Origin of the sequence: Pseudomonas poae, from assembly GCF_001439785.1 — a bacterium.
GTDB lineage: Bacteria > Pseudomonadota > Gammaproteobacteria > Pseudomonadales > Pseudomonadaceae > Aquipseudomonas > Aquipseudomonas poae.
Genome location: NZ_JYLI01000003.1, coordinates 1 through 57,671, shown reverse-complemented (window position 1 = coordinate 57,671; position 57,671 = coordinate 1). Strand labels below are relative to the sequence as shown.

Annotated in this window: 46 protein-coding genes, 1 tRNA gene, 1 rRNA gene and 2 pseudogenes (1 of these 50 running past the window's edge); 29 read left to right on the top strand and 21 right to left on the bottom strand. The window is 59.4% G+C overall.

All coding sequences use genetic code 11. The annotated features are described in order from the left end of the window. The 3 genes in view from TU75_RS03915 to TU75_RS03905 are tightly spaced (at most 36 nt apart) and all read right to left on the bottom strand, a layout consistent with a single transcriptional unit that may run on beyond the window. Window positions 1-765, bottom strand: the 5' portion of a protein-coding gene (locus TU75_RS03915; protein WP_060548391.1) for an FHA domain-containing protein. The gene continues 141 nt to the left of window position 1, outside the view; 765 of the gene's 906 nt are visible here — the first part of the coding sequence; the start codon lies at window positions 763-765; its stop codon lies beyond the left edge, outside the window. Between the two features lie 36 nt (window positions 766-801). Beyond that, window positions 802-2,895 carry a type III secretion system export apparatus subunit SctV gene (sctV, locus tag TU75_RS03910; RefSeq protein WP_060548265.1) on the bottom strand — a complete coding sequence of 698 codons (2,094 nt, stop codon included), beginning with the start codon at window positions 2,893-2,895 and terminating at the stop codon, window positions 802-804. Continuing rightward, window positions 2,892-3,947 (bottom strand): TyeA family type III secretion system gatekeeper subunit, encoded by a 1,056-nt coding sequence (locus TU75_RS03905; RefSeq protein WP_060548264.1) that lies wholly within the window; start codon window positions 3,945-3,947, stop codon window positions 2,892-2,894. Before TU75_RS03905 ends, sctV begins: the two co-directional genes overlap by 4 nt. A 263-nt stretch (window positions 3,948-4,210) precedes the next feature. Between TU75_RS03905 and TU75_RS03900 the strand changes: the two genes are divergently transcribed. From TU75_RS03900 to TU75_RS03850, 11 genes are all read left to right on the top strand, one after another. Continuing rightward, window positions 4,211-4,762: an RNA polymerase sigma factor gene (locus tag TU75_RS03900; RefSeq protein ID WP_015371067.1), complete on the top strand. Its 552-nt coding sequence runs from the start codon at window positions 4,211-4,213 to the stop codon at window positions 4,760-4,762. Between the two features lie 299 nt (window positions 4,763-5,061). Further along, a tRNA-Met gene (locus TU75_RS03895) sits at window positions 5,062-5,138 on the top strand. 166 nt (window positions 5,139-5,304) lie between these two features. After that, the gene (locus TU75_RS03890) at window positions 5,305-6,546 is read left to right on the top strand and encodes a tyrosine-type recombinase/integrase (RefSeq protein ID WP_060548263.1); all 1,242 of its coding nucleotides are present in this window, start codon (window positions 5,305-5,307) and stop codon (window positions 6,544-6,546) included. Window positions 6,547-6,792: 246 nt separating this feature from the next. Then, window positions 6,793-7,704, top strand: a complete 912-nt coding sequence (locus tag TU75_RS03885) for a hypothetical protein (RefSeq protein WP_060548262.1) — start codon at window positions 6,793-6,795, stop codon at window positions 7,702-7,704. Window positions 7,705-7,791: 87 nt separating this feature from the next. After that, window positions 7,792-8,058, top strand: a complete 267-nt coding sequence (locus tag TU75_RS03880; RefSeq protein WP_060548261.1) for a helix-turn-helix transcriptional regulator — start codon at window positions 7,792-7,794, stop codon at window positions 8,056-8,058. Continuing rightward, a complete protein-coding gene (locus TU75_RS03875; RefSeq protein ID WP_060548260.1) occupies window positions 8,055-8,393 on the top strand; it encodes a hypothetical protein in 339 nt (112 codons plus the stop codon). Before TU75_RS03880 ends, TU75_RS03875 begins: the two co-directional genes overlap by 4 nt. A 528-nt stretch (window positions 8,394-8,921) precedes the next feature. Further along, complete coding sequence (locus TU75_RS03870) at window positions 8,922-9,206, top strand: hypothetical protein (RefSeq protein ID WP_060548259.1); 285 nt, start codon at window positions 8,922-8,924, stop codon at window positions 9,204-9,206. Continuing rightward, a complete protein-coding gene (locus TU75_RS03865) occupies window positions 9,203-9,475 on the top strand; it encodes a DUF3077 domain-containing protein (RefSeq protein WP_060548258.1) in 273 nt (90 codons plus the stop codon). The genes TU75_RS03870 and TU75_RS03865 overlap by 4 nt, the downstream gene beginning before the upstream one ends. Then, window positions 9,472-12,360, top strand: coding sequence for a DUF927 domain-containing protein (locus TU75_RS03860; RefSeq protein ID WP_060548257.1), 2,889 nt, complete (start codon window positions 9,472-9,474; stop codon window positions 12,358-12,360). The genes TU75_RS03865 and TU75_RS03860 overlap by 4 nt, the downstream gene beginning before the upstream one ends. 98 nt (window positions 12,361-12,458) lie before the next feature. Next, window positions 12,459-13,301 (top strand): coiled-coil domain-containing protein, encoded by an 843-nt coding sequence (locus tag TU75_RS03855; protein WP_060548256.1) that lies wholly within the window; start codon window positions 12,459-12,461, stop codon window positions 13,299-13,301. Between the two features lie 63 nt (window positions 13,302-13,364). After that, a complete protein-coding gene (locus tag TU75_RS03850; RefSeq protein ID WP_231982029.1) occupies window positions 13,365-13,574 on the top strand; it encodes a hypothetical protein in 210 nt (69 codons plus the stop codon). Between the two features lie 308 nt (window positions 13,575-13,882). Here the strand turns inward: TU75_RS03850 and TU75_RS28460 are convergent. From TU75_RS28460 to TU75_RS03840, 3 genes and pseudogenes are all read right to left on the bottom strand, one after another. After that, window positions 13,883-14,110, bottom strand: a pseudogene (locus TU75_RS28460) (methyl-accepting chemotaxis protein); the annotation flags it as partial. A 45-nt stretch (window positions 14,111-14,155) separates the two neighbouring features. Beyond that, window positions 14,156-14,887, bottom strand: a pseudogene (locus tag TU75_RS28455) (PAS domain-containing protein); the annotation flags it as partial. An 819-nt stretch (window positions 14,888-15,706) separates the two neighbouring features. Then, window positions 15,707-17,536: an ATP-binding protein gene (locus TU75_RS03840; protein ID WP_141719177.1), complete on the bottom strand. Its 1,830-nt coding sequence runs from the start codon at window positions 17,534-17,536 to the stop codon at window positions 15,707-15,709. A 351-nt stretch (window positions 17,537-17,887) separates the two neighbouring features. Between TU75_RS03840 and TU75_RS03835 the strand changes: the two genes are divergently transcribed. The 5 genes from TU75_RS03835 to ggt all read left to right on the top strand — a co-directional run bounded on the left by TU75_RS03835 (window position 17,888) and on the right by ggt (window position 24,297). Continuing rightward, complete coding sequence (locus TU75_RS03835) at window positions 17,888-19,678, top strand: sensor domain-containing phosphodiesterase (protein WP_060548252.1); 1,791 nt, start codon at window positions 17,888-17,890, stop codon at window positions 19,676-19,678. 1,145 nt (window positions 19,679-20,823) lie between these two features. Then, the gene (locus tag TU75_RS03830) at window positions 20,824-21,090 is read left to right on the top strand and encodes a hypothetical protein (RefSeq protein ID WP_060548251.1); all 267 of its coding nucleotides are present in this window, start codon (window positions 20,824-20,826) and stop codon (window positions 21,088-21,090) included. A gap of 87 nt (window positions 21,091-21,177) precedes the next feature. Then, a complete protein-coding gene (locus tag TU75_RS03825; protein WP_060548250.1) occupies window positions 21,178-21,378 on the top strand; it encodes a KTSC domain-containing protein in 201 nt (66 codons plus the stop codon). 273 nt (window positions 21,379-21,651) lie between these two features. Then, window positions 21,652-22,431: a PhzF family phenazine biosynthesis protein gene (locus tag TU75_RS03820; RefSeq protein ID WP_060548249.1), complete on the top strand. Its 780-nt coding sequence runs from the start codon at window positions 21,652-21,654 to the stop codon at window positions 22,429-22,431. A 36-nt stretch (window positions 22,432-22,467) separates the two neighbouring features. Beyond that, window positions 22,468-24,297 (top strand): gamma-glutamyltransferase, encoded by a 1,830-nt coding sequence (gene ggt / locus TU75_RS03815; RefSeq protein ID WP_060548248.1) that lies wholly within the window; start codon window positions 22,468-22,470, stop codon window positions 24,295-24,297. Between the two features lie 178 nt (window positions 24,298-24,475). On the opposite strand, the gene ddlA is transcribed toward ggt, so the two are convergent. Both ddlA and TU75_RS03805 read right to left on the bottom strand, forming a co-directional pair. Further along, window positions 24,476-25,570 (bottom strand): D-alanine--D-alanine ligase, encoded by a 1,095-nt coding sequence (gene ddlA, locus TU75_RS03810; RefSeq protein ID WP_060548247.1) that lies wholly within the window; start codon window positions 25,568-25,570, stop codon window positions 24,476-24,478. Window positions 25,571-25,615: 45 nt separating this feature from the next. Next, window positions 25,616-26,254, bottom strand: a complete 639-nt coding sequence (locus tag TU75_RS03805; RefSeq protein ID WP_003232897.1) for a LysE family translocator — start codon at window positions 26,252-26,254, stop codon at window positions 25,616-25,618. A gap of 134 nt (window positions 26,255-26,388) precedes the next feature. Between TU75_RS03805 and TU75_RS03800 the strand changes: the two genes are divergently transcribed. Beyond that, on the top strand, window positions 26,389-27,198 hold the full coding sequence (locus TU75_RS03800) for an AraC family transcriptional regulator (protein ID WP_015371064.1): 810 nt from the start codon (window positions 26,389-26,391) through the stop codon (window positions 27,196-27,198). 12 nt (window positions 27,199-27,210) lie between these two features. Here TU75_RS03800 and TU75_RS03795 read toward each other — a convergent pair whose 3' ends face one another. Continuing rightward, entirely contained in the window at window positions 27,211-27,531 is a 321-nt protein-coding gene (locus TU75_RS03795; RefSeq protein ID WP_003232893.1) for a DUF2790 domain-containing protein, read from the bottom strand. Between the two features lie 221 nt (window positions 27,532-27,752). Between TU75_RS03795 and TU75_RS03790 the strand changes: the two genes are divergently transcribed. The 3 genes from TU75_RS03790 (at window position 27,753) to TU75_RS03780 (ending at window position 31,533) form a co-directional block, all read left to right on the top strand. Next, window positions 27,753-29,072, top strand: a complete 1,320-nt coding sequence (locus TU75_RS03790) for an OprD family porin (protein ID WP_015371063.1) — start codon at window positions 27,753-27,755, stop codon at window positions 29,070-29,072. A gap of 344 nt (window positions 29,073-29,416) precedes the next feature. Beyond that, the gene (locus TU75_RS03785) at window positions 29,417-30,091 is read left to right on the top strand and encodes a heavy metal response regulator transcription factor (RefSeq protein WP_003232889.1); all 675 of its coding nucleotides are present in this window, start codon (window positions 29,417-29,419) and stop codon (window positions 30,089-30,091) included. Then, window positions 30,088-31,533, top strand: coding sequence for a heavy metal sensor histidine kinase (locus TU75_RS03780; protein WP_003232887.1), 1,446 nt, complete (start codon window positions 30,088-30,090; stop codon window positions 31,531-31,533). Before TU75_RS03785 ends, TU75_RS03780 begins: the two co-directional genes overlap by 4 nt. On the opposite strand, the gene TU75_RS03775 is transcribed toward TU75_RS03780, so the two are convergent. The 4 genes from TU75_RS03775 to TU75_RS03760 all read right to left on the bottom strand — a co-directional run bounded on the left by TU75_RS03775 (window position 31,439) and on the right by TU75_RS03760 (window position 37,980). Beyond that, on the bottom strand, window positions 31,439-34,594 hold the full coding sequence (locus TU75_RS03775; RefSeq protein ID WP_060548246.1) for a CusA/CzcA family heavy metal efflux RND transporter: 3,156 nt from the start codon (window positions 34,592-34,594) through the stop codon (window positions 31,439-31,441). The genes TU75_RS03780 and TU75_RS03775 overlap by 95 nt on opposite strands. Before the next feature lie 18 nt (window positions 34,595-34,612). Beyond that, entirely contained in the window at window positions 34,613-35,725 is a 1,113-nt protein-coding gene (locus TU75_RS03770) for an efflux RND transporter periplasmic adaptor subunit (protein WP_003232883.1), read from the bottom strand. Between the two features lie 17 nt (window positions 35,726-35,742). Next, window positions 35,743-36,963, bottom strand: a complete 1,221-nt coding sequence (locus TU75_RS03765; RefSeq protein WP_060548245.1) for a TolC family protein — start codon at window positions 36,961-36,963, stop codon at window positions 35,743-35,745. 111 nt (window positions 36,964-37,074) lie between these two features. After that, window positions 37,075-37,980 (bottom strand): cation diffusion facilitator family transporter, encoded by a 906-nt coding sequence (locus TU75_RS03760; protein ID WP_060548244.1) that lies wholly within the window; start codon window positions 37,978-37,980, stop codon window positions 37,075-37,077. A gap of 213 nt (window positions 37,981-38,193) precedes the next feature. Between TU75_RS03760 and TU75_RS03755 the strand changes: the two genes are divergently transcribed. Next, window positions 38,194-39,564, top strand: coding sequence for a GntT/GntP/DsdX family permease (locus tag TU75_RS03755; RefSeq protein ID WP_060548243.1), 1,371 nt, complete (start codon window positions 38,194-38,196; stop codon window positions 39,562-39,564). A 3-nt stretch (window positions 39,565-39,567) separates the two neighbouring features. Here the strand turns inward: TU75_RS03755 and TU75_RS03750 are convergent, their stop codons facing one another. Further along, the gene (locus TU75_RS03750; protein ID WP_003232876.1) at window positions 39,568-40,857 is read right to left on the bottom strand and encodes an MFS transporter; all 1,290 of its coding nucleotides are present in this window, start codon (window positions 40,855-40,857) and stop codon (window positions 39,568-39,570) included. Between the two features lie 184 nt (window positions 40,858-41,041). Between TU75_RS03750 and TU75_RS03745 the strand changes: the two genes are divergently transcribed. The 4 genes from TU75_RS03745 (at window position 41,042) to TU75_RS03730 (ending at window position 46,261) form a co-directional block, all read left to right on the top strand. Further along, on the top strand, window positions 41,042-42,460 hold the full coding sequence (locus tag TU75_RS03745) for a short-chain fatty acid transporter (RefSeq protein ID WP_060548242.1): 1,419 nt from the start codon (window positions 41,042-41,044) through the stop codon (window positions 42,458-42,460). Between the two features lie 137 nt (window positions 42,461-42,597). Beyond that, the gene (locus TU75_RS03740) at window positions 42,598-44,298 is read left to right on the top strand and encodes an acid phosphatase (protein ID WP_060548241.1); all 1,701 of its coding nucleotides are present in this window, start codon (window positions 42,598-42,600) and stop codon (window positions 44,296-44,298) included. Between the two features lie 121 nt (window positions 44,299-44,419). Then, window positions 44,420-45,589: a P-loop NTPase family protein gene (locus TU75_RS03735; RefSeq protein WP_060548240.1), complete on the top strand. Its 1,170-nt coding sequence runs from the start codon at window positions 44,420-44,422 to the stop codon at window positions 45,587-45,589. Window positions 45,590-45,736: 147 nt separating this feature from the next. Then, a complete protein-coding gene (locus TU75_RS03730; RefSeq protein ID WP_060548239.1) occupies window positions 45,737-46,261 on the top strand; it encodes an SET domain-containing protein in 525 nt (174 codons plus the stop codon). A 2-nt stretch (window positions 46,262-46,263) separates the two neighbouring features. On the opposite strand, the gene can is transcribed toward TU75_RS03730, so the two are convergent. After that, window positions 46,264-46,908, bottom strand: coding sequence for a carbonate dehydratase (gene can, locus TU75_RS03725; protein WP_003232867.1), 645 nt, complete (start codon window positions 46,906-46,908; stop codon window positions 46,264-46,266). A 139-nt stretch (window positions 46,909-47,047) separates the two neighbouring features. Here can and TU75_RS03720 point away from each other — a divergent pair, with 139 nt between their 5' ends. After that, window positions 47,048-47,452, top strand: a complete 405-nt coding sequence (locus TU75_RS03720) for a hypothetical protein (protein WP_003232865.1) — start codon at window positions 47,048-47,050, stop codon at window positions 47,450-47,452. 59 nt (window positions 47,453-47,511) lie between these two features. On the opposite strand, the gene rimI is transcribed toward TU75_RS03720, so the two are convergent. Together rimI and TU75_RS03710 are read right to left on the bottom strand one after the other, a co-directional pair. After that, on the bottom strand, window positions 47,512-47,964 hold the full coding sequence (gene rimI, locus TU75_RS03715) for a ribosomal protein S18-alanine N-acetyltransferase (protein ID WP_003188286.1): 453 nt from the start codon (window positions 47,962-47,964) through the stop codon (window positions 47,512-47,514). After that, window positions 47,957-48,700: a hypothetical protein gene (locus TU75_RS03710; protein WP_060548238.1), complete on the bottom strand. Its 744-nt coding sequence runs from the start codon at window positions 48,698-48,700 to the stop codon at window positions 47,957-47,959. Before TU75_RS03710 ends, rimI begins: the two co-directional genes overlap by 8 nt. A gap of 187 nt (window positions 48,701-48,887) precedes the next feature. Between TU75_RS03710 and mksB the strand changes: the two genes are divergently transcribed. The 3 genes from mksB to mksF are packed head-to-tail and all read left to right on the top strand — an operon-like array spanning window position 48,888 to window position 53,690. After that, a complete protein-coding gene (gene mksB, locus TU75_RS03705) occupies window positions 48,888-50,165 on the top strand; it encodes an Mks condensin complex protein MksB (protein ID WP_015371055.1) in 1,278 nt (425 codons plus the stop codon). Then, window positions 50,155-50,862 (top strand): Mks condensin complex protein MksE, encoded by a 708-nt coding sequence (mksE, locus tag TU75_RS03700; protein WP_060548237.1) that lies wholly within the window; start codon window positions 50,155-50,157, stop codon window positions 50,860-50,862. Before mksB ends, mksE begins: the two co-directional genes overlap by 11 nt. After that, window positions 50,859-53,690: an Mks condensin complex protein MksF gene (gene mksF, locus TU75_RS03695; protein ID WP_060548236.1), complete on the top strand. Its 2,832-nt coding sequence runs from the start codon at window positions 50,859-50,861 to the stop codon at window positions 53,688-53,690. Before mksE ends, mksF begins: the two co-directional genes overlap by 4 nt. A gap of 156 nt (window positions 53,691-53,846) precedes the next feature. Here the strand turns inward: mksF and TU75_RS03690 are convergent, their stop codons facing one another. The 4 genes from TU75_RS03690 to rrf all read right to left on the bottom strand — a co-directional run. Beyond that, complete coding sequence (locus TU75_RS03690) at window positions 53,847-56,150, bottom strand: PqiB family protein (protein ID WP_003232855.1); 2,304 nt, start codon at window positions 56,148-56,150, stop codon at window positions 53,847-53,849. Continuing rightward, the gene (locus tag TU75_RS03685; protein WP_060548235.1) at window positions 56,143-56,766 is read right to left on the bottom strand and encodes a paraquat-inducible protein A; all 624 of its coding nucleotides are present in this window, start codon (window positions 56,764-56,766) and stop codon (window positions 56,143-56,145) included. Before TU75_RS03685 ends, TU75_RS03690 begins: the two co-directional genes overlap by 8 nt. Beyond that, window positions 56,753-57,412, bottom strand: a complete 660-nt coding sequence (locus TU75_RS03680; protein ID WP_060548234.1) for a paraquat-inducible protein A — start codon at window positions 57,410-57,412, stop codon at window positions 56,753-56,755. Before TU75_RS03680 ends, TU75_RS03685 begins: the two co-directional genes overlap by 14 nt. Window positions 57,413-57,563: 151 nt before the next feature. Beyond that, window positions 57,564-57,671, bottom strand: a 5S ribosomal RNA gene (rrf, locus tag TU75_RS03675); the annotation flags it as partial.

Genomic DNA, 57,671 nt, shown 5'->3' with positions numbered 1-57,671 from the left:
GACGATCTGCACGATCTTGAACGGCAGCGCTCCATCGCGCGCGCGCACACGGCTGATCACCGGTACCGCACTGTCGAACAGCTCGCCAAAGCGGCTGAGCATGCGCGCTACCAGCGCCATATCGTCCGGGGACACGGCGCCATTAAGCGCGATCTGGCCATTGATCACCTCCAGGCTGACCCTTTGGCTCAACTCGCGCTCGCTGAGCATTTTCAACAGTTGCTGACGGACTTCAAACGGCGAGGCCAGTTGTTGTTTAACCGCCACGGGAGGCATCAAGGAAGCCTGGGCATCACGTTCTCCCGAGGACACCATGCTCACCACCACGGCGATAACCGCCACCAACAACACTGCGCTGATGAGGCGTTTTTGCTGCTTGTTGGAGATGGACGATAACTGCAGACCCGGCGATGGCTCGTTCGCTTGCGGCGCGGGCGCGGGAGCAGGTGACGGGCCGGGCACCTCAGGCCAGGGTTGATCGGCCAGGCACACATAGAGTCGAATGGCCCCTAGCGAAAACGGTATGTTCAACGCCAGGCTCGCAATCTGTGCCAGCACCTGTCCCTGATCATCATGCAGCAGCCCGGCTTCAGCCTGCACCGACCATTGCGAGTCAGCCAACCGCAGCCGCGCATGCTGCTCGGCAATACCGGGGTCGTTAAGCATCAGGTCGGCGTCAGGGTGAGCACCGATGCTCCACTGCTCGCCAAATAGCGGTAACGCAGCGCCCTGGCGCTGGCCATTAAGCACTCGCAGCTCAAACATCATCGAGCGCTCCCATGCGTTGAACCCGGTGAAAAATCATGCCGCCGCACCGCGCATCAATTCGTCTTGCCCCAGATCAAAACGCCCCAGGACTTTTACCTTGGACGTGCTTGCCAACTCGGCAAAAGACAGCACGGGCACATGGTTGAATTCTTCCAGCAACAAAGCGCGTAAGGGGCTGCGCAGGTCCTGTGCCACCAACATCACGCTCTTGCTCCTGGCGCGTAAGGTAAATGCCTGGTTGAGGAGGTTGACCAACGCGGCGCTGCTTTCGTTATCAAGGGCAAAGAACACCCCGGTCTGGGTCTGGCGCAACGCCTCGCGCAGGATGTTTTCGGTATGGGGAGACAACAACCACGCATGCAGGCCATCGTCCTCGCTGTACTGCTGGAAGATCTGCGCCTTGAGGGCAATGCGTGCATAGTCGGCGAGTGCATCGGGTTCGCGCTCATGCTGACCGTGTTCGATCAGCGACTCGACAATCAGCCGCACCGCACGCAGCGGTACACCTTCGCTGGCCAGGCGCTGCAGAACCGCTGAAAACCGCGACAGCGGCATGATGCGTTGCAGCTCCTGCACCAGCTCCGACTGGTTGTGCTCGAGCCAGCTGAGGATTGCCTTGCTCTCCTGAATACCCAGGAACTGCGGCCCGCTGAGCATCATTGCCTGCCTCATGCGCTCGATGATCAGGCTGGTCGCGGTAAAGCGCTCAAGTGCGGGGTCGGCGAGCAGCGGATCATCAGGTGGCAGCCAGAGCCAATCCTGTTCATCACGCTCGGCCAGTCCCGGCACTGCATGCTCCGGTCCAACCGCCAGCGCCTTACGGTCAACAGCGACAAGCGTGACCACCGACGCCTTGACCATCGGCACCTCATGCACACAGAAGCGCATTTCATCAGCGGCCAGCGCGTCGTCGAGTTCGACTTCGAACGGCGGCAATGTCAGGCCGATATTGGCGACCAGCGAATTTCGTGCCTGACGAATACCGTGAATAAGGTCCGTAACCTCAGGCGTCCCCCGTAAGGAAGGAGGAAACTGCAACAGATAAGGCCGCGATGGATCGAACCCACGCAAGTCTTCATTACCGTTCTCTTCAGGGCGCACCACATTGGCAGCTTCCTCCTTGGGCTTCTCCTCGCGTTGACGCTGACGCATCAAGTAATAACCGAGGAAGCCGGTTGCCGCCGAGATCAGGATAAACACCAGGGTAGGCATGCCGGGCACCACTGCAAACGCGAGCATGCCCACCGATGCAATCATCCAGCTCTTGGGTTCACTGGTCATTTGCCGCGCAATTTCGGCGCCCATGTTGCTCACCCCCTTGCGACCGTCCGGCGCCACACGGGTGATGATCATGCCGGCCGTCAGGGAGATCAGCAGGGCTGGAATCTGCGCAATCAGACCGTCGCCGATGGTCAGTACCGAATACAGCTGTATCGATTCGGCCGCACTCAAGCCGTGTTGAAACATACCCGTGGTGAAGCCGCCCAGCAGGTTGACCACAACGATAATCAAACCGGCGATGGCATCACCCTTGACGAACTTCATGGCTCCGTCCATGGCACCGAACAACTGGCTCTCGCGGGACAACTGCTCGCGTTTTTCCCGCGCCTGCAGGCCGTCGATAAGTCCGGCACGCAGGTCGCTGTCGATGGACATCTGCTTACCCGGCATCGCATCCAGGCTGAACCGCGCGGCGACCTCGGCAACCCGTTCCGAGCCCTTGGTGATCACCAGAAAGTTGACCAGGGTGAGGATCAGAAAGATCACCATGCCGACGGCCAGATTCCCCCCGACCACGAAGTTACCGAACGCCTCGACGATATCGCCGGCGTCCTGCTCCAGTAAAATCAGACGTGTCGTGGCGATCGACAGCGCCAGGCGAAACATGGTGGTCAGCAGCAGAATCGAAGGAAACGAGGAGAACGCCAAAGGCCCTGGCAAATACAGCGCCAGCACGATCAACAGGCACGATATGCAGATGTTGATTGCAATCAGGATGTCTACCAGCCAGGTGGGCAGCGGCACGATAAAAATGAATACGATGCCCAGGACCACCACGGCGCCCAGCACTTCGGCACGCTGCGCCACTTTAAGCAGCGCCAGGTTGATGGTAGACAGTAGCGTCACGCCAGCGCCCCCAAATCACCGGCAAAACGTGAGGGTTTGCGCTCACTGCGCTCCAGCTCGCCCATCACTGCGATAAAGCAGTCCAGGGCGTTCTGCCGCACTCGACTGTCCGGCCACAGCGCCAAGGGCAAATCGCGCATCAGCGGATACAGTGCATTGAGAAGCACCACCTGCCGCAGGCTCGGGTTATGGCCAAGATCATGCCCAAGCCGCAGGATTTCACCCGCATCGATACCGCTGCCGGCGTATCCCAGCAGACGCTGCAGAAGGCTTACGGCGTCGTGATCGATGCCCAGTCGCTCGATCAACGCATGGCAACTGGCTAATACCGTGCCCAGCTGCCCACAACTTTGCAGGGCCAGCAACAAGGTGCGCAGCCGTGGTGTGGTCATTGATGAAACCAGGGCCGCGATGTCGTCAGCCAGGGCTTTGCGCATATTGCCGAGCCGGGCGGAAAACGTATCGCCACCGTATGCCCCCAGCAGGGCCTGCATGATCGTGGCCAGCGATTGGCGTGTGGCGATGCTGGCATAGTAGAGCGCGCGCAGGGCCTGGCGCTCTTGTGGATCACCCCCTGACTCCAGCAGCGTACCGGCGAATGCAAGGCCCGCCTGGATTTCCCCTTTGAAACCGACCGACAGCAGCGCAATGGCATCGCGCGCCTTGGCGGCTTCGGAAGGACGCGCCTCACTGTCCAACTGGACTTCCAAGTGCTTGAGCACCACGAACGCACGGGCGGGGTCTCCTTCGGCAAGCTCCACCCACTTGTCGACACTGACGTTGTGCTGCAACTGGTGCCTGAACCGCCGCGAAATGGCCGCCAACGACTCCTGGGCCGGATAACCCAACTGATCGTAAAGCTGCGTCAGCTGTTCGGAGGGAGGAATGCGTATCGCCGTCGCCCGCATGGCGCCGTTGCCAGCGAGCACTTCCCGGTCAAAGATTTGAGCAAGCTCATCGACCTTGGCCGGTGCGGGCGCAGAAACCGCCGCAGTGGCGGATGGATCAAGATGCCGGGCGGAGGACACATCTTTGGGAAATTCGACTTTCATGGGCATGCCAATACAGGAAGAGTGTGCCCCCTGTGTGGCGACGCTCGCCCATGCGGTTCCATCAAAATGTGTACATCGACACCTTTGACAATACCGGCACAAACCATCGGCGCGTTTTGCAAATTACTGCGCAAAATCGCCGCATTTCAATATATTTATCTATATAAATCATAAGGTTGAGGATTTTTTTCGCTTGGCACAGCCAGTGCTAAAGGGGTTTCCGTCGAAATTTTTTCGATAGCGTCTACCCTGAGGAAAAAATCGTGAATATCCCTATTGAAGCTTTAGCGCAGCTCGTTGGCAACTCGCCTCAATTCATGCTCCAACTGACGGACGACCAGCAGAAAAAACTCCGACGTTTTATCCACAAACGCGTACTCAACCCCGAAGATGCCGACGATATCCTGCAACTCACCTATCTTGAGGCCTGGCGCAACAGGGAACGCTTCAGTGGCCAGGCGAGCCTCAGCACCTGGATGTGCGGGATTGCACAGAACCTTGTCCGCAACCACTTCCGACGCCTCTATGCCAAACCGGTGCATTGCGAATTCGATGAATCGCTGTGGCATGGACAGGAGGAAAACAAGAACCTGGATTGGGAGTTCGAGATCAACCGCAGACTGGAGAAAACCCTGAGCGCCATCGACCACCTGCCTGCAGAAATGCGCAAGACGTTATACGCCTCACTGGAGACCGACGGCAGCTATCAGGACACTGCCAACGTGTTGGACATCCCTATCGGCACCGTTCGTTCACGCCTGTCGCGCGCGCGCGAACAGCTTAAGCGCGTCACGCATAACCCGCTTCAACCGTAAGCGCCTGGGAGCAAGCGTTGGGCGGCAGGGATATCTGCCCAACCGAATGTTTAGAGCACAGGACAGACTTCTTTCAGAACGCCCCTCCAATTCTCCCCGCCCTCGCCTCGTCTTCGAAGACGCCTGACTAGTAACGCCTGGACGGTTACCGCGCGTCAGCCACCCTGCTTGATCATCGCGCCCCCCCGATCGCCCGTCTTCAACAACGGCAGCTCCGGTTAAACAATTGAAAGCGTAGAAAAAATCTCAACAAAAGTGCTTGACGCATTCTCGTTCTGCGCGAATAATGCGCGCCACTTGGCTACGTAGCTCAGTTGGTTAGAGCATAGCATTCATAATGCTGGGGTCCGGGGTTCAAGTCCCTGCGTAGCCACCAAGTACCGATCCATAGACGTCTACAGGAGTCTATGAATCACCTCAAGAAGCCCGCCTAGTGCGGGCTTTCTTGTTTCTGGCTGTCCACCTCTATCTCCCCCTATCCTTCCCCACCGTGTATGCCCACGTGTATGCTTCATAAATAATTGAACTGAAGGCATACAAGGATGAAACGCACAGATATCAAGCGGCGCCCTCTCGCTGACACTACACTTTCCAGCCTGGAGCCTGAGGCCGGGGCATACCGCGAACTAGACAGCCCAGGGCTCTATTTCAGGGTCAAGCCAAACGGCCAAAAGTCTTGGGAGTTACGCTACAAGAAGCCAGACGGCAAATGGTCATGGCTTGGTCTTGGTGGCTACCCGGAAGTGGGCGGCGCTTTCGCTAGGCAGAAAGCATCTGATCTACGCGCTGACGCATCGGAAGGTAAGAACCCAATCACCTCCAAGAAAGCTCGCCAAGCCGCCGAGATCAATGCGGCCAACGACACCTTTGAAGCACTAGCAAGGGAGTGGCACACGTCTCGCCTAAGCGGGTGGGATGCTGGTACGGCCAAAAGAATACTTGGCGCACTTGAACGCCATGTATTCCCCTCGCTCGGTAAACGCCCCTACACCTCTATCATGTCGATTGAGTGGATGGAGCTATTGAGAGGGCTTGAACGTCAGGGGATTCTGGAACAGATGAGCCGTGTGAGGGCTTATTGCAAAGATATCTATGACCTGGCTCGCGTGACAGGCCGAGCCGTCAACAACCCATTGGAAGGCGTACATAAATTTCTGTCCTCGGGAAAGGCAGAGAATTACGCCCACGTCTCCCCCGATGAACTTCCGGGGTTACTTCGAGCGATACGCTCCTACCCACATGCCAAAGATGTTCAGCTCGGCCTAAGACTACTGACCCTGATGGCTGTACGCCCCAGCGAACTGCGAGAGGCACATTGGGTAGAGTTCGATTTCGACAAGAAGCTGTGGACCGTTCCAGTCGAGCGCAAGGGCCGTAAGAAAGGTCGTGAGCACCTGGTACCATTATGCACTCAAGCAGTCGAAGCACTATTGGAGCTTCGGCAACTCACCGGCGCTTACCAACTCCTGTTTCCAGGTAGAAGCGACCGCACTAAACCCCGCAGCGATACCGTGTTCCTAATGGCACTCAGACGCCTTGGCTACGAAGGGCGCCAGACCGGTCATGGCTTCCGCCACATCGCCAGCACGATCCTCAACGAGCACGGATATCCTGCTGACCATATCGAGTCCCAACTCAGCCACAAGGCACAAGGTGTCCGCGGGATTTACAACAAGGCTCAATACCTTGAGCAACGCTCGCAGATGATGCAGTGGTACGCCGATCATCTTGATTCCCTAGAGGCCGGAAATGTGGTGCAGGGTCAATTTGGGAAGGCCGTGTGAAGCCGTTAACCCTAAGCCCCTTCAAAAATGGTGTTACAGGTGTTACGCGCGTTACGAAAACCTATAAATCATTGTTTTTATTAAATATATTCACCGTTACACGCACTGAAAAACTTCTGAGCACCACGTGTTACATAGAAGAGTCGTGTTACAGAACGGCCACTCCCGCAAACCTGAAGGCATCGCAGTTTCCATCCGAAAATCGCCGTAACAGCCTACTGGTTTCGGGGCGTCGGGGAGACCTAAATGGACATTGAGCCAGGTGTGGAACTAGAAATCGCCGGTGTGGATGTCGACTGTCTACTTTGGGATCTCGACGATGTTGAAATCGCTGTTCGCACGTTGTCGTTGTATCACCAATTCTCCGAACGCTTTAGCGATGCGTTTCACTGCATCGACAACGCGATGTCCTACTGGCTAGAGGACGGCCGCTATGCTGACTGCGCAGAATCAACTACGACGAAGATGTTTCATCTTCGAAGCGTGATTGATCAGCACGTTTGTTTTTCCGAAGCGACCTCACTACCTAGAGTCATTCGAGGCGTCCTAGGGATCAATCACCCAGCCAGCGACACCCAGCTTGTAGCAACCTATGCGCTCATTCAGGCAGTCGAGGCAGTAACGGCACTTGGCAACTGGCTTTTCAATCTAGAGCAGCGTCTCTATGACCTTGACTATGATCTGGTTGAGCAGATCAGGCTAACTGACGCCGCCCAGTATGCTTCTCTCCTCAAAAGGGAAAGGGAACGTAGCAGCGAACTTGAAATAGAGGCCCGGGAGGAGTTCGCCATTCGGTATGGCGAGACCTCAAAAGCATTGATGTTAGCTTCGCTGTACCAAGAAGCTGATCACATGGACAACCTCAGAAACGACTTGATCGCATCTCGGTTTCTGCGAACTGCACTCGATCAGGCATTTGCAGCAAAAGCGTCGGAAAGGGGCAAAGCAGCCGGGAAAGCCAACGGCAAGCCGGGGACAGCGAAGCAAGAGAACACCAAAAAGCTTTTTGAAGAGATAAGCAAATCGGCAATAAAGCAAATCGCTGTTGACCCCAAAATATCAGCGGCCGACCTTGTCAAAATACTCGTTAAACAGGGCAAGGGCTCTATACCAACCGTAAGAAAATACCTAAAGAAAGGCGGTTTTCTACCAAGATAATTTTTACGCAGTGGAAGAAAAGCAAACCATGTTTGCTTTTTTTTTGCCTCTTAGTCTGTGCCTGTCTTTCACTTTACAGGCACGACTATGACGAGCTCTCTCCCTTCCAAAACGGTACACATCAAAGATCTGGCGCCTGCAACAAGGTTGATAAGAGTTACTGAAGTAATGGCCATTGTAGGCCTCGCCCGCCCCACCATTTACAAGCTCATGAGCCAGCCTGAAAGCGGCTTTCCACAAGCAGTAAAACTCACCGACAGCACCGCTCGTGGGGCCCCCGTCGCATGGGTCCTTTCTGAAGTTTTGGATTGGACTCACGCGCGCATCGCTGCTCGCGACAGGGTGGCGGCATGACTCCTATTTTTCTGCCACAAACGAATTTAGACACCGGCGATTTACTCGGTATCGGGCTCCTACCCAACGTTACTCCCAAAGGCCAAGACCGCCTTCGCACATTGCGTGATGACGCCATATCAAAAGGGGCCCACGTAATGCTTCTCATCTGGCCGTCTCGCGATTGGGTGATGCTTTCAATCGAGCCGCCAGAAGAGATCCCGGCTGAGGATACCGAGCAGCTCATTCCGAGTGTCCGGGCCAACGTCACTGCGCTTGAGCTCATGCTCACGAACTCTCGGCATGGCAATCACCTGTTCTGGATGAACTTGAGTCGTGTCGCTTCCCAGCACTAACGAAAACGCCCCCGGCGGCAACCGGAGGCGTTGAGGTAAATCTACATGCCTGATCAATTTATGCCGCATCGAAAAAATCCGCAAGTGATCTGCACAGTTGCACTTTCAAAAAACGGACGTTACTCTCTGGTCGTCGCTGCAAATTCAGCGACCGGGTTTGACGGCCCGTTCAACAATAGGCGCACAGGCGCCCCCATTACGATTGCAGGCGCTTTTTTTGTGCCCGCATCTCCGTTTTATGGCGGCTGTGCGTGGGAGACCTTCGGGTCTGCCGGGTTCCTATTGTCCCGGTCCGTCAACCTGCGCACAGCTGCCACCCTAATTCGTTTGACGGCGAACCGTGGCAGCTCCTCAACAATAGGAGTTTCGCCCCATGCACGCCCTCAATCCGTCCAAAATTCGCGCCGCTGCTCATCGAGCAATGGCTCTCGCCGCTTTACACGCCAACTCCAGCCTCGCTACACGCCTTTCCCGTTACAACGCCCATATGTCCAAGGCTCGCGCCCTGGAAGCCGCAGGGGGTGCCCAATGAGCATGCTCCCAGGCTTTTCACTACCCGAGGATCTGCTCTGCGTCAGCCAGGATGCTGAAGCCGGTATTCCCATTGACGCCATCACCTGTGCTCTGGACCGTGCCGACTCCGTTCTCATGCTGCTGGAAGACCACTTAGACGGGGATAAACCCCTGCTCTCCAACCGCGTGCTGTCGTCCGTTATTTGGGACGTGCGTGGCACCTTAGGCTTGATCAAAACACTCACCATGTACGGTGATGCCTCCTCTGTGCCAATGGGCCAGAAAGGCGGTGCTCTGTGAACGCTGCCAACACCCTCGGGCGTGCAGAATTCTCATGCGTTGCCAGCGGTAGTCAAAAGCTTTTTAAGGTCAATGCAGGCGTACCGATCGAGGACGCACTTGAGGCCATATCGCTGTTTCAGTACTACGCCAATCAACTGACCCTAGACGCAGCCATGAGTAATGAGGGCGAACGGTTTAGTTGGCCGGCGTTCTACCTGGGCGAGATGGCAAAAGCGCTGATCGATGACGTCAACGATGCGCTGTATGCAACGAGGACAGCGCCATGATTCAGCGCACCGGCAACACTTCAAAACGCCCCAGCTTTGCCGACGTAAAAAGCGCAGCCCTGAAGAACATCGACCGTGTGCTTGCTCACTGGCTGCCAGACGGCAAACGTATCGACGGTGGCAAGGAATACACCGCACCGAATCCCACGCGTACCGACAAGCGCGCAGGGTCACTCAAGGTCAATTTGAGCAAAGGCACCTGGGCGGATTTTGCCACCGGCGATAAGGGCGGTGACCTGATAGACCTGGTGCGCTACATCGGCGGCGGCACAGACGTTGAGGCCTGCAAAAAGCTAGCGGATCTGCTCAGTGTTTCGGCAGGTTCTGCGACCGCCAAAAGCGTACCGACCAAGAGCGCAACACCGGAGTGGATCGCGGTTCAGCCGATCTCGGCCGAGGCCATGAACAAGTGCCCAACCAAGCACCGACAACACGGCGCCCCGTCCAAGGTGTGGATCTATCGCGATGGGCAGGGCCAACCGGTCATGGTGCTGTATCGATTCGACTTGAGCCCAGATGAAGACGGCAAACCGCGAAAAGTCTTTGCGCCGTTGACCTGGTGCAAACGTTCGGATGGACAAACCACACAATGGCGCTGGCAGGGATTGCCGGAGCTCCGGCCTCTGCTACGCCTGGATGAGCTGGCACAGCGCACCGATGCGCCCGTGGTGTTGTGTGAGGGCGAGAAAGCAGCTGATGCCGCCGCTGAACTGATGCCCGACCATGTAGCCACGTGCTGGCCAAACGGCTCCAACTCTTGGCACAAGGCCGACCTGACGCCACTCAAAGGGCGCACGGTGGTGCTATGGCCGGATAACGATGCCAGCGGCAAGACCTGCATGGACGCCATCGAGCACAAGTTGATTGAGCTGGGCGTCGCTTCGGTACAACGAGTTTCGCTCGACGTGTTCAAGCTCAAGCCCAGCAGCAAAGGCGGAGAGCCCACGCTCATCAAGGGTGGAAAATGGGCAGACGGCGACGATGCAGCGGATGCGTTAGCCAAAGGCTGGACCGCTGCCCACATCGCCGAGCTGGTGCGCAGCGGTGAGTTTTTCGGCAGTGCCGCTGAGCCAACTGAACCTCAAGAACAGAAGGCAAAGGCGCCCGCCAAACGCCCTGCGAAATCGAAAAATGACCTATTGCCGGGCGGCTTTCGCCTGACGTCTGAAGGGGTGTTTTATTCCGGCGATGATGGCGAGGCGCGTCCTGTGTGTTCGCCTCTCGAAATCATCGCCCGTACTCGCGACGACAAGGGCCATAACTGGGGGTTATTGGTCGAGTTCGACGACCCGGACGGCGCAAAAAAACGCTGGAACATTCCGGCCCGAACCATGACCGGCGACTTCGGTAAGGACGTACTCGGCCCGCTGGTAGACATGGGCCTGCGCCTTGCTGGAAGCCGATCAGGGCGCAACGCACGCAATGATCTGCAGAGTTACCTTGGCGGCTTCGATAGCGCCCAGCGAGCACGTTTGGTAACGCGCCTGGGCTGGCACGACAATGCGTTCCTATTGCCCGAACAACAGATCGGCTCGCACGCCGAACACCTGCATTTTTATGAGGCCGGTGCGCAGTTGCCGCCGATCAGCGAGGCAGGTTCTCTGGAGCAATGGCAGCAGCAAATCGGCGCGCTGTGCGTTGGTAACCACCGCTTGGCGTTTGTCGTTTCTGTGGCCTTTGCAGGGCCTCTGTTGAACATGCTCGGTCATGAGTCGGGCGGCTTCCACCTGTATGGCGACAGTTCCGGGGGCAAAACCACTCACTTGCAGGTCGCGGCCTCGGTTTATGGCGGGCCACGTCTGATGCGCTCATGGCGCTCGACGGATAACGCCCTGGAGTCAATCGCCGCCGCACATTCGGACGGCCTACTGGTGCTGGATGAAATCGGCATGTGCGATCCGCGCATTATCGGCGAGACGGTGTACATGCTCGGCAATGGCACCGGTAAGGCTCGTGCGAATGATCGAGGACAAGCGGGCCGACAGGTTCAGGAGTGGCGCTTGCTGTTTCTCTCGACCGGCGAGAAGACATTGGCGCAGCACATGGCAGATGCCAACAAAGAGCTGAAAGCCGGCATGGAGGTGCGGATGCTTGCCGTGCCAGCGGACGCCAGCAAAAGCCTGGGCATGTTCGATGTACTGAACGGTTTTGATGACGCTGCCGCCCTCTCTGACGCGCTCAAGGCCCGTGTCGCCAAGTACTACGGCACCCCCCTCACCGCCTTCCTGCACGCACTGTGCGCGCCTGGCGAAATGCTCAGATGGACGGTGATCATTCGTCGCACGGTGGAGCAGTTCATCACCCAAAACCTGCCCGCCTCGGCCAGTGGGCAGGCCCAGCGCGCCGCCCTTCGCTTCGGCCTCGCAGCAGCGGCCGGAGAGCTGGCCACCGCCTTCGGCGTCACCGGTTGGCCCGATGGTACGGCCACGACCGCCGCACGGGTGTGTTTGCACGCTTGGCTGGCTGAGCGCGGCGGCGCCGGTAACTTCGAGGGGGATGCGATTGTGGCTCGACTGCACCAGGTCATCGAACGCTTTGGAGAGAGCCGCTTCACCCGCTGGGAATCTGCCGCCGCCAAGATCGATGAACACGGCCCACGCACGATTGATCGACTGGGCTTTCGCAAGACGATGGAACACGGCATGGGCGATGCCCTGCATACCACCAATACCTATTACGTGCTGCCGGAAGCCTGGAGGGCCGAGATCTTCAAGGGCATGAATATCAGTGCGGTGAACAAGGAGCTGCTGCAACGGGGCGTGCTCGAGCCGGGAACCGACGGAAAGGCGTACAGCTTGATTCGCCTGCCCGGGTTAGGACCTCAACGCTGCTACGTGGTGAAGACCGTTCCAGGAACGGATGAAGGCGAGGCCAAGGCCGCCTGACGGCATGCCTGCTGATAGAGGTAGCGCCGGCTCATTCCCGGCCTTGCCAGCCATTCGACAACCATCCCTATTAACCGCAGTACCCAGAGACAATACAGATGAACACTATCCAAGAATTGAAAGACCGCCGCGACCAACTGACCCTCGAAGTGGAGAGTATTCAGGGTGACCTGGCTCCCTTCGAAGAGGCGCTGGAAAGCCCGGAGGTTATCCAGCAGGGCCGTCAACGAGCCGTGCAGGATGAAATCAACGATCACAAAAGACGCATCGACTCGCGAAATCTGGAGATCAGCAACCTGAATCAAAAGATTCATCGCCTTGAGAGATTGGCAAACCGTGAGAGCTTGGCTGCGGGATACCTCAGCGATATGGCGAACTGGAAAGCCGACGAGATGGAACTCAACGAAAAGCGCAGCAGCATCGAGACCCGGTTGCAGCAGGTCCGCCAGAGCGATCAGGAAGACATGGCAAAAGCTCGACAAGCTGAAACAGACGCGGCCACCGCTTATGCACAGGCTGTCGCCTGGGGCGATGTAGAGGGCGAAAAAGCGGCTAACGCAGAAGCTCAAAAGGCAGCAAAAAACCTCACGGCTGTGGCTGAGCATCACCGCCGCCAACAACTGCTCATCACCGCACTGGAGCAGGAGCTGGTGACGATTGATCTGCATATCACAGAGGCACAAAAGGAACGCACCGAGATCGAGAATAAAGCGGCTCACCTGGCGAACACTGTGCTGGAAGAACAGTGGAATGAGGCCGCCAAAACACTGCTGGAGACCGGCGGCAAGCTGTGGGCCGCACGCAACCTGATTAGTCGTGACCCGGTTGCACTGATGAAGCTGGATATCCCTGAACTGGGCGAGCACTTTGGAAGCTGGACCTGGCGAGAACTCGCGGCTCGCTCACACCAACACAGCCTGCTTGACCTGTTGGCGGCCTAACTCAAACCTTCCCCGAAGCAACCGGCAAGGGTCGGCTGCTTCGGGCCTACCATCGGTCCAATCATGAACAAACCACCACAGAACAGCTCACAGATGCCTGATTACCTGAAGGCCCGAAAGCTTCATTTAAACGGGATAATTGTCGGCATGGCTGGAGTGAAAAAACTCAACGCAAGAGCAACCAAAGACACCAAGGTTGAGACGCTCACGATTGATGCAATCAATGCAGAGCTTAATTTTATTGACCTCAAGCTCAAAAGAAAAAGCGGGTGATGAAAAAGCGGAAGCTTAAGCAGCTTCCGCTTCGCTAGATCCTGCTATAACGAAATAAGCCTCAAGATGTTGAGGCTTCTAATCTTTGGCAGCTAAGGGCTTAGGACCGCTTTCGATCAGAACATCAGCAACGATACAGAGCGCCCTACATAAATTCCCAACAGATGTTTCATATCTGGATGGGTAATGGATGCTCGAGCTCACTGCCGTTGGTTGCCTACTATAAATTTCATTGTACGTACCGAGGCAGCGAGCAGATGGGCGAATGTCGCGCTAGCTTGGCTTAAACAGAGCAGTAGTTAGCGGGCGATCATCCCGGCAGCTTGTTCGGTTGCTTCTGTAGTGCGAGTCGCGAGCTTGCGAACCTCGTCGGCAACGACTGCGAAGCCACGACCCGCTTCGCCAGCGCGCGCGGCCTCGATCGCCGCGTTCAGTGCCAGGAGATTTGTCTGGTTCGCAATGCTCTGTATAGTCCCAACTATCTGAGACAATTGAGCGATGTTGTCTTCAAGCGTCAGTTGATGCGCGACCTCTGCCTGTCGTAACGCTTCCTGCTCGTGCTGCAGATGGACATCCACAAGGGCTCCTACTACCCGAAGCGGCGAGCCAGAGGCGTCGCGCCGAGTCTGACCCCGAGCTCTGAACCATCGATATTCACCGCTCTTCATCTTGAGACGATACTCGATATCAAAGGGCGTTCTCCCAGACCGGTCGTTCAGGTGAGCTCCAAAGGCATTGAGGCTTTGCTCCTTATCATCCGGGTGCAGCCTGGATGCCCAGCTATCCAAGACATCAGGGAACTCCTCCACGGTTTCAAATCCAAGCAATCGTCTGAATTGAGGAGACCACCAGAATGGGTTCTTTGGGTTTACCGGGTCACCCGCAATAACTTCCATATCCCACAAACCGTCCGAGAGCATTTCCCGGGCCAGTTCGAACCTGGTGATGATCACGTCGTGCTCTTCATCTCGCTCAAGCTGATCATGGATGTCACGCAGAGAACCCGCTACGCGTATAGGCATACCTCGATCATCCCGCAGCGTTTCTCCTTGTGCGTAGAACCAGCGGTATGAGCCGTCCTTCATCGCAAGCCGATTTTTCACCTTATAAGGGGTATGCCCGGATTTATCGTTCAGATGACGGGTGAAAGCGTCAAGAGTGGCCTGCTTGTCCTGTGGATGCAGGCGATCAGCCCAACTGGCTAGAACATTTGGGAAGTCGCGCTCATCGCTGAACCCCAAGAGGTTGCGTAGTTGCTGAGACCACCAAAAACGATTTTTAGGATTCACGGGGTCGCCGGCGACTACTTCCATATCCCAAAGCCCTTCGCTGGAAGCGCGGTTCACAAGATCAAACCTGATCTCGTGCGCAGAAGCGGACGATGCTGCGTCGCGAAGTAGCTCACGAGCTGCTTCCAATTCCTGCTCAAGCTCCTGTATACGGGACCTGGAACCGCGATCGAGTGAATCGAACGCTCTCCAGGCATCATGGACTGCAGCTGCTTCAGCGCATCCGTCTACTTGTGGCGGTACTCCGCGAGTAATCGCAGTCACCAATTGTTGTATCGCGCGACGATCACGGCGCATTCCGAAGAGGGTAAGCATGGCAATTGGACTCATAATTGTTGCGGGCCCTATCCATGGCACCTCGCCATCTATATCGTCACGGACGAAAAAATCTGTACACAAATTTAAATTTGTACACGTTCTTTTTATATGAATTTCCCCAGAATGAGCATATGCCTCAACAGCCCTCAATTGAAGGTCGCTTGTAGTACGTTTCTACCGTTAGTGATGCTCAGTATTCAGCCAAAGGCGGACGCTTGCCGACCTGAAGCTCAAACTCTGCAAGCAAGAAGCCCACCCTCCGCTTACTCCGTTACCCAAAACACACCACCCCATCCTGATCGCTTCCTGGCGCCTACAGGATGTATCTGCAAGTTTGACTTAATCCTGCTTCGATGCTGCTGTGGGCTATTCGATCAAGGAATAGTGCTCGGCAGAAAGCAATGTGAGCAACGTGATTGGCTAGCGGTAGTTCGCCTGCTTTAGAAGATGCAGTCGATGGCTTCGCGGGCGGCAAGGCACGAAGGTTGAGAATTGCGTGGCGTATGCCTGAGGTGTCGAGTCTGCTCATCGTTGAGAGATTAAACGCTGCACAATTGCTTTAAGCTCTTTTAGGGCAAAGGGCTTTAGCAGGAGTTCGGTCTGGCCGCTTTTTTGTGCGATCGCCGGGACAGCGTTTTCCAAGAAGCCGGAAATGAAAAGGACTTTGAGTGTCGGGCATTTTTCGAGCGCGATCACCGCCAATTCATCGCCACTCATAATGCCGGGCAGGCCGATGTCCGTGATCAATAACGCTGCCTCTGCTTGCGTTTCCACCTCCCACAGCGCTTGTGCAGCGGTTCCAGCTTTGGTGACCTGATAGCCGACTTCTTCCAGCGCCTCACCAATAAGGTCACGAATAGCGACCTCGTCGTCTACCACGATTATCCTGGCGTTATCTGCCTGGAAATCGTGTTCCATACTGCTGGGTACGCTGACATCAACAGTTGCCGCCTCGCTGTGATGCAATGGCAGGAGAAGGCTCACCGTAGTGCCTTTCCCCATAACTGATTCGATCCGGGCTTCACCCGATGATTGCTGGGCAAAGCCATAGACCATCGAGAGGCCCAGGCCGGTTCCAGAGCCCAAGGGTTTGGTGGTGAAGAATGGGTCGAAAGCGCGCTCAAGCACGCTTTGTGGCATACCCACTCCAGTGTCAGATATCCGGAAAAGTGCGTATTGCCCTGCGTTCAGCGCTGTAGCGCCATCCGTAGTTTCTACGCGGGTCTGGCTGATTTCGATCCGTAGCCGACCTCCATTAGGCATAGCGTCGCGTGCATTGATGCACAGGTTGAGTATCGCGTTTTCCAATTGGTGGGCGTCACATAAGCACAGCAAGGTTTCTTCTGGTACCACTAGCTCCAGTTCGATCCGCGGCGTGAGGGTCCTGCTGATGAGTTCCCTCATTTCTTGAGCTAGCAACGCTGGGTCGACCACTGAGCTCGCCAGAGGTTGACGTCGGGCGTAGGCCAGCAGCCGATGCGTCAGAGAGGCTGCTCGGGCAGAAGCTTTTCGTGCGAGCCCTACATATAGTGGTAGATCCTCTTGCTTGCCCTGGGCGATACGTCGATCAAGCATGTCCAAGCTGCCAGTGATCACGGTCAGCAGGTTATTGAAGTCATGGGCCAATCCACCTGTTAGCTGGCCCACCGCTTCCATCTTCTGGCTCTGCTGCAACTGCGAGCTCACTTGATCGAGCGCTTCTTGACGTTCTTTGTATACAGTAACGTCCCGCGCGACCGCAAAGTACAGCCCCTCTCGACGTGCTATTCGCCAGTTCAGGTGCAGCGGTTTGCCATTGGCGCGAGAGCCTTGGGTATCGAGCTCTGCGATATCCCCTCTGCCGAGGGTGCGTAGGGCATCTGACAGTTGTGAGGGGGAGATGAAGCAGAAAAATGCACCGCCCTTGAGTTCTAGATCTGAAAGCCCGGTTTCGGTTTGCCAGGCCGGGTTCATCGCCACGACGTCCCCGCCCAAGGACAGTGTGCAGATTAGGTCAGGGGATACATTCCAGATACCATCTCGCTCCAGTGTACGACGCTCGACCTCATACTCCAGACGATCATTGACCGCGTAGAGGGCGCTCAAGGTTCTTCGGAACAAAGCGCAAACAACCGCCATGCCGAAAGTCACAAGGGCGAAACTCGCACTACTCGCCCACGCGGCAAAGCCATCATTAAAGCCAATCCCGCCAATGAAGAAATAGTGTGCGGTGACCACTGCTAGCACGCAGCCCAGGACCGACGGGGCAACACCGAAGAGGAAACCGATGAACATCAGGCCCGGTATAAAAAATAGGTACGGCAATGCCGTGAATGAAAGCTGAGCGCGCACGGCGGCACATAGCGCAATCACCATGACGGTGCCCGCGTAGCTAACCGGAGGGCTTGGCTGATAGCGCACCAATCGGCGCACCACCTCAAGAGTGCGAGAGAGAATACTTATCAAATGTTGCTCCGTCGGGGCCGGGTCGGAGAGCTGAGGTGCGAATTGTCGGCAGTCGATACGGCGACGGTTCGCCACCGCAGATAATTATCGGCAACAATGCCTTCAGCTTTAAGCAGTTCACAACCAGAGCCTATAGTTTCTGTCTAACAGCGTAATGGCTAACCATAATTGTGGGACTTTGGCGCCGTGATAAGCTCAACGCATAGAATTAAAACCTAATCCTAGTGTTTCCAGCCGACTTATCTTTCAATAGTAGCCGATATGACCACGTGTAACTCATCGCCCGAAGAAGAACGCGCACGACTGGTCGACGTAGACCGTTTGACCTCGGACTTGGAAAGCGGCTCGGACCCTGTGCTCAATAGCATCGTGGCGATGGTTGCCAGCTATTTTAAAGTGCCTACTTCGCTGGTAAGCATCATCGAACGCGACTACCAAGTTTTCAAAGCCCGTGTGGGCATGGAGCCTGAACGGACTCTGCGCGAAACGTCCTTCTGCGCCCACAGTCTCGACGAAGGGGGGGTGTTGGAAGTGTGCGACCCTGTCGCTGACCCACGCTTCTCGAGCAACCCGTTGGTATTAGGCGCTCCGTTCATCCGGTATTACGCAGGTGCTCCTTTGACGATCAAATCAGGGCGCAACCTGGGCAGGCTCTGCGTGATTGACCATAAAGCGCACGCGCCGATGGACGAGCAAGGGCGAACCCTTCTGCGCAACGCGGCCCAGGTCGTGGTGGCTCGCTTGGAATCCATGCATCGCTCGCATTACATCGATCCGATGACTGGCTTACCCAACCGTCAGCGCTTTGAAGCTGACATTCTGCAGGCAACTGATCAGGATGAGCGGATCGCTATCCTTATAGAGCCGCTCTCCGCATCTGGGATGGATAGTTTGGCGAAGTCGCTTGGCAGCGAGTTTTTTACCAACTTCATGCTGGCGGTCAAAGAGCTGCTCTTGAAGTTGCTGCCCGAAGGTACGCGCTTGTACCGCTCCGGTACCCTGGGTTTTGTCGCCCTGCTCAGCCACCGGACGCTATCACTGTCCAGCCTGGTCGATAGCATCGTGCATGCTTTCGAAAGGCCGTTGTACTGTGTGGATGTGCCCGTTTTCTCCGATGTAGGAATCTGCGTACTGTCGCTCAAGCACGATCCCGATCAGCCACGGGATATTCTGCGCCTGATGTCCAGCATTACTGATGCGGCGCGCCGAAGCGAGCAGCGTTGGCTCAATTACGATCCCGCGATCGATGCTAGCCTGCGTCGCAGCACCGCACTGCTCAATGACATCGAAGCGGCACTTGCCACCGTTGATCAGTTCAGGCTTGTCTACCAACCTCGTGTCGATCTTGCCAGCAACCGGTGCGTCGCAGTTGAGGCACTGCTGCGGTGGTCGCATCCCAAGCTAGGTGAAATTAGTCCCGCTGAATTCATCCCACTGGCCGAAAGCACAGCTTCTATTCGCCACATCACCAGTTGGGTAGTGCGGCGCGTCTGTGAGCAGCTATCAGAGTGGCGCGCTCAGGGCTTGGAAATAACTGTCTCCTTGAACGTCTCGGCACTGGATCTGACTGACGGGCAACTGTTCAATCAGTTGGTCGAGGCCCTGCAAGTTTTCAAGGTAGCACCACGATTCATTGAGCTCGAATTTACCGAAAGCGTTCTGGTAACCGATTTCCAGGCAGTGCGGGATCAGCTGCAACGCTTTCGCGATATCGGCGTTGCCATTGGGATTGATGACTTTGGCAGTGGCTACAGCAACTGGGCCTACCTGCGCCAGATTCCAGCAACTAGCGTCAAGCTCGATCGTTCACTATTGGCTGATCTTCAGCCGGGTAACAACGAATGGCACATCATCCGAGGCCTGATCAGCCTAGTGCGGAATCTTCGCCTGACCGTCGTGGCGGAAGGGGTTGAAACGGAGCTGCATTACCACCTGCTGCGAGGTTGGGGCTGTCAGCAGGGCCAAGGTTATTACTTCGCCAAGCCATTATCCCCAGTCGCCCTTCTTGCGTGGTTTGACGAGGGTATGTGGTTGTCTGAGCGGACTCGCTGACGTATCCGCTCTCGGCTTACGAGACTGGAGGAGACTCAGGTCGCGTCAGCTAAAGCCGACTTGAGTTGGATCAGTTTCTGGGCATTAGGGTCATAAGGGTTGCCTCGTCCCCCTATTACTAAGGGTTGAAGCTTGCACACCGACGGAGTGGCCGAGTGCAGTCGTTCTGTAGAGAGGTTGCATTCAGTACGTGAACCTCATCGTTGTTACTCACCTTTAACGCCTTTCGGTCCAAACCTTCGGAATGAATTTCGGCCTGCTTCGTTTCGGTGGGATTTGTCCAGCCATCGATAGCTACGTGAGAGCGATTCAAGGAGCGGATCGAATCCGATCTAAACGCATCTATACGCATCTATACGCATGATGAAACTCAGTATCGGAGCTGGAAAAGTATTCCCAAATCAGTCCTAACCTGGCGCGTTATAGAATATCGACCGAGAAATCCTGGAGTACTTTAGGTATAGCGGCAATGCTCAGGTTGAGATAGTAAGTCCCGGGTGTACTTCTGGCCGGTAGCAGCTCTCTAAGCGAAAGCCCATGGTTTGATGACACACACCGTATTCATCACAAGCACCTCCTCCCAAAGCACTCATAGATGTAACACCTATTTTCCGTGTAACACGCATATCGGCAAACCAGCTCCAGCTGTGTAACGCAATATAAAATGATTAAAATCATATAGTTATAGTCTTATGTAACACACGTAACACCTGTAACACGGTTTTATTAGGCTAACCCCCTAGCCCCTATAATATTGCTCCTTCAGCGAAGCTGAGGTGGGTCATGGTCTTGGCTTTGGTTCGACGGTGGGGACCCTGAAGCATTCTTCTAGGTACGGGGCAAAGAACCCGCGCGTTCGTGTTAGCGGATGGATTTTTTAAGTTGGTTGACAGGTTGACGTGGTTGACACCCATCACCATGGTTGACGCTATGCAGGTGTTCACTATCAGCAACAGATACAGCCACCTTTACCGAAGCTGTAACGGTGGCCCTTTTTCTTCAAGATCCTTTCAATTTCAACGATTGAAATTTCAGTAACTTCCGGCACCTCCCACTAACTCGATCCCGCGGGTTTCATGCCCCGTATACTCAGGATATCGACAGGGTCCCCAGCACCTTTTTCTGCCGCCCACCCGAGATCTCAGATGAATAACCTTCAGAAGCTGATCGCAAATGCCCGAGCCGGCTTAGCTCTCCACGAAAAAATCTCTGATGACGATTGGCAGGCAATCGCTAGGCAATGCGGTGCCGCTGAAGTCGAAGAAATCGAACAGCGTATCGTCAGTTTACGAGCTGAGTTAGAGACGGTTGAGGAGTGGGACGGGGATACGCTAGATGAGATACACGTCGCGATTCACCGCTTCACCCAATTACTGAGGTTAGCGAAAGCACGGTCTCCCAGCGGGTTTTAGACCTCTGAAGCAAACACCCGGCGGATTGGCTTAGTATCGAGTGATCGAGCTACCAACCTGGAGCTCGTCGCTGCTAGGGAAAGTGATATGGATATGGTTGCTGTTCGATCTGATGCAATGACCTCTGTTGGCTACGATGCTGCCACCAAGAGAATGAGAATCCGCTTTCAGCAAGGGCACTCCTACGACTTCTGTAACGTCCCCCCGACGATCCACCAAGGGTTGATGTCAGCTAGCTCAAAGGGCTCTTACTACAACCGGTACATTCGTGATCGCTACCAGTGCTGAGGGCATGGTTGAGAGGTAACAAGGAGGGGCATGTATGCCCACATGTATGCCTAACTCACAACACACCAACAAAACCTATATATAACAGCACTATACAGACCCAGTTCAAATGACTGCGTAGCCACCAAGTACTAAAAACGGCTTACCGAAAGGTAGGCCGTTTTTTTATGCCTTGAGAAAAGTGTCTGAATCGCACAAAAACTTCCCAACTGTATTTTGACGCCCCCCGACCCCACTGTTAGTGTCCAGCCTCCCCACATGGAGCGCCCTGCGGTGAAACTGGACATCTATCAAGTCGACGCCTTCAGCCAACATCCGTTCGGCGGCAACCCCGCAGCCGTCTGCCCGCTCACCGAGTGGTTGCCCGACGAGCAGTTGCAGAACATCGCCGCCGAGAACAACCTCTCGGAAACCGCGTACTTTGTGCCCCGTGGCGAGCACTATGAGTTGCGCTGGTTTACCCCCCAAGTTGAAGTGGACCTGTGCGGCCATGCCACGCTGGCGGCGGCCTGGGTGTTGTTCCATGCGCTGGCGGATGCGCCGCAGGTGCTGCGCTTTGCCACCCGCAGCGGCGAGCTGCGGGTGACGCGCCATGGCGACGAGTTGGCCATGGACTTCCCGGCCCGGCACCCGGAACGCTGCGAGCCGCCCGCCGAACTGTTGAGCGCCTTGGGGATTGAGCACGCCGAGGTATTCGGCACCGATGACTACATCGTAGTGGTGGACAACGAGGCCCAGGTCGCTGCACTGACGCCGGATTTTGCACGTCTTAAGGGCTTGCCCAAGCGCGGCATTGCCGTGACGGCCAGAAGCACGCGGTTTGATTTTATCTCGCGCTGGTTCGGGCCCAATGTGGGGGTCAATGAAGACCCGGTCACGGGTTCCGCGCACACGTCACTGGCGCCATTCTGGGCGGCACGCCTGGGCAAATCGCAATTGACTGCCGAGCAGGGCGGCACGCGCAAGGGCCAGTTGCGCTGCGAGCTTCAGGGTGACCGCGTGATTATTTCCGGCAAGGCCGTGCTGTACATGCAAGGCACGATTTACCTGTAGAACGCAACGCCTCACGGACAGCAGATCATTCTCAACATGAAAGGAGTTCAGTGCGTGCTTTCAATTTCCCGCCGCCCTTTGTCGGTCATTGCCGCAGCCCTGGCCCTGTCGGCCTGTCACACCACGCTCAACGAAACGCCACCCGCGCCGGAGCTGGGGTCGGGTTATCGCACCGACCTCACCCTGCGCCATGCCGAACGCCACATGGCGGCTGCGGCGAACCCGCTGGCTGCCGAAGCCGGACGGGAGATGCTGCGCCAGGGCGGCTCGGCGATCGATGCGGCGATAGCCATGCAAGCCGTGCTGACCCTGGTGGAGCCGCAGTCTTCCGGCATCGGCGGCGGCGCCTTCATCATGCTGTGGGACGGCGAAAATGTGCACGCCTATGACGGTCGTGAAACCGCACCAGCCGCAGCGACCGAGCGTTTGTTCCTGAACGCCGACGGCACTCCGATGGCCTTCACCGATGCACAGATCGGCGGGCGCTCCGTCGGTACACCCGGTGTGTTGCGCGCGCTGGAGATGGCGCATAAAAAGACCGGCCACCTGCAATGGGCCAAGTTGTTCGAGCCGGCGATTCGCTTGTCGGAACAGGGTTTTGCGATCTCCCCACGGTTGCACAGCCTGATCGCGGCTGACCGTTTTATCGCGCAGTCACCGGACATGGCTGCCTATTTCCTGAAGGCCGATGGCACGCCGAAAGACACCGGCACAGTGCTGAAAAACCCGGCACTGGCCGCCGTGTTCAAGCGCATTGCCCAAGAGGGCCCGGACGCACTGTACCGTGGTCCGATTGCCGAAGAGATCGCACGCAAGGTGCAGAGCCACGGTAATGCGGGTGGCCTGTCCAAGTCCGACCTCGCGGCTTACGTCGCCAAAGAGCGCGCGCCGCTGTGCACCGACTACAAGCGCTGGAAAATCTGTGGCATGCCGCCGCCGTCGTCCGGCGCGATTGCAGTGGCGCAGATCCTCGGCACATTGCAGGCACTGGAAACCCGCGACCCGCGCCAGGCACTCGCGTCGATGACACCGGTCAAGAATGCCACCCCGGCCGGGTTCGAACCCACGCCGCAGGCTGTGCACCTGCTCGCCGAAGCTGGCCGCCTGGCGTTTGCCGACCGCGCGCAGTATGTGGCCGATGCGGACTTCGTGCCGGTGCCGGTTGCCGGTCTCGTTGCACCGGAGTATCTGGCGCGGCGTGCCGACCTGATCGGCGAGCGCAGCATGGGGATCGCCAAACCGGGACAGCCCGCGGGCATCCAGGTGGCCTATGCACCGGACCGATCGCCGCTGCGCATTTCCACCTCACAGGTGGTGGCCGTGGATGACCTGGGCGGCGCCGTATCGATGACCACCACAGTGGAAGCGGCCTTTGGCTCCCATGTGATGGTCCAGGGCTTCTTGCTGAATAACCAGATGACCGACTTTTCGTTCATCCCCGAAGAAAACGGTCAGCCGGTTGCCAACCGTGTGCAGCCGGGCAAACGCCCGCGCTCGGCCATGGCGCCCACACTGGTATTCGACCGCCAGAGCGGTGAGTTGCTGGCCACGCTGGGCTCCCCCGGCGGCTCGCAGATCATTGAATATGTGAGCAAGACGCTGGTGGCGATGCTCGACTGGCACCTCGACCCGCAAGCCGCCATCAACCTGCCCAATTTCGGCAGCCGAAATGGCCCGACGGAACTGGAGGCTGGATTGTTCAGCGCGGGCATGAAAAAGGCGCTTAAGGAAAAAGGCCATGCGCTGAGCGAGATCGACATGACCAGCGGCGTGCAGGCGATTGTTCGCGTGCGCGATGCCCAGGGCAAGGTGTCCCTGAGCGGCGGCGCGGATCCTCGGCGCGAGGGTGAAGCGTTGGGTGACTGACCTGATGCCATAAACTGTTCAAAACCTGCTCCCCTATGTGGCGAGCAGGCTCGTCCTGCGTTGGGGTGCGCAGCAGCCCCAAAACCAGGCGCTGAGCCGTATCAGGTACACCGCGTTTTGCTGGATTTGGGGGCGCTACGCACCCCAACGCGGGGCAAGCCCGCTCGCCACATAGCTGTCAGCGACTGGTCTTCAACCCCTTGCGCCCCGCATGCCGCTCCAGCGCCAGGTCGATCAGCCGGCTCACCAGTTCGCTGTAGCTCATCCCCGCAGCCTGCCACAGCTTGGGGTACATGCTGATGCGGGTGAAGCCGGGCAACGAGTTGATTTCGTTGATCAGCACTTCGCCGTCGTCCGTGAGAAACACATCAACCCGCGCCAGACCGGCGCAACCCAGCACCTCGAACGCCTCAACGGCCAGGCTGCGAATACGCTCGCAGGCCTGCGTGCTGATATCCGCTGGCACCACCACCTGGGCGGCCTGGTCGTCGATGTATTTGCTGTCGTAGGAGTAGAAGCCGCTGCTCACCACGATCTCGCCGCAACCGCTGGCAATCGGGCGCTCGTTACCCAGCACCGCGCATTCGATTTCACGGCCGCTGACGGCGGACTCCACCAGCACTTTTTCATCAAACCCGAGCGCCAGTTCTACAGCGGCGTGGTACTCGGCTTCGTCGGCGACTTTGCTGACGCCCACCGATGAGCCCTGGTTGGCGGGTTTGACGAACATCGGCAGGCCCAGTGTGTTCACCGCCATGTCAAAGGATGTACGCGCGACGGTACGTCGGGTGAGGGTGATGAACGGAGTGACGGCAATGCCTGCGTCGCGCAGCAGACGCTTGCTGATGTCCTTGTCCATGCACACCGCCGAACCGAGCACGTCGGAGCCAACGAAGGGCAGGTCCGCCATGCGCAGCAAGCCTTGCAGGCAGCCGTCCTCGCCAAGGGAACCGTGAACGATGGGGAAAATCACATCGATATGTTCCAGCAGAGCCTGGCCGGAGGTTTCCACCACTTGCTGGCTGGCCTTGCCCGGCACTACCGCCAGCTCACGATTGGATTGGTTGAGGGCGATCAGGGCCGGGTTTTCCTGATTGATCAGAAAGTCCGAGGTGTCGTTCAAGTGCCAGTGCCCGGCCTTGTCGATACCCATCAAAATCGGCTCGAAGCGCGAACGGTCCAATGCATCGACAATGTTGCGCGCCGATTGCAACGACACCTCATGCTCAGCCGACCGGCCACCAAAAATAATACCTACACGCAACTTGCTCATGACACGGCCTCACTGTTGAACGTGAGGCTTCTTTACCATGGGCCGTCAACGATTCGCCACCAGATGTATACCAAATAACAGATAGCAACTGCCGGCAAGACGATCCAGCCACTTGCGCGAACGAGTGTAGAGATCAGCCATGCGCTCGCTGGAAAACACCAGCGCCACGCAGGCATACCAACTGAACGATAAAGTGGCCATGATCACCACGGCCAGGGTCAGCAAAACCGCAGAGGGAGACGGTGGCATAGTAGAGGCGAAGATAGTGGTCACAAAGAGTGCCGCCTTGGGGTTCGACAGATTACCCAGCAGCCCCAGACGCCAGGCGGAAAACAACGAGCGCCTGGGCTCATCCGGCAAAAGGTTCTGGCCCATGGTCGGTGCCGAGCGCTTGAAGAGTTTCAGTGCAAGGTAAATCAGGTAGCAACCGCCGATAAGCTTGAACGCCACGTACAACATCGGCGCAGCGGTAAACAATGACTTGATCCCCAGGCCACCTGCCAATCCCCAGATGACCGTGCCAGTAGCCACGCCTGCCGAAACCACGACACCATGACGACGCGAACAGCTGGCGGCCAACTGTGCCGCGTTGAAGAAATTGGGACCGGGCGTGATCACCGCGACGGTCCATAGCAGCGCCAGCGAAACCAGTGGGGTCACGTAAGCGAAATTGAACGACTCCATAAGGGCAGCTCCAGCGCGTGCACGAGTGCAGATCATAGGCCTGGCCCTGGCAACGCACAATCGTTCAAGACCCGCGCAGACAAGCACCGGCACACTGGGGTAACGTCATTCCACTTCCTTTTGTGGCAATCATCATGGGTAAATCAACCACCCCCCTGGACTGGCTCCACCGCGCGCCGCACGCCAGCGGCCTGGACCGTATCGAAGCGTACTTCGCCGGCTTTGCGTTCGACCCCCATCGCCATGACACCTACGCCATCGGGCGTACGCTGTTTGGCGTGCAGAGTTATCACTACCGCGGCTGCATGACCCACAGCCTGCCCGGTGCGACGATGGTCATTCATCCCGATGAAACCCATGACGGCCGCGCCAGCAGTGTGGAAGGCTTCAAGTACCGCATGATTTACGTGGAGCCGGCGCTGATCCAGCAGATTCTCGGCGGCCGTCCACTGCCGTTTATCCACAGCGGCCTGTCGACTGACCCGCGCCTGTTCCGTGCCAGCGAAGTGCTGCTGCAAAGCCTGGATTGCCCGATTGACCCGATGCAGGAGCAAGATGCCCTGTTCGACCTGGCGCACGCGTTGAATGCTGCCTCGGGCGCGATCATCAGCCGCAAATCCTTCGACTATGTCGCCGCCGAGCGGGCCCGGGAGTTTATCCACAGCGCCCTGGGCCGCAGCATTACCCTGGATGAAATGGCCGACCACGCCGACCGCGACCGCTGGGCCCTGTCGCGGGATTTTCGTCTGCTGTTCGGTACCAGCCCCTATCGCTACCTGACCATGCGTCGACTGGACCTGGTGCGCAACCTGCTTGCCCAGGGCCAGTCGCTGGTGGATGCGGCGCTGACTGCGGGCTTCACCGACCAGAGCCACATGACCCGGCAATTTCGCAGCACCTACGGCATGCCCCCCTCGCGCTGGGTGAAGATGCAGGGCCGCTGAGGCCCAGACGCATCACTTCATGCGGCATACGCCCATCACTTGATACTCCAGGGTGTTGAGCTTTCCTGCCGAATCCCAATAGGTCATGCGTGACGGCACCGCGTTGCACGAGCGGATCGGCGGCGAAATGTTGACTACCTTGGCAATGTCCAGATTCATGCCGTAGCGATACACCTGCACCTGAGGTGCCGGCAGGCCTCTCTTCTCGGCGTATGCCGCCATGGCTCTTTCATTCCCCTCCAGAAGCGCCGCATAAGTGCGCTCCCCCTGCGCCAATGCGCCGGATGACAGCAGTGCAGCGAGTAAACCCAGGCCAACTGTCTGTAAGTTCATTACACGTTCCTCGACTGAAAAGTTCAGCGTCGAGACTATCCAAACCACCCTGACGACAGGGTCACCGCAAGATTACTTATTTGATAGATAACAGTAACTTTCCAGGATCGTAATGTTCGCGCCACCCAGTCGTTATTCACCGTTTGCAACTATCGCCCTGGGCACTTCAACGCCCACCTTCATAAATAAAAAGCTGGTTATTGCCAGACTCAGGAGCGAACATGAATATCCGCAAAATGACTCTGCCTCTCTCGTTATGCGCCGCGTTGCCGCTGGCAGCGGGGGCGGCACAGGAGCATCCCGAGGGCTTTATCGAGGGCAGCAGCGTCAAGCTGTTGATGCGCAACTTTTACTTCAATCGCGATGAGCGCAATGGTCGATCCAGCCCTACCGGCAATGGTTATTCCGAAGCCTGGGCGCAGGGCCTGATCGGCAAATTCGAATCCGGCTTTACCCAGGGCACCGTGGGCTTTGGCCTGGACGCGTTTGCCATGCATGGCCTCAGGCTCGATTCGGGCAGGGGCCGCAGTGGCGGCAAGGGCTCATTCAGCGTGATGCCGGTAGACAGTAACAACAGACCGGAAAGCACCTACAACAAAGTGGGTGGCGCGGCGAAGTTGCGCTTTCTGGACACGGTGATCAAGGCCGGCGATGTGTTCCCTGCCACGCCCGTCGTGGCGGCTGGCGACTCGCGCGTGTTGCCGGAAAGCTTTCGCGGCGTCACCGTACAGAACACCAGTTTTGAAGGCCTGAGCCTGCAGGGCGGGCAATTGAGCGGGATGAGCCAGCCCTCCCAGAGCGGCAGGAACAAAGAGTTCGCCACGTTTTACGCGGGCAAGGTCGATTCACCCTGGGTCGGTTATTTCGGCGGCGATTACCAGTTCAACCCGCACTTGAGCGCTAGCGTCTATGGCAGTCGCCTGAAGGATGCCTGGGACCAGTACTACTTCGGCACTACCGCCAGCTATCCACTGAGCGAGGACGTGTCGCTGTTTGGCAATTTCAACTATTACAACGTGAAAGACGAAGGCCGCAAACTGCGAGGTGAATTGAACAACAACATCTGGAGCGCGCGTCTGGGGGTGGAGGTCGGCGCCCATCGCGTGGCCGTTTCGCACCAGCGCAACAACGGCAACAACGACTTCGACTACCTGCGCCAGTCGGACTCCAACGTCCTCGAAAACTCCATGCAGTACAGCGACTTCAACTCGCCCAAGGAGCGCTCATGGATGGTGCGCTACGACCTGGACATGCAGTCCTTCGGCATCCCCGGTCTCTCGTTCATGACCCGCTACGGCAGAGGCTCGGGTGCCGACTACAGCAACGCCAATTCGGTGTATGTGCGCAATGATGCCGCAGGCAACCCGCTGACCGGGCAAAGCCGTTGGGAGCGAGATGTGGAAGCACGGTACGTGGTGCAAACCGGTAATTTGAAGGACTTGTCCCTCAGGCTGCGTCAGGCGACCATCCGTTCAAGTGCGTTCGACGCGGACCTGGAAGAAGTCCGCCTTATCGTCGAATACCCGCTGGCCATACTCTGAACCCGCGCCTTACATGCATGTAGCGATGCCTTTCATCGGCTGACACATTCAAGCCTGTCAGAACTGTAATAACGAACTCACCTTCTCGTTAAGTTGCAATTTTTAAACTCGCTTACTCGATACCCTTCATCTCTGCGGCTTTTGTATAGCTCCTTTGGAACAGAGATGAATATTTACGCCCCCTGCGGGGGCGTTTTTTTTGCGTTGAACTTAAGCGGCCAAATGTCGCACTGGCCTTACATCACTTGACCCTAAAGCCTCTTCACGTTTGAGACTTCCCCTACAGCTAACTCAGAGCCTTCTGTGAGGCCATATCATTTCCCTATTCTTGAAGGAAAATCCCTATGCGCATCCTGGTTGTTGAGGACGAGCAGAAAACCGCCGACTACCTGCAGCAAGGCCTGACCGAAAGCGGTTACGTCGTCGACTGCGCCGCCAGCGGCATCGATGGCTTGCACCTGGCGCGGCAACACAGTTATGAACTGGTGATCCTTGATGTCAATTTGCCCAACACCGATGGTTGGGGCGTGCTCGAGCAATTACGCCGCGATGGCAACCAACGCGTGATGATGCTGACGGCACGCGGGCGCCTGGCAGACAAGATCAAAGGCCTGGACATGGGCGCCGACGATTACCTGGTCAAGCCCTTTGAATTCCCCGAATTACTGGCCCGCGTGCGCACCCTGTTGCGTCGCAGCGAACATATTCCGCTGCCGGAGGTGCTGCGCGTTTCGGACCTGGAGTTGGACCCGCGCCGGCATCGAGCCTACCGCGGCAACCGACGTATCGACCTGACCACCAAGGAGTTCGCGCTGCTGCATGTGTTGATGCGCCAGAGTGGCGAGGTGATGACCCGCACGCAGATCATTTCCCTGGTATGGGACATGAACTTCGATTGCGACACCAACGTGGTGGAAGTGTCCATCAGCCGTCTGCGCGCCAAGGTCGATGACCAGAGCGAGGTCAAGCTGATCCACACCATACGCGGCGTGGGCTATGTGTTGGAGGCGCGCCAATGAAAACCAGCAGCCTGTCGACGCGCCTGGGGCTGATGGTCAGCCTGATGGGCGCGGGCCTGGTGCTGCTGCTGGCAACTCTGGCCTTCCTGGTGCTCGACCACGAACTGGAAAAAATGGCGCGCAAGAGCCTGGAAAACAAGATGGAGTTGATTCAGCACAGCCTGACCATGAACCTCAACACGCGCGAGATCGCGACCCGCAACCATCCTCTGCCGGACCTGGTAATGGGTCACGATAATTTCTACCTGACCATCGTCGGACCATCGCCGACCGCCGAGGTGTTGCTCAGTATCGGCACCAAAGTTCAGGAACCGCTGATGACCGACTTTACCGCCAGTGAAACCCTGGCCTATCTGACCTGGGCCGACGGGCGCGGCAACCAGCAGCTCGGCGCCTCGCGGCTGATGCGCCTGCGCAGTGGTGAAAATGTGCGAGTGCTGCTGACACGAGACCGTACCGATGATCAAGCGTTGCTCAGTGCCTACCTGCGCTCCACCCTGTTCGTCCTGCCCTTGTTGCTGCTGCTGATCGGCCTGGGCGCCTGGTGGCTGGTGCAACGCGGGCTGGCTCCCTTGAAACAGTTCAGCCATGTCGCCGCCAAGGTCACCACCCAGGACCTGACCCATCGTCTGGCCGTGAACAACCTGCCAAAGGAACTGGCAGAACTGGCGCAGTCGTTCAACGTGATGCTCGACCGGCTGGACGCGGGGGTGCAGCAGCTGTCGCAGTTTTCCGACGATCTTGCCCACGAATTGCGCGCGCCCCTTACCAACCTGATGGGCAAGACCCAAGTGACACTCTCGCGTGCGCGCCCTCCAGAGGACTACAAGGCGGTGTTGGAGTCCAACATCGAAGAATTCGAGCGCCTGGCGCGCATCGTCTATGACATGCTTTTTCTGGCTCAGGTAGGCCACCCATCCGCCCGCGCATCGTTCACCACGGTGTCGCTGGCGCAGGAGGCCGAGCGGGTGATGGAACTGTTCGCCCTGAGCGCCGAAGAAAAACACCTGAGCCTCACCCTTAGCGGGAACGCCCAGGTACAGGGCGACCGCCTGATGATTCAACGTGCACTCTCCAACCTGCTGTCCAACGCCATTCGCCATAGCCCGGAGGGTGGATGCATTCCTCTGCGCGTAGAGGCCTGTGCCAACACCGTATCCCTGTCGGTGAGCAACGCCGGGCCGGGTATAGACGCCCATCACCTGCCGCACGTGTTCGAGCGTTTCTACCGGGCCGACAGCAGCCGTGCGCGTACCGAGGGCGGCACCGGCCTGGGCCTGGCCATCGTGCAGTCGATCATGACCCTGCACCAGGGGCTGGCCGACGTGCACAGCCAGCCCGGTGGTTTTACGCTGTTTCGACTGGTGTTTCCTCGTCCTTGCGGTGCGCCCACTGATACAACGCCGGCAACACCAGCAAGGTCAGCAATGTCGAAGAAATGATCCCGCCGATGACCACCGTGGCCAACGGCCGCTGCACCTCGGCACCGGTGCCGGTGGCCAGGGCCATGGGGATAAACCCAAGAGACGCCACCAGCGCTGTCATCAACACCGGGCGCAGTCGGGTCAGGGCGCCTTCGTTGATCGCCAGCGACAGCGAATGCCCTTCCTCGCGCAGGTTGCGGATGAAGGCGATCATCACCAGCCCGTTGAGCACCGCCACACCGGACAACGCGATAAAGCCCACGCCCGCCGAGATCGACAACGGGATATCGCGCAGCCACAAGGCCATGATTCCGCCGGTCAGCGCGAACGGAATGCCGGTGAACACCAGCAAGCCGTCCTTGATGTTGTTGAACATCATGAACAACAAGCCGAACACCAACAGCAACGCCACTGGCACCACGATGCGCAGGCGCTCGGAGGCTTCCCTCAATTGCTCGAACTGACCACCCCAGGTGGTCCAGTAACCTGCGGGCACTTTCACACCGCTGCTGATCGAGGCCTCGGCTTCTTCCACGAACGAGCCGATATCCCGTCCGCGCACGTTGGCGCTGACGATAACCAGGCGCTTGCCGTTCTCGCGACTGACCTGATTGGGGCCCAGCACCAGATCGAGGCTGGCGACCTGGGACAACGCGATGAAGCCCAACTGCCCCGAAGGGTTGCCCGCCAATGCCGGCACGGGAATCAACAGGCGTGACAGTCCGTCGATATCGGTGCGCAGCGTGTCGGACAAACGTACCACCATGTCAAATCGACGGTCACCTTCATACAGCGTACCGGCCTTGCGTCCACCGACCGCAACGGCAATGGTGTCCTGCACATCGCCAGCATTGATACCAAAACGCGCCGCCTTTTCGCGGTCGATATTGATCGTCAGCACGGGCAAGCCGGACGTCTGCTCCACCTTGACCTCCGAGGCGCCGTCAATCCTGCGCAAGGTCTCGGCGATCTCGCTGGCGGTGCTGTTGAGCACCGCCATGTCATCACCAAATACTTTCACCGCCACATCGCTGCGCACCCCTGAGATCAACTCGTTGAAGCGCAGCTGGATAGGTTGCGACAGTTCATACGCGCTGCCCGGCACTATCGCACTGGCGCGCTGGATATCGGCGATCACCTCCTCGCGGGATTTGTTCGGGTCGGGCCATTGCTCCTTCGGTTTGAGCATCAGGTAGCTGTCGGAAATATTCGGCGGCATCGGGTCGGACGCAATCTCAGCCGTGCCCGTACGCGCGAACACTCGCTCGATTTCCGGCACTTGGGCCAGCAAGGTTTTTTCCAGCCGCTGCTGCATCTGCACCGATTGCGTGAGGCTGGTGCCAGGTACGCGCAAGGCCTGCTGGGCGAAGTCGCCTTCACTGAGACTGGGGATGAATTCGCTGCCCATGCGGCTGGCCACCAGCCCCGTGCCGATGATGGTCAGCACGGCCAGGCCGAACACCAGCGGCCGACGCGCCATCACCCAATCCAGTACTGGCGCATACACCCGACGCGCGCTGCGCATCACCAGGTTCTCCTCTTCCTTGACCTTGCCGGTAACAAACAGCGCAATCGCCGCCGGTACGAAGGTCACCGACAGAATCATCGCCCCCAGCAATGCGGTTACCACGGTGAAGGCCATGGGGTGGAACATCTTCCCGGCGACACCGGTAAGCGCAAAGATCGGCAGGTACACCACCATGATGATCAACTGCCCGTAGATCAGCGCCCGCCGCGCCTCCCTGGCGGCGGCGAATACCTCATGCAGGCGCTCGCTGCGGGTCAACAGACGGCCATGTCGATGTTGCGCATGGGCCAGGCGGCGGATCGAGTTCTCGACGATCACCACCGCGCCATCAACGATGATGCCGAAGTCCAGCGCGCCAAGGCTCATGAGGTTGGCGCTGACTTTGTTGGTGAACATGCCGGTAAAGGTGAACAGCATCGCCAGCGGAATAACCATCGCCGTGATCAGCGCCGCACGGATATTGCCCAGGAACAGGAACAGCACCGCCACCACCAGCAACGCCCCCTCGAAGAGGTTGCGCTTGACCGTAGCAATGGCTTTTTCGACCAGGTTGGTGCGGTCGTAGACGGTAACCGCCACCACCCCTGCAGGCAGCGAACGGTTGACTTCCTCGAGCTTCTTGGCCACGGCCTGGGACACGCTGCGGCTGTTCTCGCCGATCAGCATGAACACCGTGCCCAGCACCGCTTCGCGGCCGTTCTCGGTGGCCGCGCCGGTGCGCAGCTCGCGGCCGATCTCGACCTGCGCCACATTACGCACGCGAATCGGCGTGCCGTCCGCCGAGGTGATGACGATATTGGCAATATCGTCGATCGACGCCACCTGCCCCGGTGCGCGGATCAACAACTGCTCGCCGCTGCGCTCGATATAGCCGGCACCGACGTTGGCATTGTTGCGCTCCAGCGCCGTGACCAGGTCATTCAACGTGAGGTTGTAGGCCGCCAGGCGCTTGGGGTCCGGGGCGATCTGGTATTCCTTGGCGAAGCCGCCAATGGTGTTGATCTCCGCCACGCCCGGCACGTTGCGCAATTGCGGCTTGATGATCCAGTCCTGGATCACGCGCAGGTCCGTCGGCGTGTAGGGCGTGCCATCGTCCTTGCGTGCGCCCTCCCCGGCCTCCACGGTCCACAGGAAAATCTCCCCAAGCCCGGTGGAAATCGGCCCCATGGCGCTCTCGATGCCCTCGGGCAATTGCTCGCGGGCCACTTGCAGGCGCTCGTTGACCAATTGCCGGGCAAAGAACAGATCGGTGCCGTCCTTGAAAATCACCGTCACCTGCGACAACCCCGAACGCGACAACGAACGCGTCTGCTGCAGGCCGGGCAACCCGGCCATGGCGGTTTCGATGGGAAAGGTGATGCGCTGCTCGGTTTCCAGCGGCGAGAACCCCACCGCCGCCGAGTTGATCTGCACCTGCACGTTGGTGATATCGGGCACGGCGTCGATGGGCAATTTCTGATAGCTGGCGATACCGACACCGGCCATCAGCAGCACCGCCAGCAGCACAATGACGCGCTGCTCGATGGCGAATTGAATAAGGCGCTCAAACATGAAAAATCACTCGCGAAATCAATGGCCGTGCTCGGCCGAACTTTTGCCCAGTTCGGACTTGAGGATAAAACTGCCGACGGTGGCCACCTGGACCCCTGCGTCGAGTCCCTGGCGCACCTCGACGTAGCCGTTTTCACGCATGCCCAGCTCCACGTGGCGGGTGATGAAGCCGCTCGGGGTACGCTCGAATACCGAGGGTTTGTCCTCGACCGTCTGAATCGCCTCCTGCGGCACGGTGACCCTGGCCTGCGCGGTATCGGTGGCCAGTTGCACGCTCACAAACAGGCCCGGACGCCAGGCATCGTCGGGGTTGGGCACGCTGACGCGCACGGTGGCGGTCCGCGTTTGTTCGCCCAACAGGTTGCCCACGTAGGCCACCGTGCCTTGCACCTGAGTGCCCATTTCCGTGGAGCTGACAATCACCGGCTTGCCGACGCGGACCTTGTTCAGGTCCTTGGGAAATACCCCGAACGTGACCCACACCTGGGACAGGTCCGAAAGGGTGAAGGCGTTGCTGGCCTCGCTGACCACCTCGCCGACCCCCAGGTGTTTTTCCACCACTACCCCGGCGAATGGCGCACGCAGTTCATAGCGATTGCCGCCAGCCGAGCCGGCGCTGCCGCTGAGGGCGGTCATCTTCTGGCGGGCGTTGTTGCGCGCGATTTCGGCCTCTTGCAACGTCTGCCGTGCCAGCAGATAGTCCTGCTCGGCAGAAATTTTGTCCTGCCACAACTGGCGTTCGCGCTGGAAGGTGATGCGCGCCAGTTCGACCCGCCGCTCGCTGGCGGCCAGCTCGCTACGCTGATCGGAAATCTGCTGGCTGGCGATCACCGCCAGCAATTGGCCCTGCTTCACCGATTGGCCCAGGTTGACGCTGACCGACTCCACCACGCCCGGCGCGCGCGGAATAATGTGCGAGGTACGGTCTTCGTCAAAGCGCACTTCGCCCGGCAGCGTCAGCAGCGTGCTGATCGGTCTGGGCTGGGCCTTGGCAAGCTGAATACCGGCGGCCTGGACCTGCTGTTCGGTCAGTTCAAGCTTGCCTTCTTCTTCATCGCCATCGGCAAAGCCGGCCACCGGCCAGGCCAACATCAGCGCGATGGCGAGCGCCACGCGGTGTGGTGTGTTCATGGGTTGCTCCTGAAAAATCAAAACTGGACGAGATCGCCGTATATCCGCTCGAGGCGCACCCAGGCGTCGGTCGCCTGAGCGGTGGCCGTGAGGTATTGGGTGCGGGCGGCAATCAGGGTGCGTTGGGCGTCGAGTACGTCGAGGAAGTTGAACTTGCCCATTTCAAAGCCACGGGTCGCGCTGTCCACGGCGCTTTGCGCGGCGGGAAGGATCTGTTGGTTGAAGGTCTGCACTTCGGTATTGGCGGTTCGCCACAAGGCCAGGGCCTGAAGGGTTTCGGCGCGCAAACGCAGCTCGACGGCGTTGCGCAGGTCGCGCGCCTGATCGGCGCGACGGTTGGCGGCGAGCACGTTGCCCTGGTTGCGGTTGAACAAGGGGATCGGTATCGAGACGCCAACAAGGTTTATGCGCTCGCGGGTACTGGCGTCGTACTGGCTACCGATGGACACATCGAGGTCAGGAATACGCTGGGCTTTCTCCAGGCTCACGCTGGCTTCGCCCTGGCGGATGCGCAGTTCGGCCAGTCGCAATTGCGTGGTTTGCTCGACCCGTGCCAGCAGTTGCGCGCAGGGCGGCAGGGACGGCGCGGCTTGTTTTTGCGCGGCGACAGCGTCGAAGTCCGGGGCCGTGCTGCCGGTGCTGGCGGCGAGTCGGCGGTAGGCATCGGTAAGGCCGACCTGCGCGCGGTTCATCTCCAGGCGAATCTCCGACAGTTGCACCTGTGCTCGGGTGGCTTCCACTGGTGACGATTTGCCGGCGCTCACCCGCCCCTTGGCAATTACCAGCCCACGCTCGGCAAGCGCCAGTGAGCGCTGCGCCAAAGCCAGACGCTCCTGAGCACGCAGGGCGCCGTAGTAGCTGTCGATTACATCGGCACGCAGGCTGTTGCGCTGCTGCTCCAACGTCAGCGCCGCGGCGACCTGGGCCTGGGTGGCCAGGTCAATTCGCGCATCGCGCTTGCCTCCCAGTTCAAGGGTCTGACTGAGTTTGACAGTGGTGGTACGGGCATTGCGACGGGTGTCTTCGGCATCCCAGGAGGCGACCGGGTTGGGGATCAACCCGGCCTGCTGACGGCCGCCCTGGGCGATATCGATTTCCCATTGCGCAGCCGCCAGGTCCGGGTTGTTGGCAAAGGCGGTCCGCAGCGCTGCATCGAGGGTGAGGGTTTGTGCCTGGGCAACGCTTGCGGCCATCCACAACGCCGTCGCCCCCAACAGTGATCTAACGGTAATGTGCATAACGAAAGTTCCACGCCCATGAAGTCGCTGAGGGTTCCCAGCGAGGGCAATGTAGCTATCGCGAGTTATCAGGGTCGTGGAGGCAAAATTACAAATCTGACAGGCAAACGATCAGGCATGCAGGTCGTCATGCTCATCGTGATGGAACCCCGCGTTTTCGACCTGCAAGGTGACGTGGGAAATATCGAATTGTTCGTGCAGCAATTGCGTCACCAGGCTGAGGATCTGCTGTTCGCTGCCCGATGTCGGCGCCGACACCAAGTGGGCACTCAGCACATTCTTGCCGCTGGTCAGGGCCCAGATGTGAAGGTCGTGCACGTCCTCGACGCCGGGCACACGGCGGATGCCCTGCTCGACCTGATCGATATCAATGCCGTGCGGCACGCCCTGCAGCAGCACGTTCATGCTCTCCTTTAGCAGCGTCCAGGTACGCGGCAGCACCCAGAAACCGATGGCCGCCGCCACCACCGAGTCGACCCAGCCCCAGCCGGTGAACATGATCACCAGTGCCGCGATGATCACGCCGATGGACCCAAGCATGTCGCTCCACACTTCCAGGTAGGCACCCTTGACGTTGAGGCTTTCGTCGCTGGCCGAACTGAGCAGGCGCATCGAAACCAGATTGACGATCAGCCCCAGCAGCGCGATCACCAGCATGCCGGTGGACTGGATCTCGGCGGGCGCCCGCAACCGTTGCCAGGCCTCGTAGAGAATGTAGAACGCCACGGCAAACAACAGCAGCGCATTGAATGCCGCCGCGAGAATCTCGAACCGCGCGTAGCCAAAGGTACGCTTGCGGTCGGCCGCGCGCTTGGCGACCTGAATGGCCACCAGTGCAATCGCCAGGGCCAGGGCGTCGGTCATCATGTGTGCAGCGTCGGACAGCAGCGCCAGGCTGCCGGTGACAAAGGCGCCGATGACCTCGGCAATCATGAAGCTGCTGGTCAGGCACAAGGCAATCCATAACTTGCGTTCGTGACCAGCGCGTACCTGGGCATGCTGATGTCCTGCGCTCATTGAATGTCCTCGCGATGTCGGTGCGGCTGATCATAGAGCTATAGGCCAAATCCTCGGCATGGGTTGCAAAATTGTCATCCTGGCGCCAACCGCCCGCAATTTTGATCGCACCAAAAATGCCCATCAGCGCTCTACCGCTGCCTTATCAGGTATGCTTTTTCGAAGAAATATAAAGAAACATATTAATCAAGCCGCTCGCCAAGGAGTCTTGTTTTGGAGTTATCGACTGCCGCGTGGATGTTTCACGACACACGCCTCATGCTCTGCGTCCTGCTGGTCATCGCCAGCATCATCGTGTTGATCAGCGCGACCAGGCTGCCGCCGTTTCTATCGATTCTGATCGGTACATTCATCGCAGGCGTCGGAGCCGGGCTGCCGCCGGAGGAAGTCGCCAAGGCCTTCAGCAAAGGCGCCGGGGCGATTCTCGGCGAGGCCGGGATCATTATTGCGCTGGGCGCGATGCTCGGCGCGCTGATGGCCGAATCCGGCGCGGCCGACCGTATCGCCACCACCCTGCTCGGGCTGGGCAAAGGCAAGTCACTGCCGTGGGTGATGGCGCTGGTGGCGATGGTGATCGGCTTGCCGCTGTTTTTCGAAGTGGGTCTGGTGATGATGGTGCCGATCATCTTTGTGATGGCCAAGCGTTCGAATCAGCCGTTGCTGAAAATCGCCATTCCAGCCCTGGCCGGCATGACCACCCTGCACGCCCTGATGCCGCCGCATCCGGGGCCGCTGATCGCAGTGGGTGCGCTGCATGCCGACCTGGGCCTGACCATGTTGCTGGGTTTTTGCCTGGCCGTGCCCGCGGTAATACTCGCCGGCCCGATCTATGGCAACTGGCTGTCCAGGCGCCTGCACGTGGATGCCCCGGCCGACATCGGCGCGTTGTTCAGCGCACCGCCCAAGGCGCCGCGCCAACCCAGCTTTGCGGTGTCGTTGCTGATTATTCTGTTGCCAGTGATTCTGATGCTGGGCAGCACACTGGCCAAAGTCGCCCTGCCGACGGAAAGCACCCTGGGCCTGACGTTGAAGTTCCTCGGCGAACCGCTGATCGCCCTCGCCCTGGCGGTGATCGCCGCGGTGATCTGTCTGGGCTGGGCCGCCGGCATGCCGCGCGCCGACGTCGGCAACACCTTGCGCAAAGCCATCGCCCCCATCGCAGTGCTGCTGTTGACCATCGGCGCCGGTGGCGGCCTCAAGCAGACCCTGCTGGACGCGGGCGTCAGCCAGACCATCAGCAAGGTCGCCGAAGGCGCACACATGCCTTATCTGCTGCTGGCGTGGTTGATCGCCGTGGCGCTGCGTCAGGCCACCGGTTCGGCGACGGTCGCGACCACCACCACGGCAGGGATCCTCGCGCCGATGATGGCGGGACTGGCCGCCACACAAAGCTCACTGGTAGCGCTGGCGATTGGCGCAGGCTCGGTGTTCTTCTGTCACGTCAATGACGCTGGCTTCTGGATGGTGCGCGAGTATTTCGGCCTGCAGTTGAAGCAGACCATCTGGGTATGGTCGGTGCTGCAAACGATTGTTTCGGTGGTGGGGCTGGTGGGTACGCTGGTGCTTTGGCACTTTTTGACCTGAGCCTCAACCCGCCAGGGTGTGGCGCTTGCCAAACAACGCCACACTCACCGCCCCCACAGCCCCCATCACCACACCGTAGCCCACGCACACCCAAGGGCTGGTCGGCATCAGCGCGATCAGCAACAGCGGCGTGGTGCTCGCCCACAGCGCATAAGCGATGTTGTAGGTGAAGGAAATCCCCGACACCCGCACCGGCGCCGGAAACAGCCCGACCATCACCGAAGGCACCGCACCCACCACGCCGCAGCACAGGCCGGCCACCGCATACGCCGCGCCGAGCCAAATGCCACCGTTGATCAGGCTGGTGTACAAAATCGCGATTCCCGCCGGCAGCAACAGGCTGTACACCAGCACCGCACGCCAGGCGCCGATGCGGTCGACCAGCAGACCGGCCAACACGCAGCCGATGTTCAGGAACACGATGCCCAACGCGCTCAGGGCAAACGTGTGGCCGGGGCTCATGCCGAAGGTTTTCTGCATCATCGTTGGCGTGATGACCACCAGCACCACCACCGCCGAGGTAAGCACGCAGGTGAGGATCATCGCTGGCAGCAACGCGGCGCGGTGGTCGCGCAGTACGCTGCGCAGTGGCAGTTCGGCAGCGGCCTGGCGGCGCGCCTGCATGTCGAGGAACACCGGGGTTTCGTTGAGCCAGCGGCGCAGCCACACGCCGATCACACCGAATACGCCGCCAAGCAAAAAGGGCAGGCGCCAGGCGTAGTCGAGGATTTCCGCCGGCGTAAAGACCTGCGCCAGCAGCGTCGCGGTGAGCGCGCCGAGCAGGTAGCCGAAGGTCAGGCCGGCCTGTAGAAAGCCCAAGGCATAACCGCGATGAGTGGGCGGCGCGTGTTCGGCAACGAAGGTCCAGGCGCTGGGCACTTCGCCGCCCACGGCAGCGCCTTGCAGCACACGCAGCGCCAGCAGGATCAAGGGTGCGAAATAGCCGATCTGTGCATAAGTGGGCATGATCCCGATCAGCAGACAGGGCAAGGCCATCATCAGGATGCTCAGGCTGAACACGCGTTTGCGCCCCAGATGATCGGCGAAATGCGCCATCAGGATGCCGCCCAGCGGGCGCGCAAGATAGCCGGTGACGAAGATACCGAAGCTCTGCAGCAGGCGTAGCCACTCGGGCATTTGCGGCGGGAAGAACAATTGGCTGAGGGTCAGCGCGAAAAACACGAAGATGATGAAGTCGTAGATTTCCAGGGCGCCGCCCAGCGCGGCCAGGCCGAGGGTCTTGTAGTCGGAGCGGGTAAATCGCTGCGCCTGTGCAGGAAAGTTGGCAGTCATATGCAAGCTCGGCAGACAGACAAAAATGGCGTGCAGGTTAGGAGCTGAATCGGATCATGGCAATCACGACAGATATATTTGTTTTGCTCATGGATCGATGAAGATAACTACATTCCCAAATCAATGGCCGTGGAGCAACATGCCGCAAAACTGCCCCCCATAATAAGTACAAAAGGACACACCCATGGCCGATGCCCTTGAAGAAAGTCGCTATGCCCGTTTTGCCCTGCGCTGTTCCAACTTCGCCGAACGCTGGTTTCCGGACTCCTGGGTGTTTGCCGCGCTTGCGGTGATTATCGTCGCCGTGGCGACGCTGGGCATGGGCGCCGCGCCGACCGACGCCGCCAAGGCCTTTGGCGATGGGTTCTGGAGCCTGATTCCGTTCACCATGCAGATGGCCTTCGTGGTAATCGGCGGTTATGTGGTCGCCAGTTCACCGCCAGCGGTCAAGCTGATCGACCGCCTGGCGCGCATTCCCAAAAACGGCCGCTCCGCCGTGGCCTGGGTGGCCTTGATTTCCATGGTCGCCTCATTGCTCAACTGGGGCCTGTCCCTGGTGTTTGGCGGCTTGCTGGTGCGGGCGTTGGCCCGGCGCACGGATTTACGCATGGACTACCGCGCGGCCGGTGCTGCGGCTTATCTGGGGCTTGGCGCGGTGTGGGCGCTGGGGCTGTCGTCGTCGGCCGCGCAGTTACAGGCCAATCCGGCTAGCCTGCCGCCGTCGATCCTCGCGATCACCGGGATGATCCCGTTCACCGAGACTATCTTTCTGTGGCAATCGGGCGTGATGCTGCTGGCGCTGATCGTGGTGTCGCTGATCATCGCCTACGCCACCGCGCCCGGCCCGAACAGCGCCCGCGATGCCAAGGCCTGTGGGGTCGACCCGGCGTTCAACCTGCCCAAGGTCCAGGCGCCCACCCGCCCCGGCGAATGGCTGGAGCACAGTCCGCTGCTGACCATCCTGTTGGCAATACTGGCGGCCGGTTGGCTGTTCCACGAGTTCTCGACCAAGCCTGCGATCAGTGCGATCTCGGGGCTCAATACCTATAACTTCCTGTTCATCATGGTCGGTGCGCTGTTGCACTGGCGCCCGCGCAGCTTTCTGGATGCGGTGGCCCGCGCCGTGCCGACCACCACCGGCGTGTTGATCCAGTTTCCGCTGTATGGCTCGATCGCCGCGCTGATGACGGTGGTCAAGGGCGGCGACGGCCAGACCCTGGCGCACCATATCTCGTTGTTCTTCACCTCCATCGCCTCCCACGACACCTACGCGCTGTTGATGGGCGTGTACTCGGCGGTGCTGGGCTTCTTTATCCCGTCGGGCGGCGGCAAGTGGATCATTGAAGCGCCTTACGTGATGCAAGTGGCCAATGACCTGCAATACCACCTGGGCTGGGCGGTGCAGATCTACAACGCGGCCGAGGCGCTGCCGAACCTGATCAATCCGTTTTACATGCTGCCGCTGCTGGGGGTGCTGGGCCTGAAGGCACGGGATTTGATCGGCTTTTCGTTTGTGCAATTGCTGGTGCACACGCCGCTGGTGCTGTTTTTGCTGTGGGCGCTGGGGACGACATTGGCGTATTTGCAGCCGGTGATGCCATAGGAGCCGTTATGGGCTGCGAGCGTTCAGCTTCAAGCGTGCGGCTTGAGACCAGGAACCAGCAGCTGCCTTAATTCCTTCACATTGCGTTGCTACCGTCCTGCGAAATATCTTGCAACATCTCGCCAGGGACTTCCGCAATGAGTGACGAGTACGAAGACCGCTCCTCCCCCGATTCCGCGTCAAAACCGGCGATAGACACCAGCCGCCGGCGCTTCCTTGGCGGGGCGGCGGTGCTGGGGGTAGGCGCCACCTTGAGTGCCTGCGGCAATACCAGCGAAGCGCCGGGCAAGCCTGTGGATCGACCGCTCACGCCGCAGGAGTTGGACAAGGCATTGCGCGAGCAGGTGAAGACTGTGGTGGTGATCTACGCAGAAAACCGCAGTTTCAATAACCTGTTTGCAGACTTCCCCGGCGTGGAAAAACCGCTGTGTGCACTGTCGGCCGCCCAGACCCGGCAGCTTGATCGCGACGGCAGTGTGCTGAACAGCCTGCCGCCGACCTGGGGCGGCGTGTTGCAGGTCGGTCCGCAAAGCGTGGACGGCGTGACCTATCCCAGCGAAGTGCAATTCCAGGAAAACCTGCCCAACGCGCCCTTCGCCCTCAAAGGTCCGAATGGCGCGGACCTGCCTTTGAGCCTGGTCACTCGCGACCTGTGGCACGTGTTCTACCAGAACCAGATGCAGATAAACGGCGGCAAGAACGACGGTTTCGTCGCCTGGGCCGATTCCGGCGGTCTGGTGATGGGTCATTACGCCCAGAGCCGTTATGCCCTGCGTCTGTGGGACGTGGCCAAGGAGTTCGTGCTCTGCGATAACTTCTTCCAGGGCGCGTTCGGTGGCTCGTTCCTCAACCACCAATACCTGATCAGCGCCACCGCGCCGTTTTATCCGAACGCCGCCCAATCGGTGGCCAAGGCGCAGATCGCCACGCTGCAAAGCGATGACCCTGCCGACCCGCGCCTCAAACCGCTGGACGCTTCCCCGGCCAGCGCCATGACCGGCCCGCCGCAGTTCGGCCCCAGCGCCCTGACCCCGGATGGCTACGGCGTAAACACCCTGGCCCCGCCCTATTGGCCGACCTGGATTCGCGACCCGCAGAACCCGGACTACTCCAAGCCCGACCTGCCCAATGTGCTGGTGCCGCAAACCCACGAACACATTGGCGACAAGCTGTCGAAGAAGAACGTCGACTGGGCCTGGTACGCCGGTGCGTGGCAGGCGACCCTGGATCAGTTCAAGGATTCGGGCGGCATCCCGAAAATCCCGAACTTTCAATACCACCACCAGCCCTTCAACTACTTCAAGCAACAGGGGCCGGAAAATCGCGCCGAGCGCGACAAGCGCCTGCGTGATGGCGGGCTGGGCGATGAGTCCAGCACCAATAAATTCTTCGCCGATGCCGAAGCCGGCAAACTGCCTGCGGTGACCTTCTACAAGCCCCAGGGCAACCTCAACATGCACGCTGGCTATGCGGACGTGGCCTCGGGCGACCGTCATATCGCCCGCGCCTTGAAAGTGCTGCAGGAAAGCCCGCAATGGAAAAACATGGTGGTGGTGGTGACCGTCGATGAAAACGGCGGCTGGTGGGACCATGTGGCGCCGCCCAAGGGCGACCGCTGGGGCCCCGGCACGCGAGTGCCGGCGCTGGTGGTGTCGCCGTTTGCGCGCAAGGGCACGGTCGACCATACGGTGTACGACACGGCCTCGATCCTGCGGCTGATCACGCGGGTATTCCAGCTGGAGACACTGGACGGCCTCAAGCAGCGGGATGATGCAATGAGTGCCCGCGGCCAGACGCCGATGGGGGATCTGACCAACGCATTGCGCCTGGATCTGTAACGAGCTTATCCAATAGCGACACCCGCAGCGAATTAACACGCGGTTTTCCTGGTCAGCCGCTACTGTGTGCAAGTGGGCTTTCACCCCGCGCAGACGGGCTCTCGCTGACAAGGAATCGACTATGTTTAAACAGACCAGGCTGTCCTGCACCCTGATCGCACTGCTGGCCAGTGCGGTCGTACAGGCCGACATCAACGTACCGCTGGGAAGCAGCCAGCGCGTCACTCAATTATTCGCCTTCCCCAATAATTGCAACGTCATCTGCTTCAAGCCGTGGACGCTGGAGCAGACTGCCGAGCACTACCTCAACCAGAGCCTGCAACGTGACGGCTACAGCCGCGCCAAGGTCAGTGTCAAAACCGACGGCGACCAACTGACTGCCACGTTCAGCGGTGTACCGGACACTTACGGCCAGCCCCTGACCCAACTGCTCAATACCGCCGATCTGGCCTACCAGGGCGCCAGCAAGCTTAACAGCGACGGTAAATGGGCCTACAACTGGTACCTGTTCCTGCCGCTGGGCATGGCGCTGGAGAACCGCAAAAGCATCGAGTTGCTGCACTTTCCGCCAGATTATTCGCTGACCCATTTCCAGGACTATCTGGAATCGGCCACCACCGACCGCTGGGCCGCATTGCTGACCGACAATGGCGTGCCGGCCGGCGAAACCCCGGCTTACCAGACCATCATCGACATCGCCCCGATTGCCGCACCGTCCAACGCGGGCAAAGATCTGGAAAACGTCTACGGCTATTTCACCGACTACCAGACGCGCATGGTCAAGGAACTGAGCCTGCGGCCCGACGGTGCGCTGCCCATGGTGGCGTTCGGCGCGCCGGTGCGCAGCTGGATCAAGCAACAATACGGGCAGACCGTTGATGTAATGGGCCTGGCGCAGATCAGCCCGGCGGACGGCAAAAGCGTTTCGGTATTGGGCGCCAACCACCCCAGTTACATCTGGTACGCGGTGGACCCGGCAAGTTATGGCGGCAATGAGCAGAAAGCCGACGACGCCGGCCTGAAGGTGATGGCGCAGGACCTGAGCGCGGCCTGCTGGCAAGCCGGCATGGGCCGCAAGCCGGCCAGTGATCCCAACGTGCTGCTGCAGGCGTGCAACACCACCTGGCAGGTGACGCGCAAGGAGCAGACCTGCGAACTGTTCTACACCTCGGTGCGCAAGCTGAACGCGGAACAGGCAAATGCCAAATGCGCCACTGCACCGATCAAGGCACAGCTGAAACAGCTGAAGAACCCTGCGCCAGCGACTCTGCTGCCTGCGCCCGCACTGTAGATTGCACACAGGCGGGCCGATTTCTACTGTCGAATATGACAGTAGAAATCGGCCGCCCCATCGTTGAACCTTGAGACGGGCCCATTCGCTGCAAGACTGGCAGTCAGCCATTACCGGCAGGTCGATGCAGCCCATTCAAGGAGCGTGATGAAAACTCGTGCCATGGATAAGGCGATTCGCGCCAACTCTGCCGACGACCGCCTGTATCCCTTTACGACAACGCTGACGGAGTATGGCTACCCCTCCACGCGCGAATTTGAAGTGGTGTGCGACACCACCGGCGAAATCATCGGTATCAAATCCCGCGTCGCGTTCGACAACCGCACCCTCATCGCCCGCGTATTCGGCTATGCCTTGGGCGAATGCCGTCAGCACACGCTGCAGATCTCGGGACGTATCTGGCTGTATGACCCTTGGGTGTGCGGCCAACTGCAGCACGCCTGCCACCCGAATACGTATGTCGACACGTCCTATCTGGAGCTTTGGTCGGTGATGCCTATTGCGGCCGGCACCTGGCTGACCATCGATTACGCCACCACCGGCGATGCCCTGCCGCGCCAGTTTGCCTGCACCTGCGGCGCACCGGACTGTCGGGGCTGGATTAAAGGCCCGCAGGAACAACTCAGCGCAGAAGGCCGGGCGTTCCTGGAGCTGCGCGAACGCGCCAATTGACCCTAGGCGTCACCCAGCGGGCGCAGGCGATATTGCGGCGGCAACTGCTCGAAGCCGCTGATGGTGGTGTTCAGGCTTTTCCAGCGGCCATCCTTGATGCCGTAGATGCAGCCATGAATCGACAGGCTCTGCCCACGGTGCCAGGCGTTTTGCACAATGCTGGTATGGCCGACGTTGGCCACTTGCTGGATCACGTTCAGCTCGCACAGGCGGTCGACCTGCTCTTCTTCGGTGGGCAACTGCGCCAGCACTTCGCGATTTTCATAGTAGAGGTCACGAATGGTGCGCAGCCAGCCATCGATCAGGCCGAACTGACGGTCCTGCATCGACGCGCGCACGCCGCCGCAGCCATAGTGGCCGGTGACGAGGATGTGTTTGACCTTGAGCACATCGACCGCGTACTGGATCACCGACAGGCAATTGAGGTCAGTGTGCAGCACCACATTGGCCACGTTGCGGTGCACGAACAGATCACCCGGCAGCATGCCGACGATCTCGTTGGCCGGTACACGCGCATCGGAACAGCCGATCCACAGGTATTCCGGGGTTTGCTGGCGGGCGAGCTTGGCGAAGAATTCGGGATCTTCCTGTTTGATCGCATCCGCCCAGCGTTCGTTGTTATCAAGCAGGTCTTGTAGTTCGTTCATCAGGGAAAGCCTCGGGAATGATGCGCAGCTGTGTGACTGCCAACACCTCGTGCAGGTCACGCCTGGCGCAAATTAGCTTGAATTTTTGGGGCGCAGCGCCTGTCCACACACTATAAGCCCCACAGTATGAGGATTGGCCATGACTGAATCACGACGTCCCTACGGCGCTACACAGCCCGAACCGATTGACGATAACGAAGACCGCATGGGTTCAGTGCGTGAGCTGGATTTTGACCAGGACGATCAGACGGCGGAAATCGGCGATGAGATTCCGCGCGGCGAGCGCGAGCATCTGATGCCCGAAGAACGTGTGCGCGAAGCCGGGATGACCGGTGCGTCGACCGACGATCACCAACCGACCGACGACGACATGAGCCCTGAGACACTGATTCAGGAAGACGGCGCGCGGGATGCGCGGGAGGAAGGTGAAGACAGCGCTGCGGACTACGACTTGAGCGTTGTCGGTGAAAGCGATATCGGCGGTGGGAATGGCTTGGACGAGGCCGAACTGGCGGATCTCGACCCGCTCAACGGCAAGCGCTGACACGACACTGCTAGAAATATGGGAGGGGGCTTGCCCCCCTCCCACACTGATCCATGTGTTCAGTCGACAAGCGTACAGGCCATGACGACTGCGTCTTCGCGGCCACCGACAGCTGGGTAGTAATCGCGCCGACGGCCGATCTCGTTGAAACCGTAACGCTCATAGAGGCGGAACGCGCCGGTGTTGCTGTCACGCACTTCCAGAAAGCATTCCCGAGCGTTTGCCGCATAAGCGCGGGACATTAAATGCTCCAGCAGCGCCAGGCCCAGGCCACGCCCCTGGTTCTCCGGCTTGACGGTGATGTTCAGCAAATGGGCCTCATCGAGAATGATCTGAACCACCCCGTGCCCCACTTGCTGCTCACCCTCGAACATCAACCAGATCTGATACTTGCCCAGCCCATCGAGAAAAATGCCACGCGTCCAGGGATGGCTGAACGCTGCGTATTCAATTTTCAGCACGGCGTCGAGGTCGGCCTCGGTCATCGGGCGGAAGGATAAAGCCTCACTCATCGGTTGTTTTCCAGCGCGCCATCAGCCGGCGCATGGCTTGCCAGACATCAGCCTTACGCTGTGGCTCTTCCATTAATAATTCCAGGCCCGGCAGGGCCCACACCGAGCCCAGGCTTTCGACCTGCAGCTCGCGGTACCAGGCTTCAGCATTCGCTTCACCGGCAAAGCGCACGGCGGGCAGGCCAATCAGCCACAGGCATACGCAGGGTTCGTCTTCCAGTCGCGCCGAGACAAATCCTTGCACAAAATCCCGCGCGGCTTCCGGGCCCTGGTCCATGGTGCCGCGCACCAGCAACGGCCAGCGCACCGGGTCGCCGACGATCTGCGGGCTGTCGGGCAGGCCGGCGGCGCGCAGCATGTCCTTGAGCAGCATGTAGGCCGGGTCGCGGGTCTGGAAGCGTTCGCCGGTGGGCAACTCCACCAGCAGCAGGCAACGTCCGGCCCGCAGCAGCTGCAGGGCGAAACGCGGCGGCGGCACCACCGGCGCCTTGGCTACCGGCGCCGTGTCTTCGGCCACCGCCGGTTTGGTCACTGGCGAGGGGCGCGGCACTTCGATTTTGGCCCGCTCGACCACCAGTCGCACTTCAGGCACAGGCTTGACCACCGCCACCGGCGCAGCGGCCTCCTCGCCCGAGGCTTCGAACGCCTCATAGGGCTCAGGCGCCTGCAACAGCTCGGGCCGCGACGGTGCGGCAAACGGCAGTTCGGTGCGGGGCAGCCAGTTGACCACCTGCATGGCGGTCAAGTAAGCGCGACGTCGGGACTCGATAAGCACAGCTCGGCCACTTGTGGATAAGTAAAGAGCGGGGATTCTACCGCTGTTCGGCAACAATCGCCCACTGCGCGCTGACCGGCTGTGGATAAATCCCACCCCCAATGCAGTACAATCGCGACCTTTAATCGCCAACCAGCCGGCCATTCCCATGATCGAACCCAAGCGCGTCCTGCGCGCCCTCGCCGAACACTGGGCCTTGCTTGAGCCACTGTGCGAACACTTCGACCAAGGCACCCTGAGCCTGGGCGAGCTGCGCGCGCAACTGGCCGCCCAACAACTGGACAGTACACCCCAGGACATCACCAGCCTGCTGGACGTGTGGATTCGCCTGGACATCCTGGTGCCTGTGGCCAAGAGCCCGAACCGTTTCGAGCTCAACGCACAGATCCACGACTTCCTCGCCTACCTGCGCAAGGAGCACCGGCTCGGCCTGTGCCTGGAAATCGAAGCCTACCTGCGCCACCTCGAGCGCCTGGCCGGTTATATCCAGGACGCCTTCGACATCCGTGACGGCCACGACCTTGCCCGGCAATTGCGCTTGCTGGACATGCGCGTGCGCGACGTGCTGAAAAAACTCGCCAACGACGAACAGGCCCTCGCCGCCGTGGCCGATCGCGCCAAGACCAGCGACCGGCAGATCCCGTTGCGCCAGCGTTACGCCGAAGTACTCGCCACCTGGGACGAATACGTCGAACCGATGATCCAACTGGTGAACGCTGATGGTGCCTTCGAGCAAGGCGTGCGCAAGGTCGAGAATGTGCTGCTGCGCCTGCTCACCGAGCAACAGCGCCTCGGCCACCTGGTGGACGATGACATGCTGCTGCGCACCCACGCGCGCATCCTCGAAATGCAGACCAGCGCCCAGCTGACCTTGCGTCATGCGCGTGAGCTGCTGTTGCCGTTGCGTGAAGAAGCACGTCGGCACAATGCCGTCACCCGAGGCGCGGCGCTGGCGCTGTCGGCGATCCGCCGCAAAGGCCTGGACGCGGTGCCGCAGGCGGCGATGCCGCTGTTCACTCGGCCGCAAAGCACCTTTCTCGGCAGTGCCAGCCAGGTCGAGGCCTACGTGTATGCCCTGGCGAATTTCGAGCCGAAACCGGCGCGCTTCCCCAAGGCGCACAAATCCCACAAGGGCCAGGCCCAGCGTGCGCCGCGTACGGTCAAGGAAATGCTCGAACGCTGCGAAGATGCGCTGCCGATGCCCGACCTGATGACCTGGCTACTGGAGCAGGAACCGGACGGCGCCACCGACGAATTGTTGTACTGGTTCTCCCGGCTCTCGCGCGAAAAGCGCTTCAAGCGCGAACGCCTGGAACGCCGCGATTACCACACACACGAGCACCAGGTCAGCCTGCGCTCATTCGCCCTGCTCCCGGCCGGCACAGACGCCGCCGAGCAACCTGCGAGTACACCTTATGCATCTTGATCTATCCGAACTGTCCCAACTGGCGCCGATCTTTCGCGAGCTGTTCAAGGGTTACCACGTCAGCCGCCGCGACCCGGAGCTGTACGCGCAGCTGTCGAACTTCCAGGACCAGTACCGCACGCTGTTCAAGGCCCTGGGCTTTGAGCTGGTGTGCGACACCCGTGGTTTCTATTACTTCGTGCCGGACTCCGCCATCGCCAGTGCGCAGGTCAACAAGACCGCCCAGCGTCTGGCGCTGTTCACCTTCATCATCGTCGAGCACCTGGCCGACCAGGGCCGTGACCCGATCGCCGTGCTGGACGGTGGCAGCCTGGGCCGCGATGAACTGCCGTCGCTGCTGGATAAATACCGCGACCTGTTTATCCAGGCCGAAGTGCAGACCCAGGAAGAACTCGAAGAAAAAATCATGCGCCGCATGACCCAGCTGGGTTTTGCCAGCGAAGACAACGGCATCTATCGCTTCCTGCCGCCCATGCACCGCTTCCTTGACGTGTGCCTGTCAGTGCAGCAGGACCGTGACCTCGCCGCCAGCGTGCACAGCGTGTTGCCATTGCCGGCGCCGGTGATCATCGACGAAGACAGCGATGAAAAACTGCTGAAGACCGATGACCCGCTCGATTTGATCGACTTCGAGGAAGAAAGCGAAGAAGACGCCCTGGCGCGTGCCATTGCCGAAGAACAGGAGACCGATGCATGAGCAAGGAACGCTACGGCATCCGCCGCTTCGCCCTATTGAACACCGCTGGCTACAGCCTGGGCTTGTTCCCGCTGGAAGAGCCGCTGTCGGTGTACGGCGCGAACAACCTGGGCAAATCCGCTTCAATCAACGCCTTGCAGTTTCCGATTCTGGCGCGCATGTCGGACATGAGTTTCGGCAAGTACACCCTGGAGCAATCGCGGCGCTTCTATTTCGCCACTGACACCAGTTACATCCTCGTGGAAGTCTCGCTGCCCCATGGCCCGCATGTGATCGGCGTGGTCGGGCGCGGCCCGGGGGGCGGCTTTGGTCACCAGTTCTTCGCCTATGCCGGCAAGCTGGACCTGGCCCACTACCAGAAGAACGACACCTGCCTGCGGCAGAAAGAGCTGTTTACCAACCTTGAGAAAGAGGGCCTCAAGGCCTACGAACTCAAGCCGGATGAACTGCGGCGTTTGCTGGTGGGCGGTCACACGTCGATCCCGCTGGACCTGACCCTGATCCCGCTGCGCTCCACCAGCGAGCAGAGCCTGAAGACGTTCCGCGCGCTGTTTATCAACCTGCTGCACATGCGCGAAATCACCGCGGCCAAACTCAAGCAACTGTTCCTCGATGCCTTCGAACACAGCCTGCGTTCCGGCAGCGTGGACTACATCGCGGCGTGCGAAGAAGCCTTCCGCGACGTGCGACGCATGGAGCAGGACTACAACTCATTGGTGGCTGCCGGGCCGCTGGTCGAAGCGCTGGCCAATGGCGTGCGCGTGCGCGACGTATTGCGCGGCAAGTTGCATCGCCTGTCACCGCTGCTGGATTCGCTGCTGGGCACCTGGTCGGATTACGCCAGTGCACGCAAGGAAGAGCTGACCATCCAGGCCGAGCACTACCGCAATGAACAGGACGCGCTGCAGCATGACCAGCGCGGCGGCACCCAGGAGCTGATGCGCCTGGAGCGTGAAATCAGCGGCATTCAGCGCTGGCTGGGCGAGCTGTCAGTGCTCAAGCATCGCTTTGCGCTGGTGGACGACGTGAAGACGCTGGAGCAGCAGTTGCTCGCGGCCAAGGACGCTCACGATGAATTGGCGGGTGCGCTGGCACAGTCGCGGCAGTTCAGTGCCGAGGATTTGGACGAGCGTCTGCGTGATCTGGAAAAACGCCTGAAGTCGGTCAAGCAGCAGCTTGATCACGCCGACAACAACAGCTACGCCAAACTGCGTGAAGAATTCTCACAGCAGGATGTCGAGCGTCTGATGCGCCTGTTCAACAGTTCGCTGTTCAGCCTGCCATTGGGTGAACACGGCATCACGCTGGATGAGGACGGTCAGTGGGTCAAATCCCTGGAGCACATCCTTGATGGCTTCAAGGGCGAGCGCTTTGAGGTGCCGGGGTTGTCCATCGACATCTCGCACATCGAGCCACCGGCATTGCAGGCCTTGGCGGATCGCGCGGCACTGCGTGATCAGAAAGAGCGTCTGGAAAAAGAACTCAAGCAACTGAAGACCCAACAGGCTGTGGCTTCCGATCGCGCAGCCAGCAAGACTCAGACGGAGGCGCTTTACCAGCAGGTGCTGGATGCGCAAAAGGCCCTGGAAGACTTCCGTCGCGCGCAGACCCTGAGCGCCGAAGAAGGCGAGAAGCTGGAACAGCTGGCGCAGATGGAAGCGGCGCAGGACGAGTTGAAGCGCTCCAGCGATGCGTTCACCGAGCGCGTCCAGCAATTGTCGGCCAAGCTGCAACTGGTGGGCCGCCAGATTGGCGATATGGAAGCCAAGCAGCGCACGCTGGATGACGCGTTGCGCCGTCGCCAGCTGTTGCCGGCGGACCTGCCGTTTGGCACACCGTTCATGGACCCGGTCGACGACTCCATGGATAACCTGCTGCCGCTGCTCAATGACTACCAGGACAGCTGGCAGGGTTTGCTGCGTGCCGATGGTCAGATTGAAGCCTTGTACGCTCAGGTGCGCCTCAAGGGCGTGGCCAAGTTCGACAGCGAGGATGACGTCGAGCGCCGCCTGCAACTGCTGATCAACGCCTATGCGCACCGCACCGATGAGGCTCTGACGCTGGGCAAGGCGCGGCGGGCGGCAGTGACCGATATCGCGCGCACCCTGCGCAATATCCGCAGTGACTACGACAGCCTGGAACACCAGTTGGCGCTGTTCAACCGCGAGATCAACAAGCGCCAGGTCTCCAACCTGCAAAGTTTCCGCATCGTGCTGGCACCGAACAAGGAAGCGCTCAAGCATATCGACCAGATCATCCACAGCGCCGGTCAGTATGAGGAAGGCGAAACCCTGTCGGTGTTCGACCTCAGCCAGAGCGCCGAGCAAGACAACAAGAACGAAGAGGCCAAGGAATACCTGGCGCGCCTGGTGGCGGCCAACCATAACCAGCTGGGCCTCAAGGACTTGTTCGAGCTGGCGTTCGAGATCACCAAGGTGAACGGCCAGCCGGTGATTCACACCGACATTGATGGCGCCGCGTCCAACGGCACCACCATGACCATCAAGGCGCTGACCAACATGTACCTGTTGCTGCACCTGATGGACCGCGACCAGGCCGGACGCGTGCGCTTGCCGTACTACCTCGACGAGGCAGCGGATATCGATGAGAAGAACCAGGCAGCGTTGCTGGAGACCAGTTTGCAATTGGGCTTTGTGCCGATCCTGGCGAGTGTTAAGCCGCAGGTGTCTGCCCAGGTGGCGATCGACCTGGAAGGCGGCAGCGGGCCGAACGGGATCTACATCGATGAGGCGGACTGGAAGTACATTCGGCGCCATGATCAGGTGAGGGCGACGGTGAATGCGCAGGCGGAGCTGGATGAGGTCTGATCTGTTGCGTTGAAATGCAAAAAGGCCGCGATCCATGGATCGCGGCCTTTTTTGTGGTGCTGCAGAGGGCCTGATCGGGGACAAGCCCCCTCCCACATTTGAACTGTGACACTTTCTAATGTGGGAGGGACTTGCTCTCGATAGCCGCGCCTCGGTCTACTTGCCCAATGGAATCTTGGGCGCCCAGGTCAGCCACTCATCCTCAAACTTGTCGAACAACGGAAACGTCTGCTGCGGCCGCGCTGCATTGCCCATCCGCTCGCCGTCTGGCGTAGCGAAGGCGATACCGCCGGCGACCAGCGTCTCCAGGGATTCGGTGCGCACTGTAGCGCCCTTGAACAAGCCGAAATCCACACCAAAACCACTGGTGTTCCAGAAGCGGCTGCCGCTGCGGACCAACGGTGCGTACTTGGGCTCGATCAGGATGTGCACCAGCACGCGGTCGGCGGTCTGGCCCAGCTCGTAGCCGGTGACCTTGCCCACGGTGACTTCGCGATAGGTCACTGGCACGCCTTCCTTCAGCGAGCCACGGCGCGCGGCACTGAGTACCAGACTCAAGCCTTGCTCCTGGCGCGCAGCTTCCGGCGGCTGTGCCAGGGCGACGAAGCTTTTTTGCGGGCCTGCGTTTTTGGTGGCTGGCTGCACTTCGATGTATTGCCCGGTCACCAGGGTTTCCAGATTGGCGGTTTTCATCAGGCCCAGCTCCGGCTTGACCACCCAGAACTGGCTGCCAGCGCGCGCGATACGGTCGGCCACTTGGGTGATGCGGGCGCTGAGCAGCACCGACTGCATGTCGGCACTCAGGTCTACGCTTTCGATCTTGCCCACGTCCAACCCTTTGAAACGCACCGCCGTGCCAGGACGCAGGCCATCGGCGCGATCAACCTTGATGGTCACCAAGGTGCCGTGCTGATTGGCGGCATCGCGATCAGGGTACAGACGGAAACGCGGGATGTGTTTTTTCAGCGGTACATTCGGCTCAGGTGTTTCGAAGGCAATACCGCCGGCCATCAGGCTGGCCAGGGATTCGCTCTTGACCTGGATGCCGCTGGTGAGGCCACCGGTCAGGGTGACGCCGCTGGCATTCCAGAAACGCGTCGAGCCGTTGACCAGGTTTTCGTATTCTTTCTCGATGTGTACGCCAATCACCAACTGCTTGTTCTTGCGCGAGAACTGGTAGCTCTGCACCGAGCCAACCTTGACCTGTTTGTACAGAATCGGGCTGCCGACATCCAGGGAGCCGAGGTTGTCGGTGAACAACACCATGTGCAAACCGGGAGAACGCAGGTCCAGGGGGGGCGCTTTCGCACGGGCGACATATTCGCGCTGGGGCGCAGTGCCTTTGTCGCCTGGACGGATGGCGATGTAGTTACCTTTGACCAGAGCTTCCAGGCCGGTGATGCCGGCGAGGGAGATGGACGGCTTGACCACCCAGAACTGAGTGTCCTGGACCAGATAGTCTTCGGCCAATGGGTCGAGGGTCAGCTCGGCGCTGGCACTGGACAGGTCCGGGTCGATCTTCAGGGTTTTCAGGCTGCCGACCTGGATGCCTTTGTACATCACCGGCGTGCGGCCGGCCTGCAGGCCTTCGAAGTCGGTGAGCTTGACCTTGACTCGGATGCCAGCAGCGGCGGCGTCGAAATCTTCGTACAACCGGAATGGCAGGCTAGGATCGGTGGGCGGACTGTCCTTGCGATTCTCGGGGGTGGCAAAAGCGATGCCACCGGCGACGATGCTGGACAGTGACTCGCTGCGCACCTTCACGCCGGACAGATTGGCGTCGATGCTGATGCCGCTGGCGTTCCAGAAACGCGTGTGTTTGCGCACCAGATGGGCGTAGGTCGGTTCGATATAGAGTTTGATCTCGACGGTGCTCTGGTCTTCGGACAACAGGTAGCTTTTAACCTGGCCGACCTGGATCTGCTTGTAGAACACCGGGCTGCCACGGTTGAGCGAGCCGAGGCGATCAGCCTTGACGGTGATGTGCAGGCCAGGCTTGGCGTCGGACAGCGGCGGCTCTTCGGAGAGCGCCTTGAATTTGCGTGTGGGCTCGCCGTCACCGGGGCTGGCGGCTATGTAGTTGCCCGACACCAGGGTTTCCAGACCGGTGATGCCGGCCAGCGTTACGCTGGGTTTGACCAGCCAGAAGCGGGTGTTGGTTTTGAGGTACTGCTCGACATCCTTGCCCATCTCGATGGTGGCGATCACCCCGCGATTGTTGCCCTCGTCATCGAGCGCCAAGGCTTTGACCTTGCCCACGGGCATGCCTTTGTAGACCACCTCGGTCTTGTTGACCTGGATGCCTTCACCGCTTTCAAAGCGCACCTGGATCTCGATGCCCTGCTGGGAATAGGCGCGCCATCCGAGCCAGCCGCCGATGATCAGCGCAATCAGGGGCAACACCCAAATAGCGGACCAGTTGGAGGCAGGGCGGGTTTTAGCTTTAGGCAAATCACTCATGGTCGTCGTCCGACTCCGTGTTATCCCAAATCAGTCGGGGATCGAAAGTTACAGCGGCAAGCATCGTCAAAATCACCACACTGGCGAACGCCGCAGCGCCGAGATTGGCCTCGACGCTGGCGAGCCGTCCAAAGTTTACGACTGCCACCAGGATGGCGATCACGAAGATATCCAACATGGACCAGCGGCCAATGAATTCGATAAAGCGGTACATGACAATACGTTGTTGCGCGGACAGCGGTTGGTGGCGCTGCACCGAGAACAGTAGCAGACCAATGCCCACGAGCTTGAACGTCGGCACCAGAATACTGGCAATGAACACCACCGCAGCAATAGGAAACATCCCATGCTGCACCAGTTGGATTACACCGGCCATGATAGTACTGGGCTCGCCCTGGCCGAGTGAGTTGACGGTCATGATGGGCAACAGGTTGGCGGGGATATAGAGGATCGCCGCCGTGACAAGCAGTGCCCATGTACGGGCGAGGCTGTTGGGCCGACGTGGATGAATCAACGCACCGCAGCGGGTGCACGTTTGCTCATCGGTGTCCGGCTCTTGTGTGTTCAGCTCATGGCATTCGGTACACACCAGAATGCCCGCATCAATCGCCCGCATGATCATCCTCTCCTGACAACGCCTGCCAGATCTGGTGGGGCGACATCACCACCTCAAGCAGAACCTGAACCACTAATAAACTGATAAAACAAACGAGACCCACGCCAACCGTGATGGAAGCCATGTCGGCGAGCTTGACGATCGCAACCAGCACGCCCATCAGATAGACCTCCAACATCCCCCAATCTTTCATGTGATGGTAGATGCGATACAGCAGCAGGCCGTAATTGCGGCCGATCTTCCAGCGGATGCTGAGCAGCACGGTCAATTGGCAGAGCAGCTTGAGCAACGGAATGCCCATGCTGCACAGGAAGACCACGATTGCGACGCCTTGCATGCCCGTATCGAACAGGCCGACGACACCAGTCCACACGGTGTCCTCTGAGGACTGCCCGAGTAGATTGAGCTGCATGATGGGCAGAAAGTTCGCGGGGATGTACAGCAATAGTGCGGCGATCACCAACGCGAGGCTGCGCTCAATGACATTGTGGCGATGAGCGTACAGCTCATAACCGCAGCGTGGGCATTGGGCTTTTTCGCCTCGGGCGAGCACAGGTTTGCGCATCAGCAAGTCGCACTCATGGCATGCCACCAGATCGTCCAGTGGTAAGTCAGACACCTGTGGGGCATCAACCGGCTCGGGCATGGATAGGGCTCTTACTCTAAAAAGGTTAGGCGCCTATTCTAGTGGTCTGGTTCAGAAATAACTGTGCAAATTTGTAGGCGAAGGCTGAAGACTTTCCGATCGCGCAAAACAAAACCCCATCTGCTTTCGCAAATGGGGTTTCGGAATTTAATCTTGACGATGACCTACTCTCACATGGGGAAACCCCACACTACCATCGGCGATGCATCGTTTCACTGCTGAGTTCGGGATGGGATCAGGTGGTTCCAATGCTCTATGG

Excerpts from the sequence above, each read along its gene's own strand:
- TU75_RS03830 (WP_060548251.1), top strand. The coding sequence starts at position 20,824 with ATGAATAACCTTCAGAAGCTGATCGCAAATGCCCGAGCCGGCTTAGCT.
- TU75_RS03800 (WP_015371064.1), top strand. The coding sequence starts at position 26,389 with ATGGGTAAATCAACCACCCCCCTGGACTGGCTCCACCGCGCGCCGCAC.
- TU75_RS03690 (WP_003232855.1), bottom strand. The coding sequence starts at position 56,150 with ATGAGTGATTTGCCTAAAGCTAAAACCCGCCCTGCCTCCAACTGGTCC.
- mksE (WP_060548237.1), top strand. The coding sequence starts at position 50,155 with ATGCATCTTGATCTATCCGAACTGTCCCAACTGGCGCCGATCTTTCGC.
- TU75_RS03825 (WP_060548250.1), top strand. The coding sequence starts at position 21,178 with ATGGATATGGTTGCTGTTCGATCTGATGCAATGACCTCTGTTGGCTAC.
- TU75_RS03855 (WP_060548256.1), top strand. The coding sequence starts at position 12,459 with ATGAACACTATCCAAGAATTGAAAGACCGCCGCGACCAACTGACCCTC.
- TU75_RS03790 (WP_015371063.1), top strand. The coding sequence starts at position 27,753 with ATGAATATCCGCAAAATGACTCTGCCTCTCTCGTTATGCGCCGCGTTG.
- TU75_RS03840 (WP_141719177.1), bottom strand. The coding sequence starts at position 17,536 with ATGGTGATTGCGCTATGTGCCGCCGTGCGCGCTCAGCTTTCATTCACG.
- TU75_RS03750 (WP_003232876.1), bottom strand. The coding sequence starts at position 40,857 with ATGACTGCCAACTTTCCTGCACAGGCGCAGCGATTTACCCGCTCCGAC.
- TU75_RS03905 (WP_060548264.1), bottom strand. The coding sequence starts at position 3,947 with ATGAAAGTCGAATTTCCCAAAGATGTGTCCTCCGCCCGGCATCTTGAT.
- TU75_RS03850 (WP_231982029.1), top strand. The coding sequence starts at position 13,365 with ATGAACAAACCACCACAGAACAGCTCACAGATGCCTGATTACCTGAAG.
- ggt (WP_060548248.1), top strand. The coding sequence starts at position 22,468 with ATGAAAGGAGTTCAGTGCGTGCTTTCAATTTCCCGCCGCCCTTTGTCG.
- ddlA (WP_060548247.1), bottom strand. The coding sequence starts at position 25,570 with ATGAGCAAGTTGCGTGTAGGTATTATTTTTGGTGGCCGGTCGGCTGAG.
- TU75_RS03730 (WP_060548239.1), top strand. The coding sequence starts at position 45,737 with ATGAAAACTCGTGCCATGGATAAGGCGATTCGCGCCAACTCTGCCGAC.
- TU75_RS03890 (WP_060548263.1), top strand. The coding sequence starts at position 5,305 with ATGAAACGCACAGATATCAAGCGGCGCCCTCTCGCTGACACTACACTT.
- TU75_RS03785 (WP_003232889.1), top strand. The coding sequence starts at position 29,417 with ATGCGCATCCTGGTTGTTGAGGACGAGCAGAAAACCGCCGACTACCTG.
- TU75_RS03835 (WP_060548252.1), top strand. The coding sequence starts at position 17,888 with ATGACCACGTGTAACTCATCGCCCGAAGAAGAACGCGCACGACTGGTC.
- TU75_RS03710 (WP_060548238.1), bottom strand. The coding sequence starts at position 48,700 with ATGCAGGTGGTCAACTGGCTGCCCCGCACCGAACTGCCGTTTGCCGCA.
- TU75_RS03870 (WP_060548259.1), top strand. The coding sequence starts at position 8,922 with ATGAGCATGCTCCCAGGCTTTTCACTACCCGAGGATCTGCTCTGCGTC.
- TU75_RS03880 (WP_060548261.1), top strand. The coding sequence starts at position 7,792 with ATGACGAGCTCTCTCCCTTCCAAAACGGTACACATCAAAGATCTGGCG.
- TU75_RS03875 (WP_060548260.1), top strand. The coding sequence starts at position 8,055 with ATGACTCCTATTTTTCTGCCACAAACGAATTTAGACACCGGCGATTTA.
- mksB (WP_015371055.1), top strand. The coding sequence starts at position 48,888 with ATGATCGAACCCAAGCGCGTCCTGCGCGCCCTCGCCGAACACTGGGCC.
- rimI (WP_003188286.1), bottom strand. The coding sequence starts at position 47,964 with ATGAGTGAGGCTTTATCCTTCCGCCCGATGACCGAGGCCGACCTCGAC.
- TU75_RS03680 (WP_060548234.1), bottom strand. The coding sequence starts at position 57,412 with ATGCCCGAGCCGGTTGATGCCCCACAGGTGTCTGACTTACCACTGGAC.
- TU75_RS03860 (WP_060548257.1), top strand. The coding sequence starts at position 9,472 with ATGATTCAGCGCACCGGCAACACTTCAAAACGCCCCAGCTTTGCCGAC.
- TU75_RS03740 (WP_060548241.1), top strand. The coding sequence starts at position 42,598 with ATGAGTGACGAGTACGAAGACCGCTCCTCCCCCGATTCCGCGTCAAAA.
- TU75_RS03770 (WP_003232883.1), bottom strand. The coding sequence starts at position 35,725 with ATGAACACACCACACCGCGTGGCGCTCGCCATCGCGCTGATGTTGGCC.
- TU75_RS03735 (WP_060548240.1), top strand. The coding sequence starts at position 44,420 with ATGTTTAAACAGACCAGGCTGTCCTGCACCCTGATCGCACTGCTGGCC.
- TU75_RS03685 (WP_060548235.1), bottom strand. The coding sequence starts at position 56,766 with ATGCGGGCGATTGATGCGGGCATTCTGGTGTGTACCGAATGCCATGAG.
- TU75_RS03795 (WP_003232893.1), bottom strand. The coding sequence starts at position 27,531 with ATGAACTTACAGACAGTTGGCCTGGGTTTACTCGCTGCACTGCTGTCA.
- TU75_RS03885 (WP_060548262.1), top strand. The coding sequence starts at position 6,793 with ATGGACATTGAGCCAGGTGTGGAACTAGAAATCGCCGGTGTGGATGTC.
- TU75_RS03720 (WP_003232865.1), top strand. The coding sequence starts at position 47,048 with ATGACTGAATCACGACGTCCCTACGGCGCTACACAGCCCGAACCGATT.
- TU75_RS03765 (WP_060548245.1), bottom strand. The coding sequence starts at position 36,963 with ATGCACATTACCGTTAGATCACTGTTGGGGGCGACGGCGTTGTGGATG.
- TU75_RS03780 (WP_003232887.1), top strand. The coding sequence starts at position 30,088 with ATGAAAACCAGCAGCCTGTCGACGCGCCTGGGGCTGATGGTCAGCCTG.
- TU75_RS03805 (WP_003232897.1), bottom strand. The coding sequence starts at position 26,254 with ATGGAGTCGTTCAATTTCGCTTACGTGACCCCACTGGTTTCGCTGGCG.
- can (WP_003232867.1), bottom strand. The coding sequence starts at position 46,908 with ATGAACGAACTACAAGACCTGCTTGATAACAACGAACGCTGGGCGGAT.
- mksF (WP_060548236.1), top strand. The coding sequence starts at position 50,859 with ATGAGCAAGGAACGCTACGGCATCCGCCGCTTCGCCCTATTGAACACC.
- TU75_RS03760 (WP_060548244.1), bottom strand. The coding sequence starts at position 37,980 with ATGAGCGCAGGACATCAGCATGCCCAGGTACGCGCTGGTCACGAACGC.
- TU75_RS03775 (WP_060548246.1), bottom strand. The coding sequence starts at position 34,594 with ATGTTTGAGCGCCTTATTCAATTCGCCATCGAGCAGCGCGTCATTGTG.
- TU75_RS03745 (WP_060548242.1), top strand. The coding sequence starts at position 41,042 with ATGGCCGATGCCCTTGAAGAAAGTCGCTATGCCCGTTTTGCCCTGCGC.